General features: G+C 67.9%; 46 protein-coding genes (1 of these 46 cut by a window edge). 30 read left to right on the top strand and 16 right to left on the bottom strand.

Annotated features, from left to right (window positions below; translation table 11 throughout):
- From ASE31_RS33015 to ASE31_RS09580, 6 genes are all read right to left on the bottom strand, one after another.
- Positions 1-1,402 carry the 5' portion of a sensor domain-containing diguanylate cyclase gene (locus ASE31_RS33015; protein WP_057201433.1) on the bottom strand. The gene continues 281 nt to the left of window position 1, outside the view, so 1,402 of the gene's 1,683 nt are visible here — the first part of the coding sequence; it begins with the start codon at positions 1,400-1,402; its stop codon lies beyond the left edge, outside the window.
- Between the two features lie 351 nt (positions 1,403-1,753).
- A complete protein-coding gene (gene ggt / locus ASE31_RS09600) occupies positions 1,754-3,547 on the bottom strand; it encodes a gamma-glutamyltransferase (RefSeq protein WP_057201432.1) in 1,794 nt (597 codons plus the stop codon).
- Between the two features lie 173 nt (positions 3,548-3,720).
- Complete coding sequence (locus ASE31_RS09595) at positions 3,721-4,977, bottom strand: ArgE/DapE family deacylase (protein WP_057201431.1); 1,257 nt, start codon at positions 4,975-4,977, stop codon at positions 3,721-3,723.
- A complete protein-coding gene (gene uraD / locus ASE31_RS09590) occupies positions 4,974-6,758 on the bottom strand; it encodes a 2-oxo-4-hydroxy-4-carboxy-5-ureidoimidazoline decarboxylase (protein ID WP_057201430.1) in 1,785 nt (594 codons plus the stop codon). The genes ASE31_RS09595 and uraD overlap by 4 nt, the downstream gene beginning before the upstream one ends.
- A gap of 5 nt (positions 6,759-6,763) precedes the next feature.
- Complete coding sequence (gene puuE / locus ASE31_RS09585; protein ID WP_057201429.1) at positions 6,764-7,732, bottom strand: allantoinase PuuE; 969 nt, start codon at positions 7,730-7,732, stop codon at positions 6,764-6,766.
- Between the two features lie 4 nt (positions 7,733-7,736).
- Positions 7,737-8,426, bottom strand: a complete 690-nt coding sequence (locus ASE31_RS09580) for a GntR family transcriptional regulator (RefSeq protein WP_057201428.1) — start codon at positions 8,424-8,426, stop codon at positions 7,737-7,739.
- A gap of 90 nt (positions 8,427-8,516) precedes the next feature.
- Between ASE31_RS09580 and uraH the strand changes: the two genes are divergently transcribed.
- Entirely contained in the window at positions 8,517-8,867 is a 351-nt protein-coding gene (uraH, locus tag ASE31_RS09575) for a hydroxyisourate hydrolase (protein ID WP_057201427.1), read from the top strand.
- Here the strand turns inward: uraH and ASE31_RS09570 are convergent.
- Complete coding sequence (locus ASE31_RS09570) at positions 8,864-9,415, bottom strand: energy transducer TonB (RefSeq protein WP_082604105.1); 552 nt, start codon at positions 9,413-9,415, stop codon at positions 8,864-8,866. The two genes, uraH and ASE31_RS09570, sit on opposite strands and share 4 nt — an antisense overlap.
- A gap of 34 nt (positions 9,416-9,449) precedes the next feature.
- Between ASE31_RS09570 and xdhC the strand changes: the two genes are divergently transcribed.
- Positions 9,450-10,304: a xanthine dehydrogenase accessory protein XdhC gene (gene xdhC, locus ASE31_RS09565; protein ID WP_200961094.1), complete on the top strand. Its 855-nt coding sequence runs from the start codon at positions 9,450-9,452 to the stop codon at positions 10,302-10,304.
- Positions 10,305-10,520: 216 nt separating this feature from the next.
- Positions 10,521-11,816, top strand: a complete 1,296-nt coding sequence (locus tag ASE31_RS09560) for a urate hydroxylase PuuD (RefSeq protein WP_057201425.1) — start codon at positions 10,521-10,523, stop codon at positions 11,814-11,816.
- Between the two features lie 13 nt (positions 11,817-11,829).
- On the opposite strand, the gene ASE31_RS09555 is transcribed toward ASE31_RS09560, so the two are convergent.
- A complete protein-coding gene (locus tag ASE31_RS09555) occupies positions 11,830-13,701 on the bottom strand; it encodes a phosphodiesterase (RefSeq protein WP_057201424.1) in 1,872 nt (623 codons plus the stop codon).
- A 112-nt stretch (positions 13,702-13,813) separates the two neighbouring features.
- On the opposite strand from ASE31_RS09555, the gene ASE31_RS09550 reads away from it, so the two are divergent.
- Positions 13,814-15,157: a glycerate kinase gene (locus tag ASE31_RS09550; protein WP_057201518.1), complete on the top strand. Its 1,344-nt coding sequence runs from the start codon at positions 13,814-13,816 to the stop codon at positions 15,155-15,157.
- A 1-nt stretch (position 15,158) separates the two neighbouring features.
- Here the strand turns inward: ASE31_RS09550 and ASE31_RS09545 are convergent, their stop codons facing one another.
- Positions 15,159-16,196 carry a porin gene (locus tag ASE31_RS09545; RefSeq protein WP_057201423.1) on the bottom strand — a complete coding sequence of 346 codons (1,038 nt, stop codon included), beginning with the start codon at positions 16,194-16,196 and terminating at the stop codon, positions 15,159-15,161.
- A gap of 245 nt (positions 16,197-16,441) precedes the next feature.
- Here ASE31_RS09545 and ASE31_RS09540 point away from each other — a divergent pair, with 245 nt between their 5' ends.
- Both ASE31_RS09540 and ASE31_RS09535 read left to right on the top strand, forming a co-directional pair.
- A complete protein-coding gene (locus ASE31_RS09540) occupies positions 16,442-17,065 on the top strand; it encodes a Crp/Fnr family transcriptional regulator (protein ID WP_057201517.1) in 624 nt (207 codons plus the stop codon).
- Positions 17,066-17,389: 324 nt separating this feature from the next.
- Complete coding sequence (locus ASE31_RS09535) at positions 17,390-19,492, top strand: diguanylate cyclase domain-containing protein (protein ID WP_057201422.1); 2,103 nt, start codon at positions 17,390-17,392, stop codon at positions 19,490-19,492.
- 6 nt (positions 19,493-19,498) lie between these two features.
- Here ASE31_RS09535 and xdhB read toward each other — a convergent pair whose 3' ends face one another.
- Together xdhB and xdhA are read right to left on the bottom strand one after the other, a co-directional pair.
- Positions 19,499-21,925 (bottom strand): xanthine dehydrogenase molybdopterin binding subunit, encoded by a 2,427-nt coding sequence (xdhB, locus tag ASE31_RS09530; protein ID WP_057201421.1) that lies wholly within the window; start codon positions 21,923-21,925, stop codon positions 19,499-19,501.
- Positions 21,922-23,418: a xanthine dehydrogenase small subunit gene (gene xdhA, locus ASE31_RS09525; RefSeq protein WP_369819452.1), complete on the bottom strand. Its 1,497-nt coding sequence runs from the start codon at positions 23,416-23,418 to the stop codon at positions 21,922-21,924. Before xdhA ends, xdhB begins: the two co-directional genes overlap by 4 nt.
- A gap of 255 nt (positions 23,419-23,673) precedes the next feature.
- Here xdhA and ASE31_RS09520 point away from each other — a divergent pair, with 255 nt between their 5' ends.
- From ASE31_RS09520 to ASE31_RS09445, 16 genes are all read left to right on the top strand, one after another.
- Positions 23,674-24,345 (top strand): GntR family transcriptional regulator, encoded by a 672-nt coding sequence (locus tag ASE31_RS09520; RefSeq protein ID WP_057201419.1) that lies wholly within the window; start codon positions 23,674-23,676, stop codon positions 24,343-24,345.
- Positions 24,346-24,435: 90 nt separating this feature from the next.
- Entirely contained in the window at positions 24,436-25,071 is a 636-nt protein-coding gene (locus ASE31_RS09515; protein ID WP_057201418.1) for a flavin reductase family protein, read from the top strand.
- Between the two features lie 5 nt (positions 25,072-25,076).
- A complete protein-coding gene (locus ASE31_RS09510) occupies positions 25,077-25,547 on the top strand; it encodes a nucleoside deaminase (RefSeq protein ID WP_057201417.1) in 471 nt (156 codons plus the stop codon).
- 183 nt (positions 25,548-25,730) lie between these two features.
- Entirely contained in the window at positions 25,731-26,663 is a 933-nt protein-coding gene (locus ASE31_RS09505) for a LysR family transcriptional regulator (RefSeq protein WP_082604104.1), read from the top strand.
- An 80-nt stretch (positions 26,664-26,743) separates the two neighbouring features.
- The gene (locus ASE31_RS09500) at positions 26,744-28,333 is read left to right on the top strand and encodes an ABC transporter ATP-binding protein (protein ID WP_057201415.1); all 1,590 of its coding nucleotides are present in this window, start codon (positions 26,744-26,746) and stop codon (positions 28,331-28,333) included.
- Positions 28,326-29,399: an ABC transporter permease gene (locus ASE31_RS09495; RefSeq protein WP_057201414.1), complete on the top strand. Its 1,074-nt coding sequence runs from the start codon at positions 28,326-28,328 to the stop codon at positions 29,397-29,399. Before ASE31_RS09500 ends, ASE31_RS09495 begins: the two co-directional genes overlap by 8 nt.
- Before the next feature lie 51 nt (positions 29,400-29,450).
- Entirely contained in the window at positions 29,451-30,371 is a 921-nt protein-coding gene (locus tag ASE31_RS09490; protein ID WP_057201413.1) for an ABC transporter permease, read from the top strand.
- Between the two features lie 183 nt (positions 30,372-30,554).
- Positions 30,555-31,724, top strand: a complete 1,170-nt coding sequence (locus ASE31_RS09485) for a BMP family ABC transporter substrate-binding protein (RefSeq protein WP_057201412.1) — start codon at positions 30,555-30,557, stop codon at positions 31,722-31,724.
- A 134-nt stretch (positions 31,725-31,858) separates the two neighbouring features.
- Entirely contained in the window at positions 31,859-32,836 is a 978-nt protein-coding gene (locus ASE31_RS09480; protein ID WP_057201411.1) for an aromatic ring-hydroxylating dioxygenase subunit alpha, read from the top strand.
- Positions 32,836-33,888, top strand: a complete 1,053-nt coding sequence (locus tag ASE31_RS09475) for an adenosine deaminase (RefSeq protein ID WP_057201410.1) — start codon at positions 32,836-32,838, stop codon at positions 33,886-33,888. The genes ASE31_RS09480 and ASE31_RS09475 overlap by 1 nt, the downstream gene beginning before the upstream one ends.
- A 252-nt stretch (positions 33,889-34,140) precedes the next feature.
- Entirely contained in the window at positions 34,141-35,715 is a 1,575-nt protein-coding gene (locus ASE31_RS09470) for a methyl-accepting chemotaxis protein (protein ID WP_057201409.1), read from the top strand.
- 115 nt (positions 35,716-35,830) lie between these two features.
- Positions 35,831-36,964 (top strand): BMP family ABC transporter substrate-binding protein, encoded by a 1,134-nt coding sequence (locus ASE31_RS09465; protein WP_057201408.1) that lies wholly within the window; start codon positions 35,831-35,833, stop codon positions 36,962-36,964.
- An 80-nt stretch (positions 36,965-37,044) separates the two neighbouring features.
- A complete protein-coding gene (gene guaD / locus ASE31_RS09460) occupies positions 37,045-38,352 on the top strand; it encodes a guanine deaminase (protein ID WP_057201407.1) in 1,308 nt (435 codons plus the stop codon).
- Between the two features lie 23 nt (positions 38,353-38,375).
- Positions 38,376-38,678, top strand: coding sequence for a hypothetical protein (locus ASE31_RS09455; protein ID WP_057201406.1), 303 nt, complete (start codon positions 38,376-38,378; stop codon positions 38,676-38,678).
- 129 nt (positions 38,679-38,807) lie between these two features.
- The gene (gene dcd / locus ASE31_RS09450; protein ID WP_057201405.1) at positions 38,808-39,380 is read left to right on the top strand and encodes a dCTP deaminase; all 573 of its coding nucleotides are present in this window, start codon (positions 38,808-38,810) and stop codon (positions 39,378-39,380) included.
- A gap of 142 nt (positions 39,381-39,522) precedes the next feature.
- Positions 39,523-39,876 carry a hypothetical protein gene (locus tag ASE31_RS09445; RefSeq protein ID WP_057201404.1) on the top strand — a complete coding sequence of 118 codons (354 nt, stop codon included), beginning with the start codon at positions 39,523-39,525 and terminating at the stop codon, positions 39,874-39,876.
- Here the strand turns inward: ASE31_RS09445 and ASE31_RS09440 are convergent.
- From ASE31_RS09440 to pcp, 3 genes are read right to left on the bottom strand one after another with little or no spacing between them, the layout of a single operon-like run.
- Entirely contained in the window at positions 39,807-41,525 is a 1,719-nt protein-coding gene (locus tag ASE31_RS09440; protein WP_057201403.1) for a diguanylate cyclase, read from the bottom strand. The genes ASE31_RS09445 and ASE31_RS09440 overlap by 70 nt on opposite strands.
- Positions 41,522-42,526: a delta(1)-pyrroline-2-carboxylate reductase family protein gene (locus ASE31_RS09435; protein ID WP_057201402.1), complete on the bottom strand. Its 1,005-nt coding sequence runs from the start codon at positions 42,524-42,526 to the stop codon at positions 41,522-41,524. The genes ASE31_RS09440 and ASE31_RS09435 overlap by 4 nt, the downstream gene beginning before the upstream one ends.
- A 52-nt stretch (positions 42,527-42,578) precedes the next feature.
- Positions 42,579-43,250, bottom strand: a complete 672-nt coding sequence (pcp, locus tag ASE31_RS09430; protein ID WP_057201401.1) for a pyroglutamyl-peptidase I — start codon at positions 43,248-43,250, stop codon at positions 42,579-42,581.
- Positions 43,251-43,388: 138 nt separating this feature from the next.
- Between pcp and ASE31_RS09425 the strand changes: the two genes are divergently transcribed.
- The 3 genes from ASE31_RS09425 to ASE31_RS09415 all read left to right on the top strand — a co-directional run bounded on the left by ASE31_RS09425 (position 43,389) and on the right by ASE31_RS09415 (position 48,209).
- Positions 43,389-44,279, top strand: coding sequence for a neutral zinc metallopeptidase (locus tag ASE31_RS09425; RefSeq protein ID WP_057201400.1), 891 nt, complete (start codon positions 43,389-43,391; stop codon positions 44,277-44,279).
- Between the two features lie 74 nt (positions 44,280-44,353).
- Positions 44,354-46,528 carry a SulP family inorganic anion transporter gene (locus tag ASE31_RS09420; RefSeq protein ID WP_057201399.1) on the top strand — a complete coding sequence of 725 codons (2,175 nt, stop codon included), beginning with the start codon at positions 44,354-44,356 and terminating at the stop codon, positions 46,526-46,528.
- A 160-nt stretch (positions 46,529-46,688) separates the two neighbouring features.
- Positions 46,689-48,209: a DEAD/DEAH box helicase gene (locus tag ASE31_RS09415; protein WP_057201398.1), complete on the top strand. Its 1,521-nt coding sequence runs from the start codon at positions 46,689-46,691 to the stop codon at positions 48,207-48,209.
- Positions 48,210-48,229: 20 nt separating this feature from the next.
- Here ASE31_RS09415 and ASE31_RS09410 read toward each other — a convergent pair whose 3' ends face one another.
- Complete coding sequence (locus tag ASE31_RS09410) at positions 48,230-49,072, bottom strand: symmetrical bis(5'-nucleosyl)-tetraphosphatase (protein ID WP_057201397.1); 843 nt, start codon at positions 49,070-49,072, stop codon at positions 48,230-48,232.
- Positions 49,073-49,093: 21 nt separating this feature from the next.
- Between ASE31_RS09410 and ASE31_RS09405 the strand changes: the two genes are divergently transcribed.
- A complete protein-coding gene (locus ASE31_RS09405; RefSeq protein ID WP_057201396.1) occupies positions 49,094-50,398 on the top strand; it encodes a hemolysin family protein in 1,305 nt (434 codons plus the stop codon).
- 137 nt (positions 50,399-50,535) lie between these two features.
- Complete coding sequence (locus ASE31_RS09400; protein ID WP_057201395.1) at positions 50,536-50,826, top strand: H-NS family nucleoid-associated regulatory protein; 291 nt, start codon at positions 50,536-50,538, stop codon at positions 50,824-50,826.
- Between the two features lie 138 nt (positions 50,827-50,964).
- On the opposite strand, the gene ASE31_RS09395 is transcribed toward ASE31_RS09400, so the two are convergent.
- A complete protein-coding gene (locus ASE31_RS09395) occupies positions 50,965-51,837 on the bottom strand; it encodes a helix-turn-helix domain-containing protein (protein WP_057201516.1) in 873 nt (290 codons plus the stop codon).
- A gap of 119 nt (positions 51,838-51,956) precedes the next feature.
- Here ASE31_RS09395 and ASE31_RS09390 point away from each other — a divergent pair, with 119 nt between their 5' ends.
- The 3 genes from ASE31_RS09390 to ASE31_RS09380 all read left to right on the top strand — a co-directional run.
- Positions 51,957-52,361 (top strand): hypothetical protein, encoded by a 405-nt coding sequence (locus ASE31_RS09390; protein ID WP_057201394.1) that lies wholly within the window; start codon positions 51,957-51,959, stop codon positions 52,359-52,361.
- A gap of 172 nt (positions 52,362-52,533) precedes the next feature.
- A complete protein-coding gene (locus ASE31_RS09385; RefSeq protein WP_057201393.1) occupies positions 52,534-55,434 on the top strand; it encodes an aconitate hydratase in 2,901 nt (966 codons plus the stop codon).
- 179 nt (positions 55,435-55,613) lie between these two features.
- On the top strand, positions 55,614-57,551 hold a 1,938-nt coding region (locus ASE31_RS09380; RefSeq protein ID WP_200961093.1), incomplete at its 3' end, for a PAS domain-containing protein.

Below are 57,551 nucleotides of genomic sequence, written 5' to 3'. Positions count from 1 at the left end.
CCAACAGCACATTGAATTCGTCGCCACCCATGCGGGCGACCAGATCAACCGCCCGCACGCAGGATTCGAGCCGCCGCGCCACCTGTTGCAACAGCCGGTCGCCCACATGGTGCCCGTAGTTGTCATTGACGGCTTTGAACCCGTTGAGATCCAGCAGCAGCACGGCGAACATGGTGGCTCCATCGCGTGTTGGCACGCCATCACCATTCGCAGCCTCGTTCTGCTGCAGCGCCATGAGGTTCGCGAGGCGATCGCGGAACAACGGCCGGCCGGGCAAGCTGGTCAGCGCATCGTAGGAACTGCCACGGTCCGCCAGATCGCTCAACGAGCCCGCCATGCGCACCGCAACGCCGTCTTCAAACTCGGCGAGCCCGCGCCAATTGACCCACACCAGCCGTCCATCCGCGTGGAACGCGCGGAAATCCACCGAAAAGTTCGGGCTGTTCCCCGACAGATGCCTGCGGTAGGCCGCCTGCACGCGCACGCGATCTTCGGGATCGATGAGTTGCCCCAGAAAGCTCCAGCCGCCGTCGTGTACAAGATCGCCGCTACCCAGCCCGACGATCTGGTGAAAGCGCCCGGACACATGCAGGGCGTCAGTTCGCAAGTCCCAGTACCAGATGCCGTCATTGGATCCAAGGGTCGCCAGCGAATAGCGGTTTTCGGAGCGCAACAACTCAAGTTCGGTGTTCTTCTGCTGGGTGACGTCGATCATCAGGCCGATCATGCGGTTCGGCCGCCCCGGCTCGACCACTGCGCGGCACAGGTCGCGCACCCACACCACCTTGCCGGATTTTGCAATCAGCCGATAACTCATCTCGTAGGCATAGCTGTGCGTCGCGTTGTAGGCGGCATCATCGATAAGCACGGCCTGCGCGAGATCATCGGGATGCACATGCGCCCGCCAAAAGCCCGGGTCAGACCGCCACTCCTCCACGGAGAAACCGAACAAGCGTTCGACCTGCGGGCTAAGGAAAGTATTGCCCACGCCGATTTCAGCCTCCCAAACTACGCCATCAATGGTTTCCAGCAAGCGCAAAAAGCGCTGGCGAATCTCAACCAGCACCTGCTCGGTGACCTCGGTGATCTCGATCAGGACACCCTGGCGGCTGATCACCCGCTCCGCTGCATCCGTCTCCGGGTGGAGTTTCAGACGCACCCAGCGATAGTTCGCGTCGGCAAATCGCAACCGGAACACCGGCATGCCCGAGCGCATGGTGCCAATGTCGCCGGGATGCACAAATTCAAGCAGAGACCTGCCGAGCGCTGCCTCCACCGAATGGCCGGTGAGCGTTGTCCACGCCGGATTCAGGTAAGTGATCTCCCACAGCGCATTGGTCTGCACCACCGCCTCGGGTAGCAGTTGCAGCAGTTTTGCGGACGGCGTGAGAGTGGCAGGCATGCGGGGCTGTCGCAAAGGGAGTCAGGTGAAACCAACGGATAGGATAATCAACCACACCAGATCCAAGTATGGCAGGGGTTTTGGGCAGGCTCGTGCCATAAACCTGAAGCTCTCCGGCTTTTTGCCGATGCTGGCCATCACCATGGGCTTCTGCCTGGTGTTTGCGTTCTGCGCAGTCCGCTACGGCGATGATTTTTGGGCCAGTGTGTTGAGGCGATAGACCCGGCACAGGCACAACAATGACAAAGGCCACGCCCCTCACAGGGCGCGGCCTTTGTTCGTTGGTGCCTTGTTGGCTGAGCTATGGATCAACCATGACGGGCCTGCGGAGCGGGCAAGTCAGGCCGTGCATCAATACCCCAACGTCTTCCCATCCGGATTGCGCGGATCCGAGTACCCATACAACGCCCCGCCACGCAACTGAATCGTCTGCGTACGCCCCATCGACGGCTTCACCGCGATGTTGTGGCCGCGCTGCTTGAGCAGTGCCAGCGTGTCGGGCGACAGACCCTTTTCCACGCGCAGCTCATCGGGTGTCCACTGGTGGTGCACGCGCGGTGCAGCAGCGGCTTCGGCGGGGTTCATGCCGAAGTCAATCGTGTTCACCACCGTTTGCAGCACCGTGGTGATGATGCGCGCGCCGCCGGGGCTGCCGGTTACCAGGGTGGGCTTGCCGTCCTTCAAGACCAGGGTGGGGGTCATGGACGACAGGGGGCGCTTCTTGGCGGCCACGGCGTTGGCGTCGCCGCCGACCAGGCCGTAGGCATTGGCCACGCCGGGCTTGGCCGAGAAGTCGTCCATCTCGTTGTTGAGCATGATGCCCGTGCCCTTGGCGACGATGCCGCTGCCGAAGTTGGTGTTCAGCGTGTAGGTCACGGCCACGGCGTTGCCGGCCTTGTCCACCACCGAGTAGTGGGTGGTCTGGTCGCTTTCGTACGGCTGGGGCTGGCCGGGCTTGATGCTCTTGCCGCTGCGTGCGGTGTTGCCATCAATGCCCTTGGCCAGCGACTCGGCGTAGCGCTTGGAGGTCAGGCCCTTGAGCGGGATCTTCACGAAGTCCGGGTCGCCCAGGTACTCGGAGCGGTCGGCGTACGCCAGCTTCATGCTCTCGGCCATGTAGTGGATGGTCTGGGCGCTGTTGGGGCCCCACTGGGCCAGGGGCAGGGGCTCCAGCATGTTCAAGATCTGCACCAGGTGCGGGCCGCCGGAAGAGGGTGGCGGCATGGTCACGATCTCATAGCCGCGGTAGGTGCCGCGGGTGGGCACGCGCTCGGCCACCTTGTATTCGCGCAGGTCTTGCAGCGTGAGGGCGCCGGCGTGCGGTGCCATCTCGGCGGCGATCTTCTGGGCGATTTCGCCTTCATAAAACGCCTTGGCGCCCTGCTGGCCGATCAGGCGCATGGACTGGGCCAGGTCTTTCTGCACCAGCGCGTCGCCCACCTTCAGGGGCGCGCCGTTCTTCCAGAAGATGGCCTGGGTGGCGGGCCACTTGCCCATGTTCTTCTTTTCCTGGTCCAGTATCTTGGCCAGGGTCTCGCTCACCGGGAAGCCCTTGTCGGCCAGCTCGATGGCGGGGGCAATCACGCGCGATAGTGGCAGGGTGCCCCAGGTCTTGAGCGCATGCTCCATGCCGGCCACGGTGCCGGGCACGCCCACGGCGTAGTGGGTGAACAGCGACTTGCCGTCCACCACATTGCCCTTGGCGTCGAGGTACATGTCGCGCGTGGCCTTGTTGGGCGCCACTTCGCGGAAGTCCAGGGCCACGCTCTTGCCGGTCTTGGCGTCGTGCACCATCATGAAACCGCCGCCGCCCAGGTTACCCGCATTGGGCAGGGCCACGGCCAGCGCGAAGCCGACGGCCACGGCCGCGTCCACCGCGTTGCCGCCTGCCTTGAGGATGTCCAGGCCGATCTGCGAGGCCAGCTCCTGCTCGGTGGCAACCATGCCGTTGCGCGCCACCACGGGGTGGAACACGTCCATGTCGAAGTCATAGGCGGCGCTGGCGGCCTGTGCCGCTGCGGTCTGCTGCACGGCGGCCACTGGCGGGGCCGAAGCCGTAACGGCTGGGGTGGTGCTGCCGCAGGCGGTCAGGCTGGCCAGGGCCAGTGCGACGCTGCTGGCCAGCAAGGTGTGGCGGATGCTCATTGGTAGGTGCTCCTCTGTTATTGATCTTTATGTCTATCCGGGTCTTGGAATGACAAACGGGCGCACTCCTTTTGGAATGCGCCCGCAGCAAGTGTAGGACTGGCACGCATGGCGCGCCTGTACTGGCTTATGCCAATCAGATACTCACGCCATGCAAGGCGGGTATCGGTGGCTCAGGAAAGCAGGTCTTTGAGCGTGCGCGCAATCACCTTCGTCGCACGGCGCAGGTCTTCCAGGTCCAGGCGCTCGTCGGCGCGCTTGGCATGCGATTCGAGCACGGTGCGCGGGCCGGCGCCGTAGATCACGCCGGGGATGCCGCGCTCCACGTACAGGCGCACGTCGGTGTACAGGGGGGTGCCCAGGGCGGGCACGGGCTCGCCCAGCAGCTCCTGTGCGTGCTTCTGGATGGCATCGACCAGCGGCTTGTTGCCGGCCAGCGGCGTCATGGCGTTGGCCAGCAGCAGGCGGCGGATGTCGACCGAGATGCCGGCGCGCTCAGCCGCTGCTTGCTCGATCACGCTGCGGATGTTGGCTTCCACCTCCACCGGGTTTTCCTCGGGGATCATGCGGCGGTCGAGCTTGAACGTGACCTTGCCGGGTACCACGTTGGTGTTGGTGCCACCCTCGATGCGGCCCACGTTGAGGTAGGGGTGCTTGATGCCGGCCACGTTGGAGGTGACCTTCAGATACTCCTGGTTCTGCGCGTACAGCGCGTTCAGGATGTGCACGGCGCCCTGCAGTGCGTCCACGCCGGTGTGGGGCACGGCGGCATGGGCCATCTTGCCGTGCACCGTCACTTCCATCTGCAGGCAGCCGTTGTGGGCGGTGACCACCTCGTACGAGAAGCCGGCCGCGATCATCAGGTCGGGCTTGGTCAGGCCCTTCTGCAGCAGCCAGCCGGGGCCGAGTTCGCCGCCAAACTCTTCGTCGTAGGTGAAGTGCAGCTCCACCGCGCCATGGCTGGGCTTGGCCACGGCCTCCAGAGCGCGCAGCGCAAAGGTGAAGCTGGCGAAGTCGCTCTTGCTCACGGCGGTGGCGCGGCCGTACATCTTGCCGTCCACGATCTCGGCGCCGTAGGGGTCGTGCGTCCAGCCTTCGCCGGGGGGCACCACGTCGCCGTGGGCGTTCAGGGCGATGGTCGGGCCCTTGCCCTCAGTGCCGAACTTGCGGCGCACGATCAGGTTGGTGATCGACTCCATGCCGTAGGCCAGCACCTCGCCGGATGGCACGGCGTGCTTTTCGGCCTCGTAGCCAAAGTCCTTGAGCAGCTCGGCCGTGCGCTCGGCGTGGGGCGCGTTGTTGCCGGGCGGCGTGTCGGTGGGCACGCGCACCAGCGCCTGCATGAAGTGCACTTCCTCGTCGAAGTGCTGGTCGATCCACGCATCCAGGGCGCTGTAGGTGGAGGTCAGTGGAGCGGTGGTGGCGGTCATGCGGGGGTTTCCTCGGCGATCTGGTTCAGGACATGCGTGAAGGCGTCCACGGCCAGCTGCATGTCGTTGTTGGTGGTGGATTCGAGCGGGTTGTGGCTGATGCCGGCGTTGAGCCCGCGCACGAAGAGCATGGCCTGCGGCATGATTTCGTGCAGTTTCATCGCATCATGCCCGGCGCCGCTGGGCATGCGGAACACGGGCACGCCCAGGGCGTCCACGGCGCGCTCCCAGCGGTGCTGCCAGGCGGCGGCGCTGGGGGCGGCGGCGGCGCGCATCGATTCTTCCAGCGTATAGCGCATGCCGCGGCGCGCGGCGATCTGGCCCAGCTGGTCGAGCACGTCTTTCACCAGCGCATCGCGCTGCGGGTCGGTGGGGGCGCGCAGGTCCAGGCTGAACTGGCAGCGGCCCGGCACCACGTTGATGGAGCCGCCGGGCACGTTCAGCAGGCCGATGGTGCCCACCGAGTCGCCGTCCTTGGCGGCGCGCTGCTCGATGTACAGGGCCAGCTCGGCCACGGCCACGGCGGCGTCGCGGCGGCGGTCCATGGGGGTGGTGCCGGCGTGGCTGGCCATGCCGATCATCTCGCCCACATAGCGCACGCCGCCGTTGATGGAGGTGACCACGCCCAGCGGCAGGTCCAGCTCGTTGAGCACCGGGCCCTGTTCGATGTGCACCTCGATGAAGCCGAGGTACTGCGCGGCGTCGCGCTGCAGCTTGGGGATATCGGCGATGCACAGGCCGGCATGCTCCATGGCGGCGCGCATGGTCACGCCGTCGGCGTCCTTCTGGTCCAGCCAGGCGGGGTTGAAATGGCCGATGAGCGCGCCCGAGCCGAGGAAGGTGGCCTTGTAGCGCTGGCCTTCTTCTTCTGCGAAGCCGATGACCTCGATGCCGAAGGGCAGGCGCTTGCCGGCGCGGTGCAGCTCGCGCACGCAGGCCATGGGCACGAAGATGCCCAGGCGCCCGTCGTACTTGCCGCCGTTGCGCACCGTGTCGTAGTGCGAGCCGGTCATCAGGTACTTGCCTTGCGCTGCACCGGGGGCAGGGTGGTAGCGGCCCACCACGTTGCCCACGGCGTCGACCTCGACCTCGTCGAACCCGCAGTCGCGCATCCAGTGGCTGATGCGCTGGGCGCAGGCGCGGTGCGCGTCGGTCAGGTAGGTGACGGTGAGCTGGCCCTTCTCGGCAAAGCCGGGGTCCGAGTGCTGGGCCAGGGTCTCCTGCCAGTCCCACACGTCGTTGCCCAGTGCGGGCTCGGCGTCGAACTTGTCGTTCAGGCGGATCTCGGCGATGCGGTGGATGTTGCGCAGCGCCTCGGCCAGCTCGAAGTCGGGGTGGTTGTCCAGCCGGCGCGCAAAGGTGGCAATGATCTCCTGCCGTGGCAGGCCCGCGCCACGCGGCCCGCGCACCGCCAGGATGAAGGGGAAGCCGAAGCGCGTGTTGTAGTCGGCATTGAGCTGCTGGATGCGCGCGAACTCTTCGGGCGTGCACTGGGCCAGGCCGGCCTTGCTCTGCTCGTTGGTCGATTCGGCCGTAAGGCTGTTGGCCACCATGGCCTTGCCCGCGAGCTCGGGGTGGGCGCGGATCAGCGCCAGCTGTGCAGCCTGCGGCGCGGTGCGCACGGCGTGGGCCAGCGCGTGGCGCAGGTGCGCCAGCGAGCGAAAGGGGCGCTGGGCCAGGGCCTGCTCTGCGATCCACGGCGAGTGCTCGTACACGCCGTCCAGCCACTGCAGGGCGTCGGCCGGGGTGGCCGCGTTGAGTTGGTCAAGGGTGAGTGCCATGGTGGTCAGGCCTTGGTGGTGACAGTGGTGTCGTTGAAGGGGTGCACCTGGGCCCAGTGGCGCGCGATGTCCACGCGGCGTGCCACCCACACCTTGTCGTGCTGGGCGATGTGGTCCAGAAAGCGTTGCAGCGCCGTGATGCGGCCGGGGCGGCCGAGCAGGCGGCAGTGCATGCCGATGCTCATCATCTTGGGCGCGTTGTCGCCAGCGGGGTCGCCTTCGGCGTACAGGGCGTCGAAGGTGTCCTTGAGGTACTGGTAGAACGGGTCCGCGTGCGAGAAGCCCTGGGGCAGGGCAAAGCGCATGTCGTTGCAGTCCAGCGTGTAGGGCACGATGAGCTGCGGCGCCACGCTGCCGTCGGTACGCTGCACCTTCATCCAGAAGGGCAGGTCGTCGCCGTAGTAGTCGCTGTCGTATTCGAAGCCGCCGAAGTCGGCCACCAGGCGGTGGGTGTTGGGGCTGTCGCGCCCGGTGTACCAGCCGGTGGCGCGCTGGCCGGTCATGCGCTCGATGATGGCCATGGCCTCGGCCATGTGAGCGCGCTCCACCTCTTCGGGGATGTGCTGGTAGTGGATCCACTTGAGGCCGTGGCAGGCGATCTCGTGGCCCGCCTGCACAAAGGCCTGGGTCAGCTCGGGGTGGCGCTGCAGCGCGCTCGACACGCCGAACACGGTGAGCGGCAGGCCGCGCTTGTCAAACTCGCGCAGGATGCGCCACACGCCGGCACGCGAGCCGTATTCGTAGATGCCCTCCATGCTCATGTGCCGCTCGGGGTAGCTGGCGGGGTTGAACATTTCCGACAGGAACTGCTCGGAGCCCGCGTCGCCATGCAAGGTGGCGTTTTCGCCGCCCTCTTCGTAGTTGAGCACGAACTGCACGGCAATGCGCGCCTGGCCGGGCCACTGCGCATGGGGCGGGTTGCGGCCGTAGCCGACGAGGTCGCGGGGGTAGGGCAGGGTGGAGTCGTAGGTCATGGTGTCAGTGGACTTGCGAAGCGGTGACGGGGGCGAGCGCCATGGCCAGGTCGCTGGCGGGGCGCTTGCGGTCGAATGTCAGGCTGGCCTCGACATGTTCGAGGTGCGACTGCATGAGGGCCACGGCATGGTCTTCGTTGCGCGCGGCCAGGGCCGTCACGATTTCGCCATGCTCTTCGTGCGAGTGCTCGGCGGCGCTGGCCGACTGGTACATCAGCGTGATCAGCGCGCAGCGCGAGATCAGGTCGCCCAGCAGGTGGGCCAGCACTTCGTTGCCCATGAGCTCGGCCATGCGCACGTGAAAGTCGCCCAGCAGTTCGGTGCGGCTGCTGGCGTCGGCCGTGCCCATAGCGGCCTTCTCGCTGGCGACGTGGGCGCGCAGGGCCTTGATCTTGGCGGGGGTGACGCTGCGCACGAAGGCGCGGGTCATCTCGGTTTCGAGCATGCGGCGCACGGCGAACACCTGGCGCGCTTCTTCGACCGAGGGGGTGGAGACGAAGGCGCCGCGCGCGGGCTCCAGCGTGACGAGCTTGTTCTGCGCCATCTGGAACAGCGCCTGGCGCACCAGCGTGCGCGATACGCCGAAGTGGTCGGCAAGCTTCTGCTCGGCGAGCTTGGTGCCCGGCTGCAGGCGGTGTTCAACGATGGCGCGGGTCAACGCTTCGACGATGGCACTGGTGGATGAAGATTCCATGGCGACATGATAGGAGGATTGGCTAAAAGTGTATACACTTTTAGTCTACAGGTCGCGTTTTTACGGCCTCCATCCTTCAGGAGAATCCCTATGGGCTTGAGCACACATGTTCTGGACACGATGCACGGCTGCCCCGCCGCTGGCATGGAAGTGGCCCTGTATTCCACCCATGGCGACGCCGCCACCTTGCTGCAGCGCCTGGTGCTCAACCACGATGGCCGCACCGATGCGCCGCTGTTCGACAACGCCAGCGTGCGTGCCGGCACCTACCGGCTGCGCTTTGACGTGGCGGGGTACTTCAAGGCCAAAGGCGTCACTTTGCCCGAGCCGAACTTTCTGAACCAGGTGAGCCTGGACTTCGGCATTGCGCACGAAGACCAGCACTACCACGTGCCGCTGCTGGTGAGCCCGTGGAGCTACTCGACCTACAGAGGCTCTTAGAGCTGGCCTTCGGTGAGGGTATCGAGTTGGAACTTGCCGCTCTTGTCCCACAGCCAGGTTTCGGTGTAGGTCACCTTGCCCATGCGGGTGGGCACCGGGAAGGGGGCTGCGGCGCGAATGGTGCGCTCGATCTCCTTGACCACCTCGGGTGCATGGCGCGGGGCGCGCAGCCAGTTCACCCGCGTGACCTTGCCGGTGCGGTCGATGTCCACCTCGATCACGCCGATGGCGTACAGCTGGGGTTGCAGCTTGCCCTTGAAGATGCGCTCGGCGTTCAGGCCGTAGAGGTGGGTGGCGCCGTCCTGCCGGTAGGCGCGGGGCGTGGCGGCCGCCGAGGGGCGGGCCGAGCCCGCGGTGGCCGGCACCGGGCCCTTCACGCCCTGGATGTCGGTACTGGTGGGAGGGCGGCTCTCTGGCGTGGCTGGTGCGGGTGTGGATTCGGGCGCAGACTTGCAGGAAGCGACCAAGGCGCCAACAGCGGCCATGATGCCCGCCAGCAGCCAGTGGCGGCCTTTGCCGGGGCGTTGATTGGGCGGGGTATCGGGCATGGTGGGCTGGTGGTGTAACGAAAGGACGGCGGCAGTGGAGAACTTGCGTTTGTTGCTGGAAGGCCTTGCGGCCGAACCGGCGTGTCTGGTGACCGTGGAGTCTACCCAAGGCTCCGTGCCGCGTGAATCGGGCGCGTGGATGGCCGTGTTCGCAGACAGGTTGGTGGGCACCATCGGCGGCGGCCACCTGGAGCACCAGGCCATCGCCGAGGCGCGCCGCCGCCTGGCGGACCCTGGCGACCCGAACGACCCGGCACCGATGCGCTTTGCCCTGGGCCCGGCGCTCGGCCAGTGCTGCGGTGGCGTGGTGTACCTCGAATTCGAATGTGTGGCAGTGCAGGACGCACCGGTCCTGGCCCGGCGCCTGACGGCACAGCTGCACCCGGTGGCGCTGTTCGGCGGCGGCCATGTGGGCCATGCCCTGGCGCGTACGCTGGCGCCGCTGCCCTTTGCGCTGACCTGGATCGACAGCCGTGACTGGATTTTCCCCGCCGCGCTGCCGCCCAACGTGCACTGCGAACATTCCGAGCCCGTGCAGATGGCCGTGCCCACGCTGGCATCCGGCTCGCGCGTGCTGATCATGAGCTTCAGCCACGCCGAGGACCTGGACGTGGTGGCCGCGTGCCTCAAGCGCCAACGCGAGCGCGGCGACCTGCCGTTCATTGGGCTCATCGGCAGCAAGACCAAGTGGGCCACCTTCACCAGCCGGCTCACGGCGCGGGGCTTCAGCCCGCGCGAGCTGGCGCATGTGACATGCCCCATCGGCGTGCCGGGCATCCCCGGCAAGGAGCCCGAAGTGATTGCCGTGGCGGTGGCGGCACAACTCTTGCAATCAGTGGCGGCAGTCCAGGTTGTCGCAAATCCGCTTCAAGGGTATTCCCAGGCCTGATTGTTTCTCTACGGACTGGAATTGAGAACAGTTTTTGCATACACTTTCACCCGGGACCTGGCTGGCCGTTGCGGCACCGGTCCCATGGGTCGCAGCGGTGCCCCGGCAAGCCTGGTTTGCCATGGTGCGCGACCCCCTATTCTGCTCAGAGCGCCCGCAGTGGTGAGCAGGTTGTACAGCGGTGTGTTCCCCCCACACCGCCAAGGTTGAGAAAAAATGGAAAACTACCTTCTCGACTGGGCCAACCTGCTGCTGCGCTGGGTCCACGTCATCACCGCCATCGCCTGGGTTGGCTCGTCGTTCTACTTCGTCTTTCTGGACAGCAGCCTTACGCCGCCCGAAGACGAGGACCTCAAGAAGCAGGGCGTGAGCGGCGAGCTCTGGGCCGTGCACGGCGGTGGGTTCTACCACCCGGTCAAGTTCGCCGTCTCCCCGCCCGAGCTGCCCAAGCACCTGCACTGGTTCTATTGGGAAAGCTACAGCACCTGGCTCAGCGGCTTTGCGCTGTTCACCCTGTCCTACCTGTGGAGCGCGGGCACCTACCTGATCGACAAGTCGCGCATGGACTGGGCGCCGCCCGCAGCCATTGGCGCGGCGCTGGCCTTCTTGGTCGTGTTCTGGCTGCTGTACGACGGCATCTGCCGCATCTTCGGGCAAAAGAAGAACGGCGACGCCATCGTCGGCGGCCTGGTGCTGGTGCTGGTGTGCATCGCCTCGTGGCTGGCCTGCCACCTGTTCGCTGGGCGCGCGGCCTTTTTGCTGGTGGGCGCGATGATCGCCACCTCGATGAGCGCCAACGTGTTCTTCTGGATCATCCCTGGCCAGCGCACCGTGGTGCGCCAGATCCGCACCGGCCAGAACGTGGACCCGATCCATGGCAAGCGCGGCAAGCAGCGCAGCGTGCACAACACCTATTTCACGCTGCCGGTGATCTTTGCGATGCTGAGCAACCACTACAGCTTTACCTGGAGCCACCCGCAGAACTGGCTGGTGCTGATCATCATGATGTTTGCGGGCGCCGCCATCCGCCAGTTCTTCGTGATGCGCCACGGCTACAAGCTCGGCCGCAACCCGAACCCGCTGCCCTATGCGCTGGTGGGCGTGGTGGCCCTGGTCGGCGCGATTGTCTGGATGCGGCCCGCGCCGGTACCAGCGCCCGCGCCCGTGGCTGCCGCCAAGCCGGCGGCGGTGGCGGCCCCTGCGGCCTCCAGCGCCTCCACGGCTTCGCAGGCTGCGCCTGCTCCTGCGGCACCCGCTGCGGCCGGCGGGGGCAGCGACTTCGCTGCCGTGCAGACGGTGCTCGAACAACGCTGCTATTTGTGCCATGGCGCCCAGGTGCAGATGAAGAACATGCGCCTGGATTCACCGGCCCTGGTCAAGCAGCACGCCCAGGCGGTCTACCAGCAGGCCGTGGTGCAAAAGCTCATGCCCATGAACAATGCCACGCAGATGACCGACGCCGAGCGCGCGCTGATCGGCCGCTGGTTCCAGGACGGCGCGAAGGTGCCCTGATGCTGCGCTGATATCAGGCCGCCAGAACGCTTTGCAGAGCGCGCAGGGCGTTGTGCGGCGGCCCGGGCAGCTCGCCGCCGTGCAGCACCACGCCGGTGGATGCGAGCTTGGCCTCGTGCTTGGCCACGGCGGCCAGGTTGGCCACCTCTTCGGCATGGCGGTAGGTGCCGGGCTGTATGCGCACGGCGCCGATGGCCAGCGTGGTGCACGGAAAGAAGCGGCGCACGCCGTGGCGGTCTTCGGAGTGGATGCCGCCCATGGCACGTGCGCCGTCGTCGAACAGGGTGAGCGCCTCGCGCGCGAACTCGTCCACGATGTTCTTGCAGCGCTGCAGCCAGTTGCTGCTCTGGAAGATCAGCATGAAATCGTCGCCCCCCACATGGCCCACGAAGTCACGGCGCGCGTCGCAGTGCGTGGTGGCCAGGCGCGCCACCAGGCGGATCATTTGGTCGCCGCGCCAGTAGCCATAGTGGTCGTTGAAGGGCTTGAAGTTGTTCAGGTCCGCATAGCAGGCCACGAACTCGGTGCCGCTCTCCAGCAGGCGCTGCATGTGCATGCTGATGGGGATGTTGCCGGGCAGAAAGGTCAGCGGATTGGCGTGGCGAGCCGCCTCGATGCGTGTCTCGGTCACCGCGCGCACCAGTTGGTCGCCGGTGCCCAGGCCCACGTAGCGGCCGTTGTCGGTGACGATGTAGCCGTCGCTCAGGTAGCGCTGGTCCTGCGAGGTGAGTATGCCCACGAGCTGGTCCACGTCGCAGTCGAGCTCCACCACGCGCGGCGTGCTGTTGGCAAAGACGATGCAGGGCTTGCGGCCATGCACTTCGCGAAAGTACAGCGTGGCGTAGTGGTTCATGAACTGCTGGCGGTTGATCAACGCCACGGGGCGCGTGCCGTCCACCACGGCCAGCGCATGCAGGTCCACCCGCTCCTGCAGCAGGGCGGCCACCTCGTCGTTGCTGGTGGCCGGTGTCACAGTGGGCGCCTGCACCACCATCAGGCTGCGCAGAATGCCCGGGCGCGCCGTCTGGCCCAGGTGCGGCAGCACGGCGACGCGGCGGTCCTGCAGCACGTCGAGCGCCGGGCCGTCGATGGCTTCGCGCGGGGTGCGCGCCGGGCGGCCCAGCACCCAGCCCTGGCCGTAGGGGATGGCCAGGTCGCGCAGGGCGCGCAGGTCGTCGCGCGTCTCGATGCCCTCGGCGATCAGCGTGGTGCCGAACACGTCGGCAATGCCTTTGATGGCCTGCAGCATCTGCAGGTTCTCGGGGTGCTCGCTGATGTCGTGGATGAAATAGCGGTCGATCTTCACGAAGTCGGGCTTGACCTCGGACCACAGGCGCAGGCTTGAGCGCCCGTCGCCAAAATCGTCGAGCGCCAGGCGTGCGCCGCAGGCATGCACCTCGCGGATGGCTTCGCGCAGCGCGGGCATGTCGGTCACGCGCTCGTGCTCGGTGATCTCGAACACCAGCATGCGTGCGCTCACGCCGAAGCCGCGCACCGCCTCGCCCAGGCGGCGCTCGCCGCACAGGGCCACCGCATGCACCAGCGCATCGGCGCTGATGTTCACGAACAGACGGCCGGGCGCACCATGGTCGCCCCAGTCGCGCAGCGCCGTGAAAACGCACACCAGCTCGAAATCCAGCAGCAGGCCCTCGCGCCGCGCCAGGTCCAGCAGCACGTCGGGCGTGTGCAGGGCCGAGCCCTCGGGGCCGCGGATCAGGGCCTCATGGGCGAAGATGCTGCCCTCGCGCAGGTCCCCGAGCGGCTGGAACACGCAGTACAGGCCGCCATCGCGCATCAGCCGCGCCAGCGGTCCCGACCCCAGCCGCGCCGCAGGCGACAGCAGCGCCAGCATGCGGTCGAGACGTTCTTGCTTGGGATGCGCCATGGTTGCAATTTGTCACTTCTAAGGGGCTCACCATACCGGGCGGGTGTGACAGTTGCGTTACGACGGCTCCGGGTTTACACCTGTGCCCCCAAGCCCACGCACAATGTGCACCATGCCCGACATCTCTCTTCCCCAACCCGGTCTGTTGCCTGATTTCCACACCGATCCGCGCGGCTTTCTGCGGGGCCTGTTCGACGTTGCCGTGCGCAGCGCCCAGCCCCTGCACGGCATGCGCGCCTGGCTGCCAGCGCCCCCGCGCGGGCGCACCCTGGTGCTGGGGGGCGGCAAGGCCGGTGGCGCCATGGCCCAGGCGCTCGAAGCCCTGTGGCCCGAGAATGCGCCGCTGTCGGGCCTGGTGGTCACCCGCTACGGGCATGTGCCGCCGCGGCCCGAAGGCCTGGTGCAGCGCATCGAGGTGGTCGAGGCCGCGCACCCCGTGCCCGACGCCGCCGGCGAGGCCGCTGCCCAGCGCCTGCTGGATCTGACCGAGGGCCTGACCGCCGACGACCTGGTGCTGTGCCTGATCTCGGGCGGGGGCTCCTCGCTGCTCACCCTGCCGGGCGAGGGCCTCACGCTCGATGACAAGCAGCGCATCAACCGCGCGCTGCTGGAGAGCGGGGCCGACATCGCCGAGATGAACTGCGTGCGCAAGCACCTCTCGCGCATCAAGGGCGGGCGGCTGGCGGCGGCCTGCGCGCCAGCGCGCGTGGTCACGCTGACCATCAGCGACGTGCCGGGCGACGACCCTTCGGTCATCGCCAGCGGCCCCACCGTGCCCGATGCCACCACCTGCGCCGATGCGCTGGCCATCCTGGTGCGCTACGGCATCGAGGTGCCGCACCAGACCCTGCAGGCCCTGCGCGACGGTGCGCTGGAAACCCCCAAGCCCGGCGACGCCGTGTTCGAAGGCCATGCCGTGCACCTGGTGGCCACGCCCTGGCAGGCGCTGGAGGCCGCAGCTGCGGCGGCGCGCGCGGCGGGCGTGGATGCCGTCATCCTCTCGGACGAGATCGAAGGCGAGTCGCGCGACGTGGGCAAGGTGCATGCGGCCATGGCGCGCTCGGTGGCGCGCCGGGGCCAGCCGTTCACGAAGCCCTGCGTCATCCTCTCGGGTGGCGAAACCACGGTCACGGTGCGCCCGCGCGCGCCCGATGCCCCGCGCGGGCGTGGCGGTCGCGCCGGGGAGTTCTGCCTGGGGCTGGCCAAGGCGCTGCAGGGCGAGCCATCGGTCTGGGCCCTGGCGGCCGACACCGACGGCATCGACGGCGTGGAGAACAACGCGGGCGCCTTCGTGGTGCCCGACACCCTGCACCGCGCCCACGCGGCGGGCGCCGACATCGAAGACGCCCTGCAGCGCAACGACGCCTGGGGCTACTTCGCGGCCCTGGGCGACCTGCTGGTCACCGGGCCCACGCACACCAATGTGAACGACTTCCGGGCGATCCTGGTGCTATAGCTCAAAACCTGTGGCGCACGCCCAGGCCAAAGCTGTTGCCGGTGGTGCGCGCCGTGATGCGGTCGTTCATCAGCATCGCGTAGAGGTCGGTGCGCTTGGACAGGAAGTGGTCGTAGCCCAGCGTGAAGGTCTTGCGCGACACATCGGTGGCCGTCATCTCGGTTTGGGCCCACGAGGCCAGCACCTTGCCAGTGCTGAACACCGGTACGGCCACGCCCAACTGCAGGGTCTTGGCCTTGTTGGTGGTGTTGTCGGCTTTGGCCTGGCCGTAGCTGGCGAAGGCCTTGACCACGGTGAAGTCGTAGGCGCCACCCAGCATCCAGTCGGCCTTGGTGGTGCCCAGGTAGGTGTTGGGCACGGCGGGGTTGCTGACCTGGTCGCGCTCATAGAAGCCGGTCAGCGTGAGCGGGCCGTTGAAGTACAGCGCGTTCAGGCCAATGTTCTTCTTGCCGTTGTCATTGGCGACCTCACCCACCTGGTAGTGCGCGTTCACGGTGAGCCCGCCCATGCTCGGCGTGCTGTAGATGATTTCGTTGGACCAGCCCGTGTCCGAGGGCGTGGTGGCCGTCCAGCCGGTGCCGTTGAACAGCGGCACGTTCATGTGCAGGATCAGCGGCGCGAAGGTGAACGAATCGCCCATCGGGTTCGACAGGATCGAGGGCAGGAAGTTGGGCGCCAGGCCCCGGCCCACGGTCACCGTGCCGAAGCCGCCCGACAGGCCCACGTTGGCATCGCGCGAGAAGAAGGTGTCGTTCACGAAGCGGCCCTGCACTCCGCTGTCCACCTTGATGAACGAGGTCAGTGCGAAGTTGGCCTTGAGGCCGCCGCCGAGGTCTTCGGTGCCCTTGACTCCGAACCACGAGGTGGTCATGCCACCGCTGTTGAGCACCGTGGCGCGGCCGGCATCACCCGCGTTGCGCAGGGAGCCGACGAACACGTCGGTCAGGCCCATGAGTTGCACTGAGCTCTGGGCGTGGGTGGCAGCAGTGGCGCACAGCAGGGCGCCACCGAGCGAGAGGGCAATCAGGTTTGTTTTCATTGTGTACTCCTGGGGTGAGGGGGCACCGGGTAGGCGGTGCTTCGGATGCAGTCCTGCCATGGGTGCACCTTGGTGCACAGGCGGGAGCAGCGGCGGGGACTTCGCAAGTTCCATGCCCCTGATGAACAAGTGCTTACAGAAAACGGACAGACCCCTGGCGGGCAGGGACCAGGCATGCGGCATGCATGGCGCCGGTTTGATCTTGCTCAATGTGCCCGCTGCCCCGGCGCGGCACAGTTCGGGCCATGCTGCCCTCTTCGCTTCTTTCCCTGCCTGCACAGTTCCAGGTCGCTGCGGCCGGTGACGTGCTGCGGCACCGCCACCAGACGCTGGACACCGCAGTGCACCTGGAGCGCGGGCGTGTACTGCTCGGGGTGTGCGAGCGCGGCCAGATGCGCCACCAACTGGGTGTGGTGGAGGCGCCGTTCTGGCTTGACGCCGCCTCGGCGCTGCTGGGTGAGCCCTGTGCGGTGGACATGGTGGCGCAGACCCAGGTGCAGCTGCGCCATCTGCCGGTGGACGTGTTTCGCAGCCACTGCGAGGCGCTGCCCCCGGCAGCGCAGGCTCTGTTGCGCGACATGGCCACGGGCTACCTGCAGCAGTCGGGCCTGGCGGTGAGCCGCCTCGCGCAGGACGCCCAGGCGCGCTGCGCGCAGTGGCTGCTGCAGAACGCCGAGCCGGACACGGGCGGCGCCATGAGCGTCACCCTGCACCAGCGCAAGCGGCTCATTGCCGCGCAACTGGGCATCGCCCCCGAGACCTTCTCGCGCGTGATGCGCCACCTGCGCGAGCACGGCCTGGTGGCCGGCACCGGCAACGTGCTCAGGCTGCCCCAGCCGATGGCGCTGCAGTCGGTTGCAGGCGGCTGAGCCAGGACCGCTAACCCCCTGCTGGCGGCGCAGTCCATGAAACTGGCGCGCCGCAAAACCAGTGCTCCCGTGCAAGGGCCGCCCCGCCGCACCGGGAGCGTCCCCCTCCCGACTCGCGCAGCGAGTCGAGAGAGGGGTGAAGGCGCGAAGCGACTCAGGGGGTGTTTTCTCTCAGGGTTTTTCCTTGGGGGCATGTGAGGGTTCCACCCAAGCCCCTACGGGCGGGTGCTGCGTATATTCGTTGGAAGCCCTGTTGTTTCCCACAGTTCCCATGCCCGCCTCCCTCATCGTCCGCACCTGCAGCACTCCCCACCGGGACAGCGCATGACGCCACCCGCGAACCCCGTCGCTGCCGCGCAAGAGCCTGCCTTGAGCCTGCCGGGCTCCCTGGTGCTGCGGCTGATGGCGGTGGCTGCGCTGGTGGTGGTGCTGGCGAGCGCGGCGTCGGTGTGGCTGGTCTCGCGTGCCGCAGGCCAGGAGGCCATGCGCCGCGTGGTCGGCCAGCAGACCGACGAGGTGGAGGTGGTGGCGCGGCTGTTGGCCAGCAAGATCGAGCAGAGCCAGAAGGTGCTGCGCACGGTGGCACAGGGCATCACGCCGGCCATGCTCGAATCGCCGTCGTCGCTGGACTGGCTGCTGCAGCAGGGCCTGCCTGCGGTGGGGTTCTTCGACGCCCTGCAGGTGGCCCGCAAGGATGGCGAGCTCCGACTCAACATCCGCGCGGGCCAGTTGATCAAGGCGGCCGACCTGGACCCGGCGGAGCGCGATGCCCTGCGCCGCACGCTGATCGATGGCAAACCCCAGGTGTCGGAGCTGATTGCCGGGCGCACCAGCAATGCGCGCATCCTGTTCACGCTGCCGTTGCACAGCGAGGAGGGCGCCGTGTTGGGCGTGGTCGCGGGGGCGCTCAGGCTGCAGTCGCAGGGCCTGCTGCCGCAGTCCATGGCGCTGCCGGCGCGCGATGACTCGCGCCTGGTGGTCTTCACCCGCGACGGCACCATCCTCTCGCACACCGACCCCGCGCGCATCATGGGCCAGGTGCGCGACGAGCCCGGCCTGGCCCCGGTGTTCGCCGAGTGGCTGCGCCGCGCGCAGCCCGTGGTCGGGCGCGGGGTCACCGAGGTGCAGCCCGACCACATCGTGAGCGTGGCCGGCATGCCGCTGCCGCAGTGGTTCGTGGCCCGGGTCAGCAATTCGCAGGCGCTGCTGGCGCCGTTGCAGGGTGCCCAGCGCGATGCCTGGTGGCTGGCCGCCGCAGTGATTGCCCTGGGCGTGCTGCTGCTGGCCACGGCCATGGCCTGGATGGCCCAGCCCCTGGCCCAGCTGTGCCGGGGCGCGCAGCAGCTGCTGCGCCACGATGCCCGGGGCGCCATCGAGTGGCCCGGTGGCCGGGGCGAGGTGGGCGCGCTGGTGCGGGTGTTCGACGGGCTGGCGCAGCAAAGGCGCCAGCAGGACCACCTGCACGCGCTGCTGCACGGGCAGTTCCAGGCCATCCTGCAGAACGCCTCGGTGGGCATTGTCATCACGCGCCATGGCGTGCTGGAAGTGGTGGGGCGGCAGGCCTGCCTGACGCTGGGCTACGCCGAGGGTGAACTGCAGGGCCGGCCGGCACGCACGCTGTACGGCTCTGACGCCGACTATGCCCGCCTGGGCGAGCGCGTGCAGTCGGCCTTCGCGGCGCATGGCACCTTCGATGGGGACGTGTGCTTCGTGCGCAAGGACGGCAGCCCCGTCTGGGCGCGGGTGCAGGGCCGCAAGGTGAATTCGGAGGCCCTGGGCGGAGGCACGGTGTGGATGCTGGAGGACATCACCGCCGCGCGCGAGGCCCAGTACCAGCAGGCCTGGGAGCTCACGCACGATGCCCTGACCCAGTTGCACAACCGCTCGGCCTTCGACCACCGACTGGCCCTGCTGCTGGCCGAGCGCTCGGCACGCTCGCGAGCCACCGGTGCGGCGGGCACGGCGGTGGACGATGCACCCGACGACGGGGTGATGCTGTTCCTGGACCTTGACCATTTCACGCTGGTCAACGACGTGGCGGGCCACGATGCGGGCGACGACGTGCTGCGCCACGTGGCCCGGCTCATCGAGACCCAGGTGCGCCAGGTGGGCTGGTCTGCGCGCCTGGGCGGCGACGAGTTCGCCGTGGTGCTGCCCGGCTGCCCGCTGGCGCGCGGCCAGGCCGTGGCCGAACAGCTGCGCGCCACGGTGCAGGCCTGGGAGCCGTCATACCAGGGGCGCAGCTTCACACTGGGTGTGAGCATCGGCCTGGTGGTGCTCGACGCCCACCTGCACGACGTGGCCTCGGTGCTGAATGCAGCCGACATGGCCTGCTACGACGCCAAGCGCGCCGGACGCAACCGGGTCGAAACCCGGCATGCGCGCGACATGACCTCATCGGGCCGGATGGCCCTGGGACCGTATTGATGTCCCTCAGCCGCTGAGCTTTCCGAGCGCCCGCAGCACGTTCTCGGCCGTGGCGGGCGCCGTGAGCTGCACCGGCGCGCGGTCGTCCTCGCCGCCGCTGCGCGTAGCCGCCACGGCATTGCGCAGCGCCTCGTAGACGCTGATGGCCAGCATGAAGGGCGGCTCGCCTACGGCCTTGCTGCCACCCACGTTGTCCTCGCGGTTGGCCTCGGGCCAGAGGTTCACGCGGAAATGCGCGGGGATGTCGCCCGTGGCCGGGATCTTGTAGGTGCTGGGGGCGTGCGTCGCCAGGTAGCCCTTGTCGTTCCACACCAGCTGCTCGGTGGTGAGCCAGCCCATTCCCTGCACAAAGCCGCCCTCGATCTGCCCGATGTCGATGGCCGGGTTGATGCTGTGGCCCACGTCGTGCAATATGTCCACGGCGATCACGCGGCTCTCGCCGGTCAGCGTGTCGATCACCACCTCGGTGCAGGCCGCGCCATACGAGAAGTAGTAGAACGGCCGGCCCGTGAGCGTGGTCTTGTCGTAGTGGATCTTGGGCGTGCGGTAGAAACCGTCGCTCCACAGCTGGATGCGGTTGGCATACGCCTCCTTGACCACGTCGTCGAAGGCGCGCACCTTCTTGGGCGAGATCACCTGCCCGCCCGCGAACTGGATGGCGCCCGCGCCGCAGCCATCGAGCCCGCAGACATAGGCCGCCAGGTTGTCGCGCACATGGCGCGCGGCGAACTGGGCCGCGCGGCCGTTCAGGTCGGTGCCGCTCGATGCGGCGGTGGCGCTGGCGTTGGGCACCTTGCTGGTGTCGCTGGCCGTGACCAGCACGCGGTGCAGCGGCACGCCCAGCTCGTCGGCCACGATCTGCGCCACCTTGGTGTGCAGGCCCTGGCCCATTTCGGTGCCTCCATGGTTCACCTGCACGCTGCCATCGGTGTACACGTGCACCAGCGCGCCGGCCTGGTTGAACAAGGTGGCCGTGAAGCTGATGCCGAACTTGACCGGCGTGATCGCCAGGCCGCGCTTGAGCACGGGGTTGGCCGCGTTCCAGGAGGTGATGGCGGTCTGGCGCTCGCGGTAGTTCGCGTCGCGCTCCAGCTGGGGCATGAGCTCATGCAGGATGTTGTCCTCCACGGTCATCTGGTAGTGGGTCACGTTGCGGCCCTCGGCCGCATCGCGGCCGTAGAGGTTGCGCAGGCGCACGTCCTGCGCGTCCAGACCCAGGGCGCGCGCGATGTCGCCCAGGATGGCCTCGATCACGATCACGCCCTGCGGGCCGCCGAAGCCGCGGAAGGCGGTGTGGCTCTGGGTGTTGGTCTTGCAGCGGTAGGAGGCGATCTCCACGTCGCTCAGGTAGTAGGCATTGTCGCTGTGGAACACGGCGCGGTCGGCCACCGGGCCCGACAGGTCGGCCGAGAAGCCGCAGTTGGCCGCCATGTGCAGGTTCAGCCCCGTGATGCGGCCCGTGCCGTCAAAGCCCACGTCGTAGCGGTAGGCGAACGGGTGGCGCTTGCCGGTGACCATGAAGTCCTCGTCCCGGTCCAGGCGCAGCTTGATCGGGCGGCCCAGCTTGTGCGCGGCCACGGCGGCCCACACGGCCAGGTGCCCGGCCTGCGTCTCCTTGCCGCCAAAGCCCCCGCCCATGCGCCGGCACTCCACGCGCACCGCGTGGTTGTCGATGCCCAGGGCATGCGCCACCCAGTGCTGCACCTCGCCCGGGTGCTGGGTGCTCGAATAGACCCACCACTGCTTTTGCTCCAGCGGCATGGCGTAGGCGATCTGGCCTTCGAGGTAGAAGTGCTCCTGCCCACCGACGTCGAAGGTGCCTTGCAGGCGGTGTTCTGAGCCGGCCAGGCCTGCTGCCGCATCGCCCCGGCGCACGAACACCGGCGGCAGCACATAGCTTTCTGCCGCCAGCGCGTCCTGCACTGTGAGCACGGCCGGCAGCGGGGTGATGTCGAGCTTCACGGCGCGCACGGCGCGGCGCGCCTGCATCACCGTGTCGGCCACCACCAGGCCGATGACCTGGCCGATGTGTTGCACCGTGTCCATGGCAAACACCGGCTCGTCGTGCGCAAAGGCGGCCAGTATCTTGTCGCCCGGCACGTCGGCCGACAGCACCACGCCGCGCACGCCGGGCAGGGCCAGGGCGGCGCTGGTGTCCACGCCGTTCAGGCGCCCGTGGGCCACGGTGGAGAGAATGGGCGAGGCGTAGAGCGTGCCCTTGATCTCGGGCAGGTCGTCGATGTAGTGGGCCGCACCCGCCACCTGGGCGCGGGCGCTTTCATGGATGTGCGAATGGCCCATGGCCCGCAGCGTGGCGGGGGGCGTGGGTGCCAGGGGCGCAGCCACGGGCTGGTCAGCGTGTGCGTCGGCGGCTGCCACCACGGGGTCGTCCACAGCGTCGCGGCTCACGGGAGAGGGGTCACGCTGGTTCATACGCTGGCCTCCAGTCGGAAGTTTTCCACGCTCACCGCGTCCTGGCCCTGGCTTTCGAGCCAGAAGCGCTGCAGCAGGCTGGCCAGCACGGTGCGCCGGTAGGCGCCGCTGGCACGCATGTCGGAGATGGGGCTGAACTCGGCCTGCAGGGCATCGGCCGCCTTCTGCACCGTCTCGGCCGACCAGGGCTGGCCGGTGAGGGCGGCTTCGGTCTGCTGCGCGCGCGCCGGGGTGGCTGCCACGCCGCCCGCACCGATGCTGGCGCGGCGCACCACGCCGGCCTCGATGTCGAGGTTGATGACCAGGCAGACCGCCGAGATGTCATCGTCGAAGCGCTTCGATATCTTGTACGCGCGCAGCGCCTCGGTCACACCCGGCCGCGGCACCACGATGCGCACCAGCAGCTCATCGGCCACCATGACGTTCTGCCGGTAGCCGGTGTACAGGTCTTCCAACGCCAGCATGCGCTCGCCGCGCGTGCTGGCCAGCACGATCTGCGCACGCAGCGCGATCAGCAGCGGCATGGAGTCGCCGATGGGCGAGCCGTTGGCCACGTTGCCGCCCAGCGTGCCCGAGTTGCGCACCGGCAGGCCTGCGAAGCGTGTGGCAAAGGTATGCAGCTGCGGCCACTGGCGCGTGAGGGCGGCAAAGGCATCGGTCAGCGATACCGCTGCGCCGATGGTGATGCGTTGCGTGTCTTCATCGAGTTGCAGCAGCTCGGCAGTGCGCGTCACGTCCAGGATCTGCGCGTACTGCTTGTGCATCTTGGTGACCCACAGGCCTACGTCGGTGCAGCCGGCCACCACCTGGGCACCGGGGTGCGCGGCGCGTGCGGCCAGCAGGGCGGGCAGGGTGGTGGGGGCCAGGTAAGCCGTGCCGTCGGCCGCTGGTGCCTGCAACTGGGCCAGTTGTCGCAACACCTGCGCCTCATCGACGGCCACGGGGGGCAGGGAGGCCATCTGCTGGGCCGCGTCGAGGATGGGGCGGTAGCCCGTGCAGCGGCACAGGTTGCCCGAGAGTTCTTCCTGCGCCAGCTCGCGCGTGATCGGCTGGCCGTGGCAGACATGGTTCTGGTACATGCCGAACAGGCTCATCACGAAGCCCGGCGTGCAAAAGCCGCACTGCGAGCCGTGGCACTGCACCATGGCCTCTTGCGCTGGGTGCAGGGTGATGGCTTTCTCGGCCGACGGGGCCGGGCCGGCGGGGCGGATCAGCGGGTCCTCGGCCAGGTCTTCCACCGTCCACAGCGCCATGCCGTCCACCGAATGGGCCAGGCGGATGCAGCTGTTCACGGCGCTGTAGTGCAGCTTGCCATGTCGTTCTTCGCCCAGCACCACGGTGCAGGCGCCGCAGTCGCCTTCGCCGCAGCCTTCCTTGGTGCCGGTGCAGCCCAGGTCCTCGCGCAGCACCTCCAGCAAGGTGCGGTCGGGTGGTACGTCGTGCAGCGCCGCGGGCTGGCCGCGGCGGATGAAGCGAAGAGGTCGGTGGGTCATCGTCATGCGTGGGTGCTCAAAAACGGGCAAATCGGTCAGAAGCAGAGCGTATGCGCGCCTGCCAGGGACCGCATATGCCAGAGCGTATAACGAGGATGCCTGCCGCGCTATGACTGCGCGCCCATCGGGGGCAAAAAAAGGCGGCTACCGCCACACCCCGTGGGCACCGGCCGGCTGCCGTGGCACAGTGGCTGCTGGCTACACTGCTGCGCCTCCCCCCGCATCACTGCACACCACCGCGCACCCTTTCTGCCCATGCCCGCTGCAACGCCTCCCCGCCCACCTGCCGCAACCCTTGACCAGCCGGTGTACGAGGCCGTGCTCGACGCCGTCATGCACGGCCGGCTGCGCCCTGGCGAGCGCCTGGGCGAGCCTGCACTGTGCGAGCGCTTCGGCGTGAGCCGCACGGTGGTGCGCCAGGCCCTGCACCGGTTGGCCGAACTGCGCATCCTGGACATCGTGCCCAACAAGGGGGCGACGGTGGCCCGCCCCGGCCCGAAGGAGACGCGCGACATCTTTGCCGCGCGCCGCGTGGTCGAGGCCGGCATCGTGCGCATGGTGGCCGCGCGCATCACGCACGGCGAGGTGCAGCGCCTCAAGCAGCGCATGCGCGCCGAGCACGAGGCCCTGCACCAGCAGGACCATGCGCGCTGGGTGGCGCTGGCGGGGGGCTTTCACCTGGCGCTGGCGGAGCTGTCGGGCAATGCCGAGCTGCAGCGCATCCTGACCGAACTCATGACGCGCTGCTCGCTGATCGTGGCGCTGTACGAGGCGCCCGGCGAATCCAGCTGCGAGCACGAGGAGCACGAGCAGCTCGTCGAGCACCTGGCCCTGCGCGATGGCGCTGCCGCCGCCGATGCCATGGACCGCCACCTGTTGGCGCTGGAGGCGCGCCTGTCCCTGCCGGAAGAGCTGCCGCAGGGCTGATTGCGAAAATCGTATACGATCTGTGCGATGCCGCCATGAATCAACGGCATGGTTTAAAATTTCGTATACGATTTATTCAATCGCGGCGCCATGGACATCGACTTCTCGCAGATAGACGCCTACCAGCGCTACAAGCTCATGGCCAGCCTGATCGTGCCGCGCCCCATCGCGCTGATCACCACGCTGGGCGAAGACGGCACGGTGAATGCTGCCCCGTTCAGCATGTTCAACATGCTGGGCGAGGACCCCCCGGTGGTCATGGTCAGCATCAACCGCCTGAAGGACGGCCTGCTCAAGGACACGGCGGCCAACATCCTGCGCACCGGCGAGTTCGTGGTGCACATCACCGACGAGGCCATGGCTGCGCAGATGCACGCCTGCGGCGACAGCCTGCCGCCGCACCAGAGCGAACTGGTGCACGCCGGCCTCACACCCGTGCCCTCGCGCAGCGTGGCGCCGCCGCGCATCGCCGAGGCACCAGTGGCCTTCGAGTGCGTGCTGCACGAAACGCTGGAGACCGCCAGCCGCTACGTCTTCATCGGCCGCGTGCAGTGGCTGGGCGTGCGCGAAGGCCTGGTGGACACCGAGCGCTGGCGCGTGCGCCTGCAGGACTTCCATCCCGTGGGGCGCTTTGGCGCGAGCTTCTACGTGAAGACCGGCGAGCGCTTCGCCATCGGCGCGGACACGCCAGCGCAGGCGCGCAGCACCGCCATCGACGAGATCTGAGCGCCATGGATGCATCCGCCTTCAGCGCGCAGGACCACGCCGCCATGCGGCTGGCCATCGAGGCTTCGCGCGCTGCGCTTGCGGCGGGCGACAACCCCTTCGGCGCCACGCTGGCGTCGGCCGAGGGCGCGGTGCTGTTCACTGCCCGCAACAACCAGAACACCACGCGCGACTGCACCGGCCATGCCGAAATGGTGCTGGTGCGCGAGGCCTCTGCGGCGCTCGGCCCCGATGTCCTGCGCGGTGCGACCGTGTTCGCGAGCGGCGAGCCCTGTGCGATGTGCGCCGGTGCCATGTTCTGGGCCGGTATTGCGCGCGTGGTCTATGCGGCCAGCCAGGACGACATCGCCCAGGCCTTGGGTGGGCCGCAACTGGCAACGCCTTGTGCTCAATTGCTGGCACAGGCGCGTCCTCCAGTCGCGGTGGAGCACGGCCTGCTGCGCGAAGAAGCTGCGGCCGCATTGCGCGGGGCCTGACCCGGGCCTCTCGCGGCCGCACAGGGATTTCCAGGGGCACGATGCAGGGGCTGTGCGGTGTACAGTGCGCCGACACTTTTTGCCCACCCCACAACGCCTCCACTCCCCACACCGCGCAGCGCAGCGCATCCAACGCGCGCAGCGGCATACGTGATGGCGTATGACAAGAATGCAGGCCCCTGTATGCGAGACCACGCCCTTTTCGACAAGATAGACCTCCATCTCATAAGGGTCTTGCACACCGTGTTGACTGAACGCAGCGTATCGAGGGCCGCCGTCCGCCTGGGCATGCACCAGCCGGCGGTGTCGGCCGCGCTCAAGCGGCTGCGCGACCTGGCGGGCGATCCGCTGCTGGTGCGGTCGGGCGCCAGCATGATGCCTACCGACGCGGCGCTGCGCATGGTGGAGCCTGCGGGCGCCATCCTGCGCTCGGCCGAGGCGCTGTTCTCCGATGCCCGCGGCTTCGATCCGCGCACCGCCACCCGCACCTTCCGCGTTGCCGCCAGCGACTACCTGGACCCGCTGTTCCTGCCCCAGCTCGTGGCGCGCATCAAGGTCGAGGCGCCGATGTGCCCCATCGAGATCCTGCCGCTCTCGGGCGACACGCACTACCACGCCCACCTGGCGCAGGGCGACGTGGACGTGGTCATCGGCAACTGGCCCCAGCCCCCGGACGACCTGCACATGGGCCGCCTGTTCGGCGACGAGGTGGTGTGCCTGGTCAGCCGCGACCACCCTGCGGTGCGCCGCGGCTGGGACGCCGAGAGCTGGCTGGCCGCCGAACACATCGCCCCCACGCCCACCCACCCCGGCGCACGCGGCGTGATCGACGTGCACCTCGATGGCCTGGGCCTGGCGCGCAACATCACGGCGCGCTGCGCGCACTTCAGCGCCATACCGCCCATCGTGGCATCGAGCTTGCTTGTGCTGACCACCGGGCGCCAGTACTGCGAGCGCTATGTGGACCACCTGCCGCTGGCCATTTTGCCGGCCCCCGTGGAGTTTCCACGCCTCATGTACTACCAGCTATGGCATGCCCGCACGCACCATTCCGCAGCCGCCGTGTGGCTGCGCGACTGCGTGAAGGCGGTGGCTGCATCGCTACGAAAAGAATAGCTTTAAGGTCATGCTGAACAAGCGATGGCAGGCAGTTTTATCCCTATAACGACCCACCAAACTGAGAGACAATCCACCGCATGAGTTCACCACCTCTTTCCAATGCCCCGGGCTTGGCGCCCCGGCTGCAGCTCACGGGCATCACCAAGCGCTATCCCGCCGTGGTGGCCAACAGCGGTGTCTCCCTCACGGTGCAGCCGGGAGAGATCCACGCGGTGCTGGGCGAAAACGGCGCGGGCAAGTCCACGCTGATGAAGATCATCTACGGCTCGGTCAAACCCGACGAAGGCAGCGTGCACTTCAACGGCCAGGCCGTGCAGGTGCGCAACCCGCAGGAGGCGCGGGCCCTGGGCATCGCCATGGTGTTCCAGCACTTCAGCCTGTTCGATACACTGACCGTGGCCGAGAACGTCTGGCTGGGCCTGGACAAGAGCCAGGACCTGGCCGAGGTCACGCAGCGCATCACCGCCAAGGCGGCCGAGTACGGCCTCGACATCGACCCCCTGCGCCCGGTGCACACGCTGAGCGTGGGCGAAATGCAGCGCGTGGAGATCATCCGCGCGCTGCTCACCAACCCCAAGGTGCTGATCCTCGATGAGCCCACCTCGGTGCTCACGCCCCAGGCGGTGGAAAAGCTCTTCGTGGTGCTGCGCAAGCTTGCGGCCGAGGGCTGCAGCATCCTCTACATCAGCCACAAGCTGCACGAGATCCGTGCCCTGTGCACCGCCTGCACCGTGCTGCGCGGCGGCAAGGTCACGGGAGTGTGCAACCCGGCCGAGGAGTCGAATGCCTCGCTCTCGCGCCTGATGATCGGCGCCGAGCCGCCAGCGCTCGAGCACCGCGACGTGCAGACCGGTGCCACTGTGCTCAACGTGCAGGGCCTGTCGCTGCCGCGTGCCGACCAATTCGGCGTGGACTTGGTGGATCTGTCCTTTGAGGTCAAGGCCGGTGAGGTGGTCGGCATCGCCGGGGTCTCGGGCAACGGCCAGAAGGAGTTACTCTACGCGCTGTCGGGTGAAGACCAGCGCGCCGCGCCGGGCAGCATCCAGGTGTCCGGCCAGAACGCCGGCCGCATGGGCCCCAGCCGCCGCCGCGCGCTGGGCCTGCATTTCGTGCCCGAGGAGCGCCTGGGCCGCGGCGCCGTGCCCACCATGGGCCTGGCGCACAACCTGCTGCTCACGCGCACCAATTCGGTGGCGGGCAGCGGCTGGATCAAGGTGGGTGCACTCGAATCGCATGCGCGCGCCATCATCGAGCGCTTCCACGTCAAGGCGGGCGGGCCGCATGCGGCGGCCAAGTCGCTGTCGGGCGGTAACCTGCAGAAATTCATCGTGGGCCGCGAGATCGACGCCAAGCCCCGCCTGCTCATCGTCTCGCAACCCACCTGGGGCGTGGACGTGGGCGCCGCCGCGCAGATCCGCGGCGAAATCCTGGCGCTGCGCGATGCCGGTTGCGCCGTGCTCGTGGTCAGTGAGGAGCTGGACGAATTGTTTGAAATCTGTGACCGCCTGCATGTCGTGGCCAAGGGCCACCTCTCGCCCTCGGTGCCGCGCGCCGAGGCCACCGTGGAGCGCATCGGCGAGTGGATGAGCGGGCTGTGGCATGCCGACGTGCAGGGCCACCTGGCGCAGGCCGCAGTGGCCGCTGGCGGGGAGCACCACCATGCTTAAGCTCGAACCACGCCCCCAGGCCTCGCGGCTGTGGACCTTCGGCTCGCCGCTGCTGGCGCTGGCCTTCACCGTGCTGATCGGCATCATCCTCTTCGCTGCACTGGGCAAGGACCCCGTGCGTGCGCTGCAGATATTCTTCTGGGAGCCGATCAAGACGCCCTACGCCATCGGCGAACTCATGGTCAAGGCCACGCCGCTGCTGCTCATCGCGCTCGGCCTGGCCGTGTGCTTTCGCTCCAACGTCTGGAACATCGGCGCCGAGGGCCAGTTCGTCATCGGCGCCGTGGCGGCCGGCGGCATGGCGCTGCTGGCCGACAAGACCACCGGCCCCTGGATCGTGCCGGCCATTTTGCTGGCCGGCGTGCTGGGCGGCATGGCCTGGGCCGGGCTCACGGCACTGCTGCGCGACAAGTTCAACGCCAGCGAGATCCTGGTCAGCCTGATGCTGGTCTACGTGGCCACGCTGGTGCTGGGCTACCTGGTCTATGGCCCGTGGAAGGACCCGATGGGCTACAACTTCCCGCAGACCAAGACCTTCGAGCGCGTGACGCAGATACCGCGCCTGATGCAGGGCTCGCGCATGTCCATCGGCCTGCTGCTGGCCCTGGCCGGCGCGGCGGCGCTGTGGGTGTTTCTGTTCCGCACCCGCGCCGGTTTTGCCCAGCAGGTGGGCGGGCTGGCGCCGGCGGCTGCGCGCTACGCGGGCTTCTCGTCGCGCCGTGCGCTGTGGGTGGCGCTGCTGATCTCGGGCGGTGCCGCAGGCCTGGCCGGCGCGCTCGAAGTGGCCGGCCCCATCGGCCAGCTCACGCCCTATGTACCGGCGGGCTACGGCTTCGCGGCCATCATCGTCGCCTTCGTCGGGCGGCTGCACCCGGTGGGCATGATCCTCTCGGCGATTTTGATGAGCATGTTCTACATCGGCGGCGAGCTGGCGCAGTCGCGCCTGGGCCTGCCCAAGTCGCTCACCGGCGTGTTCCAGGGCCTGCTGCTGTTCACGCTGCTGGCCTGCGACACGCTGATTGCCTACCGCGTGCGCTGGGTCGGTACGAAAGGGGTGAAGGCATGAACCACCACCACAGCCTCTGCGTGAATCTCTCGGCCAGGAAGGAAGCTTGATATGGAATCCTATGCACTGCTCATAGGCGCCACGCTGAGTGCGGGCACCGTCCTGGCCATCGCGGCGCTGGGCCTGTTGATCAACGAGAAGGCCGGCATCGTCAACCTCGGCGCCGAGGGCATGATGCTGTGCGCCGCCATTGCCGGCTTCGCCACCGTGGTGCACACCGGCAACAGCTGGCTGGGCTTCGCGGCCGGCATGGCCGCCGGTGCCGTGCTGGCCGCCATCTTCGGCGTGCTGGTGATCTGGCTCAATACCAACCAGTACGCCACGGGGCTGGCACTGAGCCTGTTCGGCGTGGGCTTCTCGGCCTTCCTGGGCATCAGCTACGTACAGGCCAAGCTGCCCGAGATGCCCAAGTACGCCATCCCCGGCCTGTCCGAGGTGCCGTTGCTCGGGCCCGCGCTGTTCCAGCAGCACCCGGTGGTCTATCTCACCATGCTGCTGGTGGCAGCCCTCATCTGGTTCCTGTACCGCTCGCGCGCCGGCCTGGTGCTGCGCTCTGTGGGCGAGTCGCCCGAGTCGGCCCATGCGCTGGGCTACCCGGTGCGCCGCATCCGCCTGGCGGCCGTGGTGGCCGGCGGCGCGCTGTGCGGCCTGTCGGGGGCCTACATCTCCACGGTCTACACCCCCCTGTGGGTGGAGGGCATGGTGGCGGGCCGCGGCTGGATCGCGCTGGCGCTGACCACCTTCGCCACCTGGCGGCCCGCCCGCGTGCTGCTCGGGGCCTACCTGTTCGGCGGCGTGACCATGCTGCAGTTTCATCTGCAGGCCACGGGCGTGCAGGTGGCCAGCCAGTTGCTGAGCATGCTGCCCTATGTGGCCACCATCGTGGTGCTGGCCCTGATATCGCGCAACCCGGCGTGGATCCGCATCAACATGCCCGCCTCGCTGGGCAAACCTTTCTACCCGGGTTCGTGAATACGGGCGCATGCCTTCCCGTGGGGCACGTGCTCGGCTTGGATCTTGCATCCTGCCGGGCGCTGGAGCCTTTCGGGCCGCACCTCCCCCAAAAACCTTTGGTTACCGCTCGGTAGATCACCCCATAATCACCGTTTTCGTCCCCAACCTTGCAACCCTCCTTCTTTCTTATAAGGAACCGACATGACTGATCTGCAGAAACGCTCCCTGCTCAAGGTGGCTGCACTCTCCGCTGTAGCCGCTGCCGCACTGGTGGGCTGTGGCAAGAAGGAAGAGCCGGCCGCTGCGGCGCCTGCGCCCGCCCCGGCGCCCGTGGCCTCTGCGCCCGCGCCCAAGCCCGAGCCGCTGAAGATCGCGTTCGCCTATGTCGGCCCCGTCGGTGACGGCGGCTGGTCGTTTGCCCATGACAACGGCCGCAAGGCCATCGAGAAGGAATTCGGCGACAAGGTAGTGACCAGCTTCGTCGAGAGCGTGCCCGAATCGGCCGATGCCGAGCGCGTGCTGCGCGACCTGGCCGGCCAGGGCAACAAGCTGATCTTCGGCACCACCTTCGGCTATATGGAGTCGATCCAGAAGATCGCCCCCGACTTCAAGGACGTGAAGTTCGAGCACGCCACCGGCTACAAGACCGCCGACAACGTGCGCACCTATGACAGCCGCACCTACGAAGGCGCCTACATGGCCGGCGTGATCGCCGGCGCCATGACCAAGACCAACACCCTCGGTGTGGTGGGCTCGGTGCCGATCCCTGAAGTGATCCGCAACATCAACAGCTTCACGCTGGGTGCGCAGTCGGTCAATCCCAAGGTCAAGACCAAGGTGGTGTGGGTGAACGAATGGTTCAGCCCGCCCAAGGAAACCGAAGCCGCCACCTCGCTGATCAACGGCGGCGCCGACGTACTGTTCCAGAACACCGACTCGCCCGCCGTGCTCAAGACGGCCCAGGAAAAGGGCAAGCGCGCCTTCGGCTGGGACAGCGACATGACCGCCTACGGCCCCAAGGCCCACCTGGCATCGGCCGTGATCAACTGGGGCCCGTACTACATCAAGGCCACCAAGGACGCGCTGGAAGGCAAGTGGGCCACGGGCCAGAGCTGGTGGGGCGTGAAGGAAGGCGCGATCGACATCGTCTCCATCGCCGAAGACGTGCCTGCCGACACCAAGGCCAAGGTCGAAGCGGTCAAGAAGGGCCTGGCCGACGGCAGCTTCCAGATCTGGAAGGGCCCCATCGTGGGCCAGGATGGCAAGGAAGTGGTCGCCAAGGACGCCGTCGCCGACGACAAGTTCCTGAGCGGCGTGAACTTCTACGTCAAGGGCGTGGAAGGCAAGATTCCCGGCGGCGACAAGAAGTAAGCAGCCCCGTCACCAGGCCCTGGCGGCCTGGTCCAGGAAAGGGAACGTGCGCGGCACGTTCCCTTTTTCGTTGGGGCCGTACAGAATGTCCAAAAGGGCTGTACGCGGGCCCTCGAACCACAAGAACCATTCCCATGATCGAAACCACCCTCTGGCACCCGGTGGCCCTGTCGCACGCGGTGGAGCAGGCTCCGCTGGCAGTGCAGTTGCTGCAGCACGCCCTCGTGCTCTGGCGCGACGGACAGGGCCAGGTTCAGGCCTTCACGGACCGCTGTCCTCACCGGGGTGCGCGCCTGTCCCTGGGCCGGGTGCATGAGGGCCGCCTGGAGTGCCCCTACCACGGCTGGCAGTTCGCGGCTGGCGGGCAGTGCGTGCACGTGCCGGCGCTGCCGCAGTTCACCCCGCCCGCCACGCACTGCGCCCGGCGCCATGGCGTGGTCGAAGCCAACGGCCTGGTGTGGGTGCAGCTCGAAGCGGGCGATGCCGTGCCGCCCGCCTTCGAGGCCGAGGGCGATGCCCGCCTGCGCAAGCTCAACTGCGGCCCCTACGACGTGGCCACCAGCGCCCCGCGCATCGTCGAGAACTTCCTGGACATGGCGCACTTTGGCTTCGTGCACGACGGCTGGCTGGGCACGCGCGAGGCCACGGCCATCGACGACTACCGCGTCGAGCCCACGCCCACGGGCCTGCGCGCCACGGGCTGCAAGGCCTGGCAGCCGCAGTCCAACCTGCACTCGACGGCGCCAGCCCAGGTGGAGTACACCTACGAGGTCACGGGCCCCTACACCGCAGTGCTGACCAAGGTGCCCGAGGCCGGTACCACCGCAGTGGCCGGCTGGCGCGAGTCCATCGCGCTGTTCGTGTGCCCGCTCACGCCCGAGACCAGCCGCGTGTGGTTCCGCCTGGCCGTGGCCGATTTCGAATCGCCCGACGAGAAGCTGCAGGCCTTCCAGCACACCATTTTTACCCAGGACCAGCCGGTGCTGGAGTCCCAGACACCGCAATGCCTGCCGCTGGACCTGCGTGCCGAGTTGCATACCGCCGCCGACAAGGCATCATCCGCCTACCGCCGCTACCTGCGCGCGAGCGGCATCACCTTTGGAGTTTGCTGATGTTCAAGGTTCCCCCCATCCCCGCCGCGCGCATCCCCGAGCTGCTGCGCGCCATGCCCAAGGCCGAGCTGCACATCCACATCGAGGGCTCGTTGGAGCCCGAGCTGATCTTCGCGCTGGCGCAGCGCAATGGCCTGTCGCTCCCCTACGCCGATGTGGAGGCACTGCGCAGCGCCTATGCCTTCACCAACCTGCAGAGCTTTCTGGACATCTACTACGCGGGCGCCAGCGTGCTGCTGCACGAGCAGGATTTTTACGACATGGCGCGCGCCTACCTGGTGCGTGCCGCGGCCGACAACGTGCTGCACACCGAGTTGTTCTTCGACCCGCAGACCCACACCGAGCGCGGCGTGGCGATGGAGACCGTGATCAACGGCCTGCACCGCGCCTGCGTGGATGCGCGCGCCGATCTTGGCATCAGCGCCACGCTGATCCTGTGCTTCCTGCGCCACCTGAGCGAGGAGTCGGCCTTCGAGACGCTGGAGCAGGCGCAGCCGTTTCTGGACAAGATCGTCGGCGTGGGCCTGGACAGCAGCGAGGTGGGCAACCCGCCCGAGAAATTCGCGCGTGTGTTTGCCCGCTGCCGCGAGCTGGGCCTGCACCTGGTGGCCCACGCCGGCGAGGAGGGGCCACCGGCCTACATCTGGAGTGCGCTCGACGTGCTCAAGGTCGAGCGCATCGACCACGGCGTGCAGGCCGTCCACGACGCCGCGCTGATGCAGCGCCTGGCCCAGGACCGCATCGCGCTCACCGTGTGCCCGCTGTCCAACCAGAAGCTGTGCGTCTTCCCCAACCTGGCCGACCACAACCTGGCGAAGCTGCTCGATGCCGGCCTGGCCGCCACGGTCAATTCGGACGACCCGGCCTACTTCGGCGGCTACATCAACGACAACTTCACCCAGGTGTTCGCTGCCACCGGCATGACGGTGCGCCAGGCCTACCAGCTGGCGTTCAACAGCTTCGAGGCCAGCTTTGCGGGCAACGCCGACAAGCGCGTGTGGGAGCACAAGCTCAAGGAGCGCTTCGAACGCTTCATGGAACACGACTACTGATCCAGGAATGGCAGGAGTATCCAAGGCAGCGCAGGCCGCATTTTTTGTGCACTGTTTGTGTGCAGAACAACAACGCTGCTGTTGGGTCTGGCGCATCAGTTGCACATGGATTTCGGGTAAACCCTAGAATTACAGGTTTTTGTAAGCATTTGTTGGCCCCCTCCGGGGTCGGCAACTGCCCAGAATGCGGCCTTTGGGAGACCGCATCTCTTTTGTGCCTACCCCTGCGCCTTTCCATAACGGAGTCTCTCCATGTTTCTCAATCAGTTGTCCATCGGCAAGCGCCTCGCGCTGGTGCTTGGGGCGATCCTCGCGCTGTTCCTGCTCAGCTCCATCGTGGCCGTCGTCCGTCTGGGCCAGCTTGGCACCGAGATCGACACCATGGTCAACGACAACATCAAGACCGAGCGTGCCGGGGCCGACTGGCTGCGCCACACCACCTCGGGTGTGCAGCGTGCCGCCGCCATCGCCAAGAGCAGCGATGCTGCGCTGATCCCCTACTTCGCGCCGGCCACGGCCACCTCCATCCGTGAGACCAACGAGCTTCAGAAGATCATCGAGGCGCAGATGGACACAGCCGAGGAAAAGCAGCTCTTCACCAAAGTGGGCGAGCTGCGCAAGAGCTACCTGGCCGCGCGTGAAGAGGTGAGCAAGTTCAAGCAGGCCGGCGATGCGGAGAACGCCAACAAGGTGTTCACCGAGCGCTTCGAGCCCACCTCGCGCGACTACCTGGCCGGCGTGCAGCAGATGGTGGACGCGCAACGCGCCCAACTGGATGCCGCAGGCAAGCGCGCCGAGGGACTGCGCGCGCAGACCACCCTGCTGCTGCAGGTGTGCACCGCCATCTCGCTGCTGCTCGGCGCCTTGCTGGCCTGGCTGCTGGCCATCAGCATCACTCGCCCCTTGCGCCAGGCCGAAGCCATAGCCGAATCCATCGCCGGCATGGACCTGACCGGTGCACCCCAGGCCGGCTACGCCAATGACGAGACCGGCCACCTGCTGCGCGCGCTGGACGCCATGCGCAGTGCGCTGAACGGCTCGCTGCAGCAGGTGCGTGGCGTGGTGGACAGCATCTCCACCGCCAGCTCACAGATCGCCATTGGCAACCAGGACCTGAGCGCGCGCACCGAGCAGACGGCCGCCAACCTGGAGGAGACGGCCAGCTCCATGGAAGAGCTCACCAGCACCGTGCGCCAGAGCGCCGACTCGGCCGTGCAGGCCAACCAGATGGCCGCCTCGGCTGCCCAGGTGGCGCAGCGCGGCGGCGAGGTCGTGGCCCAGGTGGTGAGCACCATGGACGCGATCAACGCCAGCAGCAAGAAGATCGCCGACATCATCGGCACCATCGACGGCATCGCCTTCCAGACCAACATCCTGGCGCTCAACGCCGCCGTGGAAGCCGCCCGGGCCGGCGAGCAGGGCCGTGGCTTTGCCGTGGTGGCCAGCGAAGTGCGCAGCCTCGCCCAGCGCAGTGCCGAAGCGGCCAAGGAGATCAAGACCCTGATCGGCCAGTCGGTCGAGAAGGTGGAGTCGGGCGCTGCGCTGGTGCAGAACGCCGGCAGCACCATGGGCGAGATCGTGAGCTCCGTGCGCCGCGTGACCGACATCATCGGCGAGATCAGCGCCGCCGCATCGGAGCAGAGCCAGGGCATCAGCCAGGTGAACGTGGCCGTCAGCCAGCTCGACCAGATGACGCAGCAGAACGCGGCGCTTGTGGAGGAATCCACCGCCGCCGCCGAGAGCCTCAAGGACCAGGCCGCGCGCCTGGCCGAGGTGGTGGGCGCCTTCCGCCTGGGTGCGCCATCGGGCGCGCTGCGACTGCGCTGAGAAAGCGCCGCGCCAGCGCCGGCGCGGCCCGCTGGCTACAATACCGCCCTTGCAAAGGCTGCTGTCCCGGCAGCCTTTTGCTTTTTCTGTCATCGGGACCATGTAGAGGACTACCATGTACAAAAACCTCGCCACCGCATTGCGTGCGGTCTGTGTGAGTGCGCTTTTCAGCGCCGTTTCCATCTCCCCCGCCTTTTCTCAATCCCCTGGCCAGCCAGCGGCCGCAGCGCCCAAAACCGAGCCGATCAAGGCCGGCTTCGTCTATGTCTCGCCCATCACCGCAGCAGGCTGGACGAAGCAGCACGACGATGGCCGCAAGGCGGTGGAGGCCGCGCTGGGCAACCAGGTCAAGACCACTTTCGTCGAGAACGTGGCCGAGGGGGCCGACGCTGAGCGCGTGATCCGCGACCTGGCGGCCACGGGCCACCAGATCATCTTCACGCCCAGCTTCGGCTACATGGAGCCCACGCTCAAGGTCGCGCAGGACTATCCGAACGTGAAGTTCGAGTCCATCACCGGCTACAAGACCGCTGCCAACGTGGCGGTGGCCAATGCGCGCTACTACGAGGGCCGCTACCTGGCCGGCATCGCGGCGGGCCGCATGAGCAAGACCGGCGTGGCCGGCTATGTGGCGGGCTTTCCCATTCCCGAGGTGCTGCAGGGCATCAATGCCTTCACGCTCGGCATGCGCTCGGTGAACCCCAAGGCCACGGTCAAGGTGGTCTGGCTCAACGTCTGGTTCGACCCGCCCAAGGAGCGCGACGCAGCCATGGTGCTGTTCAACCAGGATGTGGACGTGATCGCCTTCCACACCGGCTCCACCGCCGTGATGGCCGCCGCGCAGGAGCGCGGCAAGATGGCCGTGGCCTACCATTCCGACATGCGCGGCGCGGGGCCCGACGCGCAGATCATCGCCGTCACCCACCAGTGGGGCCGGTACTACACCGAGCGCGTGCGCGCCGTGCAGGCCGGCACCTGGAAGAGCGGCACCGTGTGGGGTGGCGTGCGCGAGGGCATGATCCGCGTGGGCGACTTCGGCCCCAAGGTGCCTGCCGCCGTGCAGCAGGAGGTGCTGGCCGCGCAGAAGGCCGTGGGCGCCGGTACCTTGCACCCTTTCCGTGCCGGCAAGGCGCCGGTGCGCGACAACGAGGGCAACGAGGTGATCGCCGCCGGCCAGGTGCTCGGCGATGCGCAGATCCTCAAGATGAACTGGCTGGTCGAAGGCGTGCAGGGCAAGCTGGCCCACTGAACCCGCCTTGCCCGAGGGCGCATATCCAATATAGGCGGCAGCATATGCAACGGCCCCCCTCTGCCGCTAAGCTTGCGCCCATGCGTGTCTACCGTTCTGCCCTTTTGCGTTTTGCCGACGATGGCTCGGCCCTGTACGACGAGGACGGCCTGCTGGCCATTGCCCCCGATGGGGAGGGCCGCCAGCGTGTCGTGGCTGCCGGCCCTTGGCAGGCCCTGGCGTCCGCCTACGGGCAGGGCGCGGTCGAGCACCTGCCGGGCCGCATCATCGCGCCGGGCTTCGTGGACATGCACATCCACTTCCCCCAGACCGACGTGATCGGCGCCCCGGCCGATGGGCTGCTGCCCTGGCTGGAGAACTACACCTTTCCGCACGAGTCGCGCTTCATCGACCCGGCCTATGGCGCGCAGGTCGCAGGCTTCTTCGTCGAAGAGCTGCTGCGCAACGGCGTGACCACCGCCCTGACCTTCGCCACCTCGCACCCCGCCAGCGTGGACGCACTGTTCACCGAGGCGCAGCGCCAGCAACTGCGCCTGATTACCGGCAAGGTGCTGCAGGACCGCCACTCGCCCGACGGCGTGCGCGACCTGACGGAGCAAAGCCTGATCGACACCGAGGCGCTGATCCGGCGCTGGCATGGTGTGGACCGGCTGGGCTATGCCATCACGCCGCGCTTTGCGCCCACCAGTACGCACGAGCAGCTCCAGGGCGCGGGCGAGCTGGCGGCGCGCTACCCCGACGTGTGGATTCAGTCGCACGTGGCCGAGAACCTCGATGAGGTGCGCTGGGCGCGCGAGCTGTTCCCGGCCTCGCGCAGCTACCTTGCGGTGTACGGCGACTACGGGCTGATGCGCGAGCGCGCCGTGTATGCCCACTGCATCCATTTCGACGACGACGACCGGGCGCTGATGCGCGACACCGGCACGGCGGCCGCCGTCAGCCCCACCAGCAACCTGTTCCTGGGCAGCGGCTTCTTCGACTATGCAGGCGCCGACCGCGTCGGCTTTGGCTACGGCCTGGCCAGCGATGTGGGCGGGGGCACCAGCTTCAGCCCGTTTCGCACCATGCTGGCCGCCTACTACGTGGGCCGCGAAGGGCAGACCAAGCCCGGCCTGAGCCTGTCGCCCCAGCAGCTGTGGTGGCAGCACACCGCAGGCGCTGCGGCAGCGCTGGGCCTGGCTGGCGTGGTGGGCAACCTGCAGCCGGGCTGCGAGGGCGACTTCGTGGTCATCAACCCCGCCGCCACCCCGCTGCTGGCGCGCAAGACCTCCCATGCGAACAATCTGGACGAGCTGCTGTTCGCGATGATCGTGCTGGGCGATGACCGGCTGGTCGAGCGCACGGTGATCAGCCAGTCGTTGCCGGATGTGCAGGCTGCAGGCACCTGATCGGCGGCCCAGCGTCTGGGACCATGTTGCATAACCTGTCCTGCACCGTTTCCTTTCTTGTACTGGCGGCGGGCCTGCTGGCCAGCGGAGCTGCCTGGGCCCAGTTGGCGAGCGACAGCACCGCTGCACAGCGGGCGCAGGAAGCCTGCCGCTCCGAGGTGTCGAAGTTCGAGGAGGCCATCGGTTTCATTCGCCGCTCACAGGGCAACCAGGCGGCAGCGGACCTCAAGGAGAAGCTGCTGCCCGCCAGGCTGGAGAGTGAAATCCTCTTCAAGGAAGGCTACTGCGGCCTGGCGCGCCACATCCGCGAGAAAAAGCTGGGGTGAAGTGCCCGGCGCGCCGGGCAGTGGGGGTGTGCTTCCTGGAAGGAAGCATGCAAAAAAGCCGTGTCCACAGGGTGACGTGCAGGGCCCGCAAGGGCGTCCTGCCTAGAATACGGCGCAGGAGTTAACCCAATGAGCATCAAAAGCGACAAATGGATCCGCCGCATGGCGGCCGAGCACGGCATGATCGAACCCTTCGCGCCCGGCCAGGTGCGCGAGGCCGAAGGCCGCAAGATCATCAGCTATGGCACCAGCAGCTATGGCTACGACATCCGCTGCGCGCCCGAATTCAAGGTGTTCACCAACATCCACAGCACGGTGGTGGACCCGAAGAACTTCGACGAGAAGAGCTTTGTCGATTTCCACGGCGACAGCTGCATCATCCCGCCCAACAGCTTTGCGCTGGCGCGCACCATGGAGTACTTTCGCATCCCGCGCAACGTGCTCACCATCTGCCTGGGCAAGAGCACCTATGCGCGCTGCGGCATCATTGTCAATGTCACGCCGTTCGAGCCCGAGTGGGAAGGCTATGTGACGCTGGAGTTCTCCAACACCACGCCGCTGCCCGCACGCATCTACGCGGGCGAAGGCTGTGCGCAGGTGCTGTTCTTCGAGAGCGATCCAGACGACGTCTGCGAAGTCTCGTACAAGGACCGGGGCGGCAAGTACCAGGGCCAAGTGGGCGTGACCTTGCCCAAGGCCTGATCGCCTGCAAGGTCGGGCGTACCGCCCGGTGGTCCCGTCCTACAGGGGTAGGGCACTTCGGCTGAAGTGCAAGCGTTGGTAAGTTCCATAGCATGGATGCATGCCTGCGGATGTTCGCAGGGTCCGTGTGAAGGAGTCCAACATGATTGACTTTGTTGAACCGTCCGCACCCCGCGCCACGGCGGGTGTTGACCTGCCCAGCCTGCCCGATCTTCCGAAAGCCCGCCATGCCGACCTGGGTGAGGCCGATATCCATTACTGGCCTTGTGAGGTGCTGGATGCGTTCATCCTGCACATGGCCAAGCGTGGCCACTGCGTGAACACGGCCATGATGCTGGGCCACCCGCCCTATGCGCAGGAGCAGTTGAACATCGCACGCCAGCACCATGACGGCGAACTCGATGGGCTTGCCGACCGGCTGGGGGGCTATTTCAGCGCCTGCCCGGCCTCGGGCTCCACGCACACCCTGTTGCGTCCCTGGCCCTTGGCTTCGTAAAGCGCCGCGTCGCTGCGGCGCAGCATCTCGTGGGCATTGTCGGGCCCCTCGCGCAGGCTGGATATGCCAGCGCTCACCGTGATCCGCCCCACCAGAGGATCTTCCTGCGCCGCCATGCCGTCCACGATCGACTGGGCGATCGCGCGTGCGCCTTCCACGGCGGTGTCGGGCAGTACCACGGCAAACTCCTCGCCACCGAGCCGCGCAATCACGTCCGACGCGCGCAGGCGCTGCTGCAGCGTCTGTGCCAGCCGGCGCAGCACCTCGTCGCCTGCGTCGTGCCCGAAGCTGTCGTTCACGCGCTTGAAATGGTCCACATCGACGCTGACCAGGCTCAGGGGCCGGCCGCTGCGGCGCGCCAGCGCCAGCGCAAACTCCATCTTGCTGTCGAAGCCCCGGCGGTTGAGCAGGCCGGTGAGTGCGTCGGTGCGTGCCTGCAGGTCCAGCGCGCGGTTGGCGGCTTCCAGCTCCAGGGTGCGCAGGCGCACCTGGTCCTCCATGGCTTCGTGAGCCGCCATGAGGCGCTGCGTCATGCTGCTGAGCGCGGCGGACAGCTGGTGCACGTCACGGTTGTGGGTGACCAGGGGAATGGTGGCGCCGGGCTTGCCCGATTCCACGAGGCTGGCGGCATCGGCCAGCGCGTAGAGGTCTTCGCTCAGGCGGCGGGCCGCGATCCAGGCAATGGCTGCGGCCAGCACCGCCGCCAGCAGGCCGATTGCCAGGGCCATGTGCACCGCGCGGTCCGCGTCGGCAAAGGCGATTTCCACCGGTTCCCGGGCCACGATGTGCCAGCCCAGGTCGCTTGCCGCGTTGCGCGCTTCCATGCGCACACTGGCGGTAAGGTAGTTCTTGCCATCGGCCCAGGGCACCACGGTCGCAGACAGGGCGCCTGATTCCCGCGTGGCCACGGTCAGCGGCACGGGCAGATGCTGGCCGCCGGCTTCGAGCTGGCTGCGGTATTCCTGGGGCGAGAAAATGAGTTTGCCGGCGCGGTCAAAGACGAACAGGTCCACCGAGGCACCCTGGATACCGACGGGGGCCAGGCTTTCAAGTACCTCGCGGGTCCACTCCCAACTGCCGTGCATTCCCAGCACACCCAAGGTGGCCCGCCCCGCGTGGATGGGGGCAGCGAAGTCCACGAAGCGGTAGGGCTCGCCCGAGGCGTTGGGCGGCAGCAACTGCTCCAGCAGCTTGGCCGGGTGCACGTCGCCCACGTGCAGCTCCTGCAGGCCGGCGATGAACCAGGGGCGCTCGCGCACGCTCTGGCCTTCCAGAAGTCCCTTCGTGGCGGCCCTTACCACGCCCTGGGCGTCTGCCACGCCGATCCACAGGCTGTAAGGGTCGATGGCCTGGGTGCGCGCCAGCAGTTGGTGCACTTCGGGCGAATCGAGCCCCTTTTGCCATATGCCGGGTGCATCGGCCAGTACCTGCACGGCCCGGCTGCGCTCCAGTAACCCGTTGGCAAGCTGGCGGCTGGCGTTATCGGCCACGGTGCGCAAGGCATGGCCGGCATCGCTTTGCGCGCGCCGCTTGAGCAGTTCGCCGAAACCCAGGGACAGCAGCACGGCCAGCCCGATCACCAGCAGCGCAAACACCAATGAGATCTGCGTGCGCAGGCTCTGGCCGCGAAAGCGGGTGGGGGGGCTCATGGGCTGCCGCTCCCCGGCTGGGAATGTGCTCCTGATCCCGTGTTTGCGCCGATGTCCGAATGCGCGGTGCGGGTGGCGCGCAGCACCAGGCGGGCAGCCGCCAGGTCCCAGCCGGCCCCGCCGCAGCTCTTGAACAGCACGGGCCCGGTGCGGGGGCGCGCGCCTTGCCGCACCATGTCCTGCAGCGTAGGCAGGCGCGCCACGTCCAGCCCGGCCTGCAGCAGGTCGCCGGCCTCGTGCCCGGCATCGGCCGTGTCCACCACCACCGTGCCATGCTGCGCCATCCACTGGCACAGTCCGGGCGACAGCTCTGCCATGGTGGGGGTGTAGGCGCCGACCGCCGCGATGAAGGCATCGGGCCGGGGCTGGGCGCTCAGGACCACGGCCGTGCCCGGGGTGCATGCGGCCACCAGAGGGCAGTGGGCCATGGCCGCGTCGGCGTCCTGCACGACCCGGGCCTGGGCGCCCAGGGCGCGGGCCGCCTGCGCCAGGGCCTCGGCACTGGCCGCGCTGCGCGATGCCACCCAGACCTCGCGCACACCCAGCACTTCCACAAAGGCCTGCACATGGGCCAGGCCTTGCACGCCGGCACCCACCACCAGCAGCGGGCCCTGCGGCACCGGCGCCAGGCGCTGCGCCGCCAGCAGCGAGACGGCGGCCGTGCGGCGCGCCGTGACGGTGGGGCCGTCCAGCACCACGCGGCGCTGGCCGGTGGCTACGTCGAACACCACCACATCGCCCTGGATGGTGGGCTGGCCGCGCGCCGCATTGCCGGGGGTGAGGGTGATCAGCTTGGCCATGGCGACCGTGCGGTCGCTGGCCGGCATCACGAACAGGCTGGCGCCGCCTGCCAGCGCCAGCACGCTGCGGGGCGGCACCTGGATGCCGTCGTCCACCAGCAGGGCGGCTATTTCATCGGCCAGCGCTGTCCAGTCCAGCAGGTCGGCGGTGGCCTGGGGCCCCAGGGTGGAAGAGGGTTCAGAAAGCGGGGCGGGGCACATACCGGGACTGTACACAGCATGCGCGGCCGGTGGCACAGGGCGTACCCGGCGGTCAGTGGGTGGCGCCCGCGCCCAGGACGATGTCCTGCCGGGCGAGGACGGCCGCCCACAGCGCGGCATGCAGGCCGCGCACCATGTCACGCAGCGCCAGATGGGGCGTGCCCTGTCCCGGTAGCCAGGGCACATGCACGAAGCCACCGCGCATGCCGGCCACGCCTTCGCGCGCCAGGTGGTGCATCAGCCCGTAGAGCACATGGTTGCAGACGAAGGTGCCGGCCGTCTGCGATACCTCGCAGGGCACGCCGGTCTGCTGCACCGCGCGCAGCATGGCCTTGACGGGCAGGCTGGCAAAGTAGGCGGCCGGGCCACCGGGGGCCACGGCCGCGTCGATGGGCTGCGCGCCCTGGTTGTCGGGGATGCGCGCATCGTCCACATTGATGCCGATGCGCTCGATCGACAGGGTCGCCCGTCCGCCCGCCTGCCCCAGGCATACGGTGAGCGCCGGCTGCAGCTGCCGGTGCAGTGCCGTCAGCCGCTGCAGCGCCAGCCCGAACACAGTGGGCAGTTGCGCGGCCACCACGGTGTGCCCGCCGATGCGCTGGCCCTGCAGTGCCTGGGCCAGCAGCCAGCTGGGGTTGATGGCATCCCCACCGAAGGGATCGAATCCCGTCAGCAGGATGACGGGGTTGCTTGCGCCGTGGGGGTTGTGGGGGTGGTGCAGCATGGGGTGGGGCGCTCACGTACGAGAAACAGACTGCATGGTAGCGCGCTGCTCTCCTACTTGTGCTGGCTCCCGAGGAGGGCGCGCCGCGCGTAACATGCTGTCCATGCCTCCGTCCGGTGGGGGCGCTGGAGAACAACGATGAAATGGGAAGGCAATCGCGAGTCCGACAACGTAGAGGACCGCCGGGACGAGGGCGGTGGCGGTGGGGGCGGCTCGCCCATCTTTGGCGGGCGCAGCATCGGCATCGGGACCATCGTCATCGCCCTGGTGGGCGGCTGGGTGCTGGGCATCAACCCGCTGACCATCCTGGGCCTGCTCAGCGGCGGTGGTCCGCCCGCGCAGGTGCAGCAGCAACAGCAGGGCCCGGCGCACCGCCCCCCGGCCGACGACACCATGGCGCGCTTCGTCTCCACCGTGCTGGCCGATACCGAGGACGTTTGGCAGGGCGTGTTCCGCCAGGGCGGCGGCACCTACCAGGAGCCCCGGCTGGTGCTGTTCCGCGGCTCCACGCCCACAGCCTGCGGCGCGGGCCAGGCGGCGATGGGGCCGTTCTACTGTCCGGCCGACCAGAAGGTGTACATCGATCTGGGTTTTTATGAGACCCTCAAGAACCGCCTCGGCGCGCCCGGCGATTTCGCGCAGGCCTACGTGATCGCGCACGAGGTCGGCCACCACGTGCAGAACCTGCTGGGCATCAGCGGCAAGATGGACCAGATGCGCGGCCGCGTGAGCAAGACCGAGTACAACGCCATGTCCGTGCGGCTGGAGCTGCAGGCCGACTGTTTTGCTGGCGTGTGGGCACACCACGCGCAGGCCGCCCGCAAGATCCTGGAGCAGGGCGATGTGGAAGAGGCCATGAACGCGGCCGCCAAGATCGGCGATGACGCCCTGCAGCGTGCCGGCGGTGGCCGCGTGGTGCCCGAGAGCTTCACCCACGGCAGCAGCGCGCAGCGCCAGCGCTGGTTCAATACCGGCCTGCAGAACGGCAGCGTCAAGGGTTGCGACACCTTCGCGGCGCGCAATCTGTGATGGACATGGGTGCAGAGCAGCGTCGTGAGGCCCGCAGGGGCTGAACGGCCCCTCCCTCTTTTTTTGCGCACGCCATGCCCGCCGAGCCGCTGTCCCATCCGCCCGTAGCCCGGCAGGGGCCCTCACCGGGCGCTGCCAGCCAGCCGCCCTCGGGCGCGGCGGCGGCCTGGTCTGCGGCGGCTGTCACGGTGCCCCATGCGGTGGGCCTGGGCTTGTTGGCCTTCGCGCCGCTGGCAGGCGGCTACTCGCTGGCGGCCCTGGCCCTGTGGTCGGCCGCCTTGCCCGGATTGCTGCTCACCGTGCTGGCGCCACGCCCGGGGGTCGTCTATGCGCCGACCACCGTGGTGGCCCTGCTGTTCGCCGCCGTGGTGGCCACCGCCTACGGCGCAGCCGGCACCCTGGGCCTGACGGCGCGCCAGGTGCTTGCCGTCAGCGGTGCCACCGTGGCGCTGGCGTTTGGCTTTCAGTGGCTGCTGGGGGTGCTGCGCCTGGCCTCGGTGGCGCGCTTCCTGCCGATTTCGGTGACCCATGGCTTTGCGGCGGGCGTGGGCCTGTCCATGGTGGTGGGGCAGCTGCGCAATGGCCTGGGGGCGGGCGCCGGCTGGGGTTGGGACCTGCGTACCCTGTGGCACGCCGTGGCCGCCCTCGCGGTAGTGGGCCTGGCGGTGCTGCTGCGCCGGCGCTGGCCGCGCCTGCCGGGCCTGCTTACGGCCGTGGTGCTGGTGGCACTGGCCGTGGCCGTGGCGGGCCTGTGGGGTGTAGGCATGGGCAACGTGTTCGCACCGGCCGTCAGCCAGAGTGCCTTTGCCGGGCCGCTGTGGCCCGACTGGACGGGCATTCCCTGGCTGGAACTGGCGCACCTGCACGGCTCTGCGCTGGTGGTGCTGGCCCTGCTGTTGGCGCTGGTCAACAGCCTGGAGATCCTGGTCTTCAACCAGGAGCTGGAGCTCGACCACGGCCTGCGCGGCAACCCCAACCAGGCGCTGCGGCGCGAGAGCCTGCTGGGCGTGCTGTGTGGCCTGGCGGGCATGATCCCCGCGTCCACCAGTGCCTCGCGCTCGCGCATCGTGCTGGCGCAGGCCGGTGCCTCGGCCAGCGCGCCGCGCTGGCATGCCGGCATCATGCTGACGGTGGCCTTCACGGGCGCCTGGTGGCTGCACTGGGTGCCCATGGCCTGCCTGGCCGGCGGGCTGGTGCTGGCCGGGCTGATGCAGGTACCCAACCTGCTGTGGTCGCCCGGCTACGCGCGCCGCTCGAGCGTGACCTGGGCGCAAAGCTGGCTGGTGGCGCTGGTGTTCGCCGTGCTGGGTGGCGTGGGTGCCCTCGTGGCCGGGCTGGTGGTGGCCACCTTCGTGCTGCTGCGTGACTCGGCGTCCAAGGTGCTGCGCCATGTGCGGCTGGATGGGCAGTTGCGCTCGCGCCGCCTGCGCCGCGCGGGCTCCGACACCTGGCTGGCGCCGCGCATGAACCAGGTGGCGGTGTTCGAGCTGCAGGGCGTCATGTCCTTCGGTGTCGCCGCGCACCTGGCCGAGCAGGTGCGCCTGATGCTGCAGCCGCGCCACCGCTGGGTGGTGCTGGATGCCAGCCGCGTGCCGGCCTGGGACAGCACGGCCCTGGCCCAGCTGCGTGCGCTGGTGCGCGACCTCTCGCAGCAGGGCGTGGCCTGCGCCGTGGCGGCGCTCGACCCTGTGGCGGCCGAGCACGCGGGCGCCGGCGTTCGCACCTTCGCCGATGGCGACCGGGCCCTGGAATGGGCGGAAGCCGCCATCCTGGCCGAGCGGCCCGAGCACGAGCGGCCTGTTTATCCCGAGCAGGATGTGCTCGGCGAGATCGGTGAAGGCCTGGCCGCCGAGGCCCGGCTGGCGCTGGAGGCCCTGCTGGAGCCACTGCCCATGGCAGCCCATGGGGTGGTGTTCAACGCCGGGGACACCGATCGCGACCTGCTGGTGGTGCAGTCGGGTCACATCACGCTCGTGACCCAGTGGCCGCCCGAGCGCGGCCTGCGCCTGGCCACCGTGGGGCCGGGCATGGCCTTCGGGGAGATGGCTTTTCTCAACGGCGCCGCCCGTACCGCCAGCGCCGGGGCCGAATTGGGGCCTGCGCAACTGGCGCGGCTGTCGCGCGCGCACTTCGACGCCTGGGCGCACCGCTACCCCGAAGCGGCGCTCACGGTGATGAACAACATCGCCCAGATCGGTGCCCGCCGTCTGGCGGTGACCACGCGCCAGCTGCGCGCGGTGCTGGAGTGAATTCCTGAAAATTGCCATCTGTGAATTGATGGTTATTGTTTTGGTGCTATCGAATTAAAAGCATCAAAGCCAGTCCTCTGGCGGCATGGCTCGGTGAATACACCCTTGCTTACCACCCCCATGGTGTGTTTGGGCCACCGGTGCGACAATAGAGGGCTAAATGACAAGTTCTTTTTCCAATCTATCGCTGGCCGAGCCGCTCTCGCGCGCCGTGGCCGAAATGGGCTACGAGTCCATGACGCCTATCCAGGAGCAGGCCATTCCGGTCGTGCTCACCGGCCAGGACGTGATGGGCGCAGCCCAGACCGGCACCGGCAAGACGGCGGCGTTCTCGCTGCCACTGCTGCAGCGCCTGCTCAAGCACGAGAGCAGCTCCACCTCCCCGGCCCGCCACCCCGTGCGTGCGCTGGTGCTGCTGCCCACGCGCGAACTGGCCGACCAGGTCGCCCAGCAGATCGCGCTGTACGCCAAGTACACCAAGCTGCGCAGCACCGTGGTCTTCGGCGGCATGGACATGAAGCCCCAGACCCTGGAGCTCAAGAAGGGTGTCGAGGTGCTGGTGGCCACCCCCGGCCGCCTGCTGGACCACATCGAAGCCAAGAACGCGGTGCTCAACCAGGTCGAGTACGTGGTGCTCGACGAGGCCGACCGCATGCTGGACATCGGTTTCCTGCCCGACCTGCAGCGCATCCTGTCCTACCTGCCCAAGCAGCGCACCACGCTGCTGTTCTCGGCCACGTTCTCGCCCGAGATCAAGCGCCTGGCCAGCAGCTACCTGCAAAACCCCATCACCATCGAAGTGGCCCGCCCGAACGAGACGGCCTCCACGGTGGAGCAGCGCTTCTACAGCGCCAACGACGATGACAAGCGCCGAGCCATCCACCAGGTGCTCAAGACCCGGGGTATCAAGCAGGCCTTCATCTTCGTCAACAGCAAGCTCGGTTGCGCCCGCCTGGCGCGCAGCCTGGAGCGCGAAGGCCTCAAGACCACCGCGCTGCACGGCGACAAGAGCCAGGACGAGCGCCTGAAAGCCCTGGAGGCCTTCAAGAAGGGCGAAGTCGACCTGCTGGTGTGTACCGACGTGGCCGCCCGCGGCCTGGACATCAAGGACGTGCCGGCGGTGTTCAACTTCGACGTGCCCTTCAACGCCGAAGACTACGTGCACCGCATCGGCCGCACGGGCCGTGCCGGCGCCTCGGGCCTGGCGGTCACGCTGGTGTCCGGCAGCGATGCCCGCCTGGTGGCCGACATCGAAAAGCTCATCAAGAAAAAGATCGAGCTTGAAGCCGTCGAGTACGACGAAGACCAGCCGCGCGGCCGCATCAACGACGGCCGCCGTGCCTGGCGCGAAGCGGGCGAGACCGGTGACGGGCGCGATGCCATTGCCTCCGCCGCTCCGCGCCGCGAACGGGAGCGCGAGCACCGTCCGGGCCGTGAAACCCGCGAGCCGCGCGAACAGCACCGGGGCTTCCGTCCTGCGGTGGCATCGCGCGACCCGTTCTTCGAAAAGCCCTACGAATCCAGCGCGGCGGCCGATGCCGCGCCCGCCTGGGAGTCCGCCAAGTCGGCGCCCCGTAGCAGTGTGTCGGCCAACATCAAGCCCAAGCGCAAGGTGGCGGCGCTGTTCAAGGCGGTAGCTCCTGCCACTGAAGACCAGGCACAGGCCGTCACCACCGACTGAAGCAAAGGCCGGTCACGCCATCAGCCCGGCTGCTGCGACTGCTCGCAGTGCACCTGCAGCAGTTCGCGGTCGGCCAGCGTGGCGCCAAAGCGCATGGCGCTCAGGCAGCCGCCCCATACGCAGCCCGTGTCCATCGCCAGGGTGTCCGGGCGGTCCAGCAAACCCAGCGTGGACCAGTGCCCGAAGGCCAGCAGCGTACTTGCCGCCCGCCTGCCTGGCACGTCGAACCAGGGCATCAGGCCTTCGGGGGGCTTTTGCGCACCCTCGGTGCTTTCGAAATCCATCACCCCATCGGCCGAGCAAAAGCGCAGCCGCGTCATGGCGTTGACGATGGTGCGAAGGCGGTCCATGCCCGTGAGCGCGGGGTCCCAGCGGTCCGGGCCGTTGCCGTACATCTGATGCAGAAAGTCCGACAGCCCCGGGCCGCGCAGCACCTGCTGCACTTCGCTCGCCAGGGCCAGGGCCTCGTCCACCGTCCAGGCGGGCAGCAGGCCGGCGTGCACCATCGCCAACCGCTCGCCGGCATGCAGGTGCGTGCGCATCAGCGGCTGCCGGCGCAGCCAGTCCAGCATGGCGTCACGGTCATCGGCTTTGAGCACCTGCTCCAGCGTGTCCTTGCGCGAGGGCTTGCGTGCCCCATGGGCGGCGGCCAGCAGGTGCAGATCGTGGTTGCCCAGCAGCGGGCGCAGCGCATCGCCCTGCTGCATGCAGCGGCGCAGCACGGCAGCCGACTCCGGGCCCCGGTTCACCAGGTCGCCCAGCAGGTAGACCGTGTCGCGGCTCGCGGAAAAGCCGATCTCGTCCAGAAGGCGCCCGAGCGCGCTGTCGCAACCCTGGATATCGCCAATACAGTAAAGTGCCATCGTGTTCCTATGCCTTGAATCATGGATTTTCTGCTGATTGCGCTGCTCACGCTGCTCAATGGCGTATTTGCCATGTCCGAGCTGGCGCTGGCATCGAGCCGCAAGTCGCGCCTGGCCGCCATGGCCGAGGGCGGCGACAAGGGGGCGCAGGCCTCGCTCACGCTGCTGGAGAACCCCACCCAGTTCCTGTCCTCCGTGCAGGTGGGCATCACCTCCATCGGCATGCTCAACGGCATCATCGGCGAAGCCGCGTTCAGCGATGACCTGGCGCGCTGGCTGCTGGCGCTGGGCATGCCCGAGCGCGCCTCCGGCATCACGGCCACGGCGCTGGTGGTCACGGTGATCACCTTCATCACCATCGTCTTCGGTGAGCTGGTGCCCAAGCGCATCGGCCAGCTCTACCCCGAAACCGTGGCCCGCCTGGTGGCTCGGCCCATGACCTGGGTGGCCCTGGTGGCCAAGCCCTTCGTGCGGCTGCTGTCGCTGTCCACCCAGGGCGTGCTCGGCCTGCTGCGCATCGACAACAACGCCGGCCGCGCCGTGACGGAGGAAGAGATCGTGGCCAGCCTGGAAGAAGGGCGCGATGCCGGGGTGATCGAGCACCACGAGCACCAGATGGTGCGCAATGTGTTCCGCCTCGACGACCGGCCGCTGACCTCGCTGATGGTGCCCCGCACGGACATGCAGTGGCTCGATGCCCGGCTCACCGTGGCCGAAGGCCTGCGCATGGCCGGCACCGGTGGTGACCATGGTGCCCATTCCTGGTACCCCGTCTGCAGGGGCTCGCTCGATGAGGTGGTGGGCCTGATCAGCGTAGCGCGCCTGCTGGAGCTGGGCGTGGAGGCCCCAGGCGCCATCGAGCAGTACGCCCTGCCGGCCGCCTTTCTGCCCGAAACCCTGAGCGGCATGGAACTGCTGGAGCAGTTCCGCGCACGCTCGGGCCGCATGGTCTTCGTGGTGGACGAATATGGCGTGGTGCAGGGCATCATGACACCACGCGATCTGCTGGAGGCGATTACCGGAGAACTGCAGCCCGGGGCTGCGACGGATGCCTGGGCCACCCAGCAAGAGGACGGCATGTGGCTGCTCGACGGCCTGATGCCCGTCAGCGAACTCAAGGCGCGGCTCGATATTCGCGATTTACCGGGAGAGGAGCGCGGCCGTTACAACACACTGGCGGGATTGTTGATGGCTGAATCAGGCCATTTGCCGGCAGTGGGCGAACGCATTGCCTGTGCCGGGTGGATATTCGAGGTGCTTGGCCTGGAGGGCAAGAGAATCGACCGTGTATTGGCGCAAATGGACCTGGCCGATCGGTCCGGCTGATTACCTGGGGCTGTGAAATGATTTTCACTGGTGAGGGGTTTCAACGGTTTGTCACGAATTTTTTCGCAAACCCTGAAAATTTTGCCCATTATTCCTATAATGGGGCCTTCCTTGTCCACCTAGCAGCCACACATACCATGACAACCAGCTACAAAGAACTCCTCAAGCAACGCGACGCCCTGGAACAGCAAATCGGTGAAGCCCGCAAGCGCGAGTTGTCGGACGCCGTATCGCAGGTGCGTGCGCTGGTGGCGGAGTTCGGCCTGACCGCACAGGACGTGTTCCCCAGTGGCCGTGCACGCAGCGCAAGCGCTGGCACCAAGGTGGCTCCCAAGTACCGCGATCCATCCACAGGCCAGACCTGGACGGGCCGTGGCAAAGCCCCCAAGTGGATTCAAAACGAGAACCGCGAAAAATTCGCCATTTGATCGATTGAATCCATTGGACAGCGGCCTGTTGCCGCGTTGCATGAAAAAGCCCGCCTTTGCGGGCTTTTTGCGTGGTACGCACCATAAACGTGCGATCCGGCTGGCCGTGTTGGGGGCGCGCCCGTGGCTGGCGCCGGGTCAGATGGGGGCTGCAGCGATCTCGCGCAATACCTGGGCCGTGAATTCGTCGGCCGGAAAGAATGATTCCACGGCCAGTTCCTGCAGGGTCACATCCACCGGGGTTCCAAATATGGTGGTGGTGCTGATAAACGAAAGTGTTCCCCGGGCGCTTTGAAAGCAGAAGGGCATTACCACACCCAGCAATTCCCCGTCGAGCACCAGGGAGCTCGATTCCTCGGGCGCGGGGTATTCCAGCAACTCGGCCTGCAGTGCGATGAGCACGGGGTCCGCCGTGGCCTGTATTTGCTGGCGCAGGCGCTCGAACAGGTGGGCCCGCCACTGGGCCAGGTTGGCGATGTGCGGTGCCAGGCCCTTGGGGTGCAGGCTGAGGCGGAACACATTCGCCGGCCCCTTCAGCAGTTCAGGGCTCACGTGGTTGGCCAGCAGCGCCTGGGCAGCGCGGTTGGTGGCCACGATGTTCCAGCAGCGATCCAGTGCAATCGCGGGGCAGGGTTCGTGGCCCTTGAGCACCAGTTCCACCGCTTTGCGCGCGGCAGCCAGGGCCGGGTCGTCCAGCGCGCGCTCGCGGTACATGGGCGCATAGCCGGCCGCCACCAGCAGGGCATTGCGCTCGCGCAGCGGGATGGCCAGGCGCTCGCACAACCGCAGCACCATCTCGCGGCTGGGGTTGGTGCGGCCTGTCTCCATGAAGCTCACGTGGCGGGTGGAGATGTCCGCCTCGTCGGCCAGCTCCAGCTGACTCAGGTGGCGCTGCTGGCGCCAGGTGCGCAGATGGTCGCCGAACGAGGCAGGCCCCGGAAGGCTGCGGTGGCCCCCGGCCGCAGGCCGGTGGGGCAGGGTGGGGCGTGGGGGGCGGTGGGTGCTGGTCATGCCCTCCATCCTAGGGCCAGTTGGCATGCCGGCCATTACCTGGCATGTCATCGACGCGGTGCAGCCCGGCCGCGACCATGGAGGCTCCTTCAACCCGAAAAGATCCCAAGGAGTCCACCATGTCCGTTCTGTCCTCTCCCTCGTTCCTGCGTGCCGTGGTCTGGTTCGATGCCGCCACGGGCGTGCTGCTGGCCGCCCTGCACCTGGCGCTGACCGAGACGCTCGCCGAGTGGCTCGGGCTGCCGGTGGGGCTGGTCTCGGCCAGTGGCCTGGCGCTCCTTGCCTATGCGGTTCTGGCCATGGCGATTGCAAGCCAGCGCAACACCCCCCGCAGCCTGCTGTGGCTGTTGATCGTGGGCAATGCCGCCTGGGCCCTCGCCAGCCTGGCACTGCTGCTGTCATCGGCCATCGCGCCCAGCGTGTGGGGCCAGGCCTATCTGGTCGTGCATGTGGTTTCGGTGGGCCTGCTGGCCGAGCTGCAATGGTTTGGCATGCGCCGCTTGCCGTTGCCTGCAATGGCTTGAATGCTCTGTATTGAATAGCGCTTGGCGCTCTTGCGCGTGTACCGGAGGGGCCCTGTGAGGCCCCTTTCCCATGGCGATGGGCGGCAGTTGCCGCCTCCCTGCATACCCCCAACGTTGGCTCCGCCGCGTGGGACTGACAGAATAGGCCTTGTCGCTTACACAGGAGTCAGCCATGGCCACATCGACCAAGTCGTCGCCCCAGCCCGCCCGCCACGCGTTTGCCAACACGCTCAAGAGTTTCAAGACCGCGTCCGGCAAGACCGGACAGCTCTATTCCCTGCCAGCCCTGGCCAAGCAGTTTCCGCAGATCAACCGCCTGCCGGTGTCCATCCGCATCGTGCTCGAATCGGTACTGCGCAACTGCGACGGCCGCAAGGTCACGGCCGAGCATGTGCACCAGCTCGCGCACTGGGCGCCCAAGGCCGAGCGCAAGGACGAGATCCCCTTCGTCGTATCGCGCGTGGTGCTGCAGGACTTCACCGGCGTGCCGCTGCTGGCCGACCTGGCCGCCATGCGCAGCGTGGCTGCCAGGCTGGGCAAGAACCCCAAGAAGATCGAACCCCTGGTGCCAGTCGATCTGGTGGTGGACCACTCCATCATGGTCGACTACTACGGCAAGAAGAATTCGCTCGACCTGAACATGAAGCTCGAGTTCCAGCGCAACCGTGAGCGCTACGAGTTCATGAAGTGGGGCATGCAGGCCTTCAGCACCTTCGGCGTGGTGCCGCCGGGCTTCGGCATCGTGCACCAGGTGAACCTGGAGTACCTGGCGCGCGGCGTGCACAAGACCAAGGCAGGTGTGCACTACCCCGACACCCTGGTGGGCACCGACAGCCACACCACCATGATCAACGGCATCGGCGTGGTCGGCTGGGGCGTGGGCGGCATCGAGGCCGAGGCCGCCATGCTGGGCCAGCCCGTGTACTTCCTCACGCCCGACGTGGTGGGCTTCGAGATGACCGGCCAGCTGCGCGAGGGCGTGACCGCCACCGACCTGGTGCTCACCGTGACCGAGCTGCTGCGCCAGCACAAGGTGGTAGGCAAGTTCGTCGAGTTCTTCGGCGAGGGCACGCGCACCCTGGCGCTGCCCGACCGGGCCACCATCGGCAACATGGCACCCGAATACGGCGCCACCATGGGCTTCTTCCCGGTGGATGAGAAGACCATCGACTACTTCCAGGGCACGGGCCGCACCAAGGCCGAGATCGAGGCCTTCGAGGCCTACTTCAAGGCCCAGGGCCTGTTCGGCGTGCCGCTGGCCGGCGAGATCGACTACTCGCAGGTCGTCAAGCTCGACCTGGGCAGCGTGACCCCCAGCCTGGCCGGCCCCAAGCGGCCGCAGGACCGGATCGAGCTGGGCAAGGTCAGCAGCCAGTTCGCCGACCTGTTCAGCAAGTCCAATGCCGATAACGGCTTCAACCGCCCGGCCGAACTGCTGCTCACCCGCCACCACATCCACCGTGGGCAGGATATGGTTCAAGAGCTGGCGCCCAAGGACAAACCTGCTCCCGCAGGCGCGCCGCGCTCCCTGGCCGAGATGGAGGGCAACAAGCCCGCGCTGGCCACGGCCCATGCCGACGCAGCGGCCACCATGCCCACCAAGGGCGCCGACCCCACGGTGGGCAATGGCGACGTGCTGATCGCCGCCATCACCAGCTGCACCAACACCTCCAACCCCAGCGTGCTGCTGGCCGCCGGCCTACTGGCCAAGAAGGCGGTGGAGGCGGGGCTCAAGGTCCAGCCGCACATCAAGACCTCGCTGGCCCCCGGCTCGCGCATCGTCACCGACTACCTCACCGAGACCGGCCTGCTGCCCTACCTGGAGAAGCTGGGCTTTGCGCTGGCGGGCTACGGCTGCACCACCTGCATCGGCAATGCGGGCGACCTCACGCCCGAGCTCAACGACGCCATCACCAGCAACGACCTCATCTGTGCGGCCGTGCTCTCGGGCAACCGCAACTTCGAGGCGCGCATCCACCCCAACCTCAAGGCCAACTTCCTGGCCAGCCCGCCGCTGGTGGTGGCCTATGCCATCGCCGGCACGGTGCTCAAGGACCTGATGACCGAGCCCGTGGGCAAGGGCAAGGGTGGCCGCGACATCTACCTGGGCGACATCTGGCCGACAAGCGAGGAAGTGCACAAGCTCATGAAGTTCGCGATGAACGGCAAGGCCTTCCGCGAGAACTATGCCAAGGTTGCCACAGACCCCGGCAAGCTCTGGGAAAAGATCAAGGGCGTGAGCGGAAACTCGTACACCTGGCCGGCCAGCACCTACATCGCCGAGCCGCCGTTCTTCGCCCAATTCACGCTCGAGCAGGGCGCCGCGACGGCCTCCGCTGTGCACGGCGCGCGCATCATGGCGCTGTTCGGCGACTCCATCACCACCGACCACATCTCGCCCGCAGGCTCCATCAAGGCCACCTCGCCCGCCGGCCAGTGGCTGCAGCTCAACGGCGTGCAGAAGGCCGACTTCAACAGCTACGGCGCACGCCGGGGCAACCACGACGTGATGATGCGCGGCACCTTCGCCAACGTGCGCATCAAGAACCTCATGCTCCCGCCCACGGCCGATGGCTCGCGCGAGGAAGGCGGCGTGACCGTGTTCCAGAGCGAGGGGCCGCTGCAGGGCGAGAAGATGTTCATCTTCGACGCAGCCATGCAGTACATGGCGCAAAAGACGCCCACGGTGATCTTCGCGGGCGAGGAGTACGGCACCGGATCGAGCCGCGACTGGGCCGCCAAGGGCACGCAGCTCTTGGGCATCAAGGCCGTGGTGGCGCGCAGCTTCGAGCGCATCCACCGCTCCAACCTGGTGGGCATGGGCGTGCTGCCCCTGCAGTTCAAGGGCACGGATTCGTGGGAGTCGCTGGGCCTGACCGGCAACGAAACCATCAACGTGCTGCCCGACCCCGCGCTCACGCCCCAAAGCGACGCCACCCTGGTGATTCGCCGGGCTGACGGCAGCAGTCAGGAGGTGGTGGTCACGCTGCGCATCGACACCCCCATCGAGGTGGACTACTACCAGGCGGGCGGTATCTTGCCATTCGTGCTGCGCCAGCTGCTCGAAGGCTGAGGGCTGATGGCACCTGGGCGGAGGTGTTCGCATCGCCCGGGCATGGAGCAGGTGGGTATGACCGGTGCCAGGTCACGGTTGTGGCGCGCATACCGCGCGTTGCGGCAGAAATCGTCGCTGGCGCTTACAGGCCGATACACTGGTGAGGTGCAGCGGACGCCCTACCCCCCACAGCTCCTATGAACTCCCCAGTCCACCGTTCCCCGCGGACGCTCGTCTCGGAGGCTCCCGCCGTCACGGTGGTGCTGGCCGTGGCGGTGCTGGCGCTGGTGATGGTGTCACTGAGCGGCATCCTGGGAGAGGGTGTGGGTCTGCAGCATGGGCTGGAGCCCTTCATGGAGCTGGTGGCCATCCTGCTGGCGTTGCTGGTGGTTTCGGTGTCCCTGCACACGCTCGACGCGCATGGCCAGGGCCGTGCGAATGTGCTGGTCGCCGGTTTCGGCGTGGCGGCGGTCTGCAATTTCCTGCATGGCGTGCTGGCCCATGCCACGCCGCAACCAGCTTCGACCCTGGCGGCGGACATGGCGCTGTGGCTTGGCTCCTGGGTGCGCGTGGCCGAGTGCGCCGCGCTGGTGCTCACGGCACTGCGCGTCTCCCTGCCCGGGCCTGCCAAGGTGTGGGCCGTGGTTGCGGGTGCGTTTTCGCTGGTGCTGGTGTGGGCGGCTGCGGGGCCGCTGCCGCAGTGGTTTTCTGCGGCCTCGGGCGGCATGTTGCCGGCGTTGATGGCCGGATTGCTGTGCGCAGGCCTGGTAGGGGCTGCCGTGCGGCTGCACGGCGATGCGAAGGGCGACAACCGCACGCGGGGACGCCTGCTGGCATGGGCTGCTGCCACTTTCGCGGTCGCGGAACTCATGGTGGGGCTCTCCGGCGTGGCGCAGGTCGGCTGGGCCAGCCTGCTGGCCATTGGCGTGCGTGTGGTGGGCTATGCCCTGCTGTACCAAGCCGTGTTCGTGGCGGGCATGCGCCAGCCCTTTGATCGGCTGTACGAGGCCGAAGCCCAGTTGCGTGAAAGCGAAACGCGCCTGCAGCTGCTGGGCCGCAACCTGCCGCTGAGTGTGCTCTACCAGGTGGTGCGCGAGGCCGATGGCCGCATGCACTTCGTGCACATCGGCGATGCCATCGAGCGCCTGAACGGCCTGCGCCCTGAGGATGTGCTGCGTGATCCCGGCGTGCTGTACCAGCAGATCCTCCCAGAAGACCTCCCCGCGCTCGAGGAGGCCAGGGACCAGTCGCTGCGCAGCATGGGGCCCATGGAGGCCACCTTTCGCATGCGTGTGTCTTCGGGGGCGGTGCGCTGGATACACCTGAGTTCCTCGCCCCGACCGCTGGATGGCGGGCGCGTGATCTGGGATGGCGTGCAAAGCGACATCACCGCCGAGCGCGAGGCCGAGCAGGCGGCCCACGCGCACGAGGTGCAGATGGCCAACATGCTGCGCCAGGTGCCCGGCGGCGTGGCACGGCTGGACCGCGAGTACCGCGTGCTCTATGTGAACGAGCAACAGGCCCGGTGGCTGCACCGCACACCCGAGCAGTTGCAGGGGCAACTGCTCCCGGACGTGATCCCCGCAGCGGTCATGGCGCGCATGCAGCCCCAGTTGCACAAGGCATTTGCCGGAGAGACGGCCGTCTTTGAAAACCGCATCGACGCACTGGACGGCCCGCAGTACCGCCACACCACCCTGGTGCCCGAATCCATCACGGAGCAGGGGGTGGTGGCCGTGGTGGTCTTCGCCTACGACCTGACCGAGCTCAAGCGCATCGAGACCGAGCTGGCCCAGCAGAAGGCCCACCTGGCCCGGGTGGTGAACGCCATGCCCGACATGGTCTTCCTCAAGGACGCGCAGGGTGTCTACCTGTCCTGCAACCCGGTGTTCGAGCGCTTTGCGGGCAAGCCCGAGCGCGAGATCATCGGCTGCACCGACTACGATCTGTCCCCTGCATCGGCGGCCGAGCAGTTCCGCGCGTATGACCGGCGTGCCATGCAGGCCTGGCAGCCCCTGGTGTACGAAGAGCAGCTGACCTTTGCGGAAGACGGTTACCAGGGGTATTTCGAGACCATCAAGACGCCCATCCGCGACCTGCATGGCCGCGTGACGGGCATCCTGGGCGTGTGCCGT

The sequence above is a fragment of the Acidovorax sp. Root217 genome (assembly GCF_001428645.1).
GTDB lineage: Bacteria > Pseudomonadota > Gammaproteobacteria > Burkholderiales > Burkholderiaceae_C > Acidovorax.
Note: the sequence above shows the minus strand (reverse complement) of the source record. Positions and strands in the feature narration are given on the sequence as shown.

Coding starts and splice junctions, on each gene's coding strand:
- ggt (WP_057201432.1), bottom strand. CDS start 3,547: ATGAGCATCCGCCACACCTTGCTGGCCAGCAGCGTCGCACTGGCCCTG.
- ASE31_RS09595 (WP_057201431.1), bottom strand. CDS start 4,977: ATGACCGCCACCACCGCTCCACTGACCTCCACCTACAGCGCCCTGGAT.
- uraD (WP_057201430.1), bottom strand. CDS start 6,758: ATGGCACTCACCCTTGACCAACTCAACGCGGCCACCCCGGCCGACGCC.
- puuE (WP_057201429.1), bottom strand. CDS start 7,732: ATGACCTACGACTCCACCCTGCCCTACCCCCGCGACCTCGTCGGCTAC.
- ASE31_RS09580 (WP_057201428.1), bottom strand. CDS start 8,426: ATGGAATCTTCATCCACCAGTGCCATCGTCGAAGCGTTGACCCGCGCC.
- uraH (WP_057201427.1), top strand. CDS start 8,517: ATGGGCTTGAGCACACATGTTCTGGACACGATGCACGGCTGCCCCGCC.
- ASE31_RS09570 (WP_082604105.1), bottom strand. CDS start 9,415: ATGCCCGATACCCCGCCCAATCAACGCCCCGGCAAAGGCCGCCACTGG.
- ASE31_RS09560 (WP_057201425.1), top strand. CDS start 10,521: ATGGAAAACTACCTTCTCGACTGGGCCAACCTGCTGCTGCGCTGGGTC.
- ASE31_RS09555 (WP_057201424.1), bottom strand. CDS start 13,701: ATGGCGCATCCCAAGCAAGAACGTCTCGACCGCATGCTGGCGCTGCTG.
- ASE31_RS09550 (WP_057201518.1), top strand. CDS start 13,814: ATGCCCGACATCTCTCTTCCCCAACCCGGTCTGTTGCCTGATTTCCAC.
- ASE31_RS09545 (WP_057201423.1), bottom strand. CDS start 16,196: ATGAAAACAAACCTGATTGCCCTCTCGCTCGGTGGCGCCCTGCTGTGC.
- ASE31_RS09540 (WP_057201517.1), top strand. CDS start 16,442: ATGCTGCCCTCTTCGCTTCTTTCCCTGCCTGCACAGTTCCAGGTCGCT.
- ASE31_RS09535 (WP_057201422.1), top strand. CDS start 17,390: ATGACGCCACCCGCGAACCCCGTCGCTGCCGCGCAAGAGCCTGCCTTG.
- xdhB (WP_057201421.1), bottom strand. CDS start 21,925: ATGAACCAGCGTGACCCCTCTCCCGTGAGCCGCGACGCTGTGGACGAC.
- xdhA (WP_369819452.1), bottom strand. CDS start 23,418: ATGACCCACCGACCTCTTCGCTTCATCCGCCGCGGCCAGCCCGCGGCG.
- ASE31_RS09520 (WP_057201419.1), top strand. CDS start 23,674: ATGCCCGCTGCAACGCCTCCCCGCCCACCTGCCGCAACCCTTGACCAG.
- ASE31_RS09515 (WP_057201418.1), top strand. CDS start 24,436: ATGGACATCGACTTCTCGCAGATAGACGCCTACCAGCGCTACAAGCTC.
- ASE31_RS09510 (WP_057201417.1), top strand. CDS start 25,077: ATGGATGCATCCGCCTTCAGCGCGCAGGACCACGCCGCCATGCGGCTG.
- ASE31_RS09505 (WP_082604104.1), top strand. CDS start 25,731: ATGCGAGACCACGCCCTTTTCGACAAGATAGACCTCCATCTCATAAGG.
- ASE31_RS09500 (WP_057201415.1), top strand. CDS start 26,744: ATGAGTTCACCACCTCTTTCCAATGCCCCGGGCTTGGCGCCCCGGCTG.
- ASE31_RS09495 (WP_057201414.1), top strand. CDS start 28,326: ATGCTTAAGCTCGAACCACGCCCCCAGGCCTCGCGGCTGTGGACCTTC.
- ASE31_RS09490 (WP_057201413.1), top strand. CDS start 29,451: ATGGAATCCTATGCACTGCTCATAGGCGCCACGCTGAGTGCGGGCACC.
- ASE31_RS09485 (WP_057201412.1), top strand. CDS start 30,555: ATGACTGATCTGCAGAAACGCTCCCTGCTCAAGGTGGCTGCACTCTCC.
- ASE31_RS09480 (WP_057201411.1), top strand. CDS start 31,859: ATGATCGAAACCACCCTCTGGCACCCGGTGGCCCTGTCGCACGCGGTG.
- ASE31_RS09475 (WP_057201410.1), top strand. CDS start 32,836: ATGTTCAAGGTTCCCCCCATCCCCGCCGCGCGCATCCCCGAGCTGCTG.
- ASE31_RS09470 (WP_057201409.1), top strand. CDS start 34,141: ATGTTTCTCAATCAGTTGTCCATCGGCAAGCGCCTCGCGCTGGTGCTT.
- ASE31_RS09465 (WP_057201408.1), top strand. CDS start 35,831: ATGTACAAAAACCTCGCCACCGCATTGCGTGCGGTCTGTGTGAGTGCG.
- guaD (WP_057201407.1), top strand. CDS start 37,045: ATGCGTGTCTACCGTTCTGCCCTTTTGCGTTTTGCCGACGATGGCTCG.
- ASE31_RS09455 (WP_057201406.1), top strand. CDS start 38,376: ATGTTGCATAACCTGTCCTGCACCGTTTCCTTTCTTGTACTGGCGGCG.
- dcd (WP_057201405.1), top strand. CDS start 38,808: ATGAGCATCAAAAGCGACAAATGGATCCGCCGCATGGCGGCCGAGCAC.
- ASE31_RS09445 (WP_057201404.1), top strand. CDS start 39,523: ATGATTGACTTTGTTGAACCGTCCGCACCCCGCGCCACGGCGGGTGTT.
- ASE31_RS09440 (WP_057201403.1), bottom strand. CDS start 41,525: ATGAGCCCCCCCACCCGCTTTCGCGGCCAGAGCCTGCGCACGCAGATC.
- ASE31_RS09435 (WP_057201402.1), bottom strand. CDS start 42,526: ATGTGCCCCGCCCCGCTTTCTGAACCCTCTTCCACCCTGGGGCCCCAG.
- pcp (WP_057201401.1), bottom strand. CDS start 43,250: ATGCTGCACCACCCCCACAACCCCCACGGCGCAAGCAACCCCGTCATC.
- ASE31_RS09425 (WP_057201400.1), top strand. CDS start 43,389: ATGAAATGGGAAGGCAATCGCGAGTCCGACAACGTAGAGGACCGCCGG.
- ASE31_RS09420 (WP_057201399.1), top strand. CDS start 44,354: ATGCCCGCCGAGCCGCTGTCCCATCCGCCCGTAGCCCGGCAGGGGCCC.
- ASE31_RS09415 (WP_057201398.1), top strand. CDS start 46,689: ATGACAAGTTCTTTTTCCAATCTATCGCTGGCCGAGCCGCTCTCGCGC.
- ASE31_RS09410 (WP_057201397.1), bottom strand. CDS start 49,072: ATGGCACTTTACTGTATTGGCGATATCCAGGGTTGCGACAGCGCGCTC.
- ASE31_RS09405 (WP_057201396.1), top strand. CDS start 49,094: ATGGATTTTCTGCTGATTGCGCTGCTCACGCTGCTCAATGGCGTATTT.
- ASE31_RS09400 (WP_057201395.1), top strand. CDS start 50,536: ATGACAACCAGCTACAAAGAACTCCTCAAGCAACGCGACGCCCTGGAA.
- ASE31_RS09395 (WP_057201516.1), bottom strand. CDS start 51,837: ATGACCAGCACCCACCGCCCCCCACGCCCCACCCTGCCCCACCGGCCT.
- ASE31_RS09390 (WP_057201394.1), top strand. CDS start 51,957: ATGTCCGTTCTGTCCTCTCCCTCGTTCCTGCGTGCCGTGGTCTGGTTC.
- ASE31_RS09385 (WP_057201393.1), top strand. CDS start 52,534: ATGGCCACATCGACCAAGTCGTCGCCCCAGCCCGCCCGCCACGCGTTT.